At 57.4% G+C, this 57,671-nt stretch carries 44 protein-coding genes and 1 pseudogene (2 of these 45 cut by a window edge); 27 read left to right on the forward strand and 18 right to left on the reverse strand.

The genetic code is table 11. The annotated features are described in order from the left end of the window. Window positions 1–690: the 3' portion of a conjugative transfer ATPase gene (locus ND528_RS20955; RefSeq protein ID WP_263471141.1), read on the forward strand. 2,058 nt of this gene lie to the left of the window's left edge; only the last 690 of its 2,748 coding nucleotides appear in the window; its start codon lies beyond the left edge, outside the window; its stop codon occupies window positions 688–690. Between the two features lie 24 nt (window positions 691–714). Here the strand turns inward: ND528_RS20955 and ND528_RS20960 are convergent, their stop codons facing one another. From ND528_RS20960 to ND528_RS20970, 3 genes are all read right to left on the reverse strand, one after another. After that, window positions 715–1,461, reverse strand: coding sequence for a zeta toxin family protein (locus ND528_RS20960; protein ID WP_263471142.1), 747 nt, complete (start codon window positions 1,459–1,461; stop codon window positions 715–717). Then, window positions 1,458–1,706, reverse strand: coding sequence for a hypothetical protein (locus ND528_RS20965; protein WP_027603218.1), 249 nt, complete (start codon window positions 1,704–1,706; stop codon window positions 1,458–1,460). Before ND528_RS20965 ends, ND528_RS20960 begins: the two co-directional genes overlap by 4 nt. Window positions 1,707–1,891: 185 nt before the next feature. Next, entirely contained in the window at window positions 1,892–2,149 is a 258-nt protein-coding gene (locus ND528_RS20970; protein ID WP_263471143.1) for a LasR-specific antiactivator QslA, read from the reverse strand. 158 nt (window positions 2,150–2,307) lie between these two features. On the opposite strand from ND528_RS20970, the gene ND528_RS20975 reads away from it, so the two are divergent. The 5 genes from ND528_RS20975 (at window position 2,308) to ND528_RS20995 (ending at window position 6,874) form a co-directional block, all read left to right on the forward strand. After that, a complete protein-coding gene (locus ND528_RS20975) occupies window positions 2,308–2,562 on the forward strand; it encodes a helix-turn-helix domain-containing protein (protein ID WP_046062023.1) in 255 nt (84 codons plus the stop codon). A gap of 115 nt (window positions 2,563–2,677) precedes the next feature. Next, complete coding sequence (locus ND528_RS20980; RefSeq protein WP_263471144.1) at window positions 2,678–3,634, forward strand: TIGR03756 family integrating conjugative element protein; 957 nt, start codon at window positions 2,678–2,680, stop codon at window positions 3,632–3,634. Further along, window positions 3,631–5,013: an integrating conjugative element protein gene (locus ND528_RS20985; protein WP_263471145.1), complete on the forward strand. Its 1,383-nt coding sequence runs from the start codon at window positions 3,631–3,633 to the stop codon at window positions 5,011–5,013. Before ND528_RS20980 ends, ND528_RS20985 begins: the two co-directional genes overlap by 4 nt. Before the next feature lie 3 nt (window positions 5,014–5,016). Beyond that, the gene (locus ND528_RS20990) at window positions 5,017–5,325 is read left to right on the forward strand and encodes a hypothetical protein (protein WP_263471146.1); all 309 of its coding nucleotides are present in this window, start codon (window positions 5,017–5,019) and stop codon (window positions 5,323–5,325) included. A 10-nt stretch (window positions 5,326–5,335) separates the two neighbouring features. Beyond that, window positions 5,336–6,874, forward strand: coding sequence for a conjugal transfer protein TraG N-terminal domain-containing protein (locus ND528_RS20995; RefSeq protein WP_263471147.1), 1,539 nt, complete (start codon window positions 5,336–5,338; stop codon window positions 6,872–6,874). Window positions 6,875–6,890: 16 nt separating this feature from the next. Here the strand turns inward: ND528_RS20995 and ND528_RS21000 are convergent, their stop codons facing one another. Then, window positions 6,891–7,274 (reverse strand): DUF3742 family protein, encoded by a 384-nt coding sequence (locus ND528_RS21000; RefSeq protein ID WP_263471148.1) that lies wholly within the window; start codon window positions 7,272–7,274, stop codon window positions 6,891–6,893. A gap of 450 nt (window positions 7,275–7,724) precedes the next feature. Between ND528_RS21000 and ND528_RS21005 the strand changes: the two genes are divergently transcribed. Together ND528_RS21005 and ND528_RS21010 are read left to right on the forward strand one after the other, a co-directional pair. Beyond that, on the forward strand, window positions 7,725–8,054 hold the full coding sequence (locus tag ND528_RS21005; protein ID WP_263471149.1) for a hypothetical protein: 330 nt from the start codon (window positions 7,725–7,727) through the stop codon (window positions 8,052–8,054). Between the two features lie 130 nt (window positions 8,055–8,184). Next, window positions 8,185–9,147 (forward strand): ArdC family protein, encoded by a 963-nt coding sequence (locus ND528_RS21010; protein ID WP_263471150.1) that lies wholly within the window; start codon window positions 8,185–8,187, stop codon window positions 9,145–9,147. Window positions 9,148–9,281: 134 nt separating this feature from the next. Here ND528_RS21010 and ND528_RS21015 read toward each other — a convergent pair whose 3' ends face one another. After that, entirely contained in the window at window positions 9,282–9,476 is a 195-nt protein-coding gene (locus tag ND528_RS21015) for a DUF7740 domain-containing protein (RefSeq protein ID WP_263471151.1), read from the reverse strand. Window positions 9,477–9,707: 231 nt separating this feature from the next. Here ND528_RS21015 and mobH point away from each other — a divergent pair, with 231 nt between their 5' ends. Then, window positions 9,708–11,432, forward strand: coding sequence for a MobH family relaxase (mobH, locus tag ND528_RS21020; RefSeq protein WP_263471188.1), 1,725 nt, complete (start codon window positions 9,708–9,710; stop codon window positions 11,430–11,432). 303 nt (window positions 11,433–11,735) lie between these two features. After that, on the forward strand, window positions 11,736–12,812 hold the full coding sequence (locus tag ND528_RS21025) for an RES family NAD+ phosphorylase (RefSeq protein ID WP_263471152.1): 1,077 nt from the start codon (window positions 11,736–11,738) through the stop codon (window positions 12,810–12,812). 178 nt (window positions 12,813–12,990) lie between these two features. Here ND528_RS21025 and ND528_RS21030 read toward each other — a convergent pair whose 3' ends face one another. Continuing rightward, window positions 12,991–14,940, reverse strand: coding sequence for a UvrD-helicase domain-containing protein (locus tag ND528_RS21030; protein WP_263471153.1), 1,950 nt, complete (start codon window positions 14,938–14,940; stop codon window positions 12,991–12,993). Further along, on the reverse strand, window positions 14,937–17,246 hold the full coding sequence (locus ND528_RS21035) for an AAA family ATPase (protein ID WP_263471154.1): 2,310 nt from the start codon (window positions 17,244–17,246) through the stop codon (window positions 14,937–14,939). The genes ND528_RS21030 and ND528_RS21035 overlap by 4 nt, the downstream gene beginning before the upstream one ends. Before the next feature lie 84 nt (window positions 17,247–17,330). Here ND528_RS21035 and ND528_RS21040 point away from each other — a divergent pair, with 84 nt between their 5' ends. From ND528_RS21040 to ND528_RS21080, 9 genes and pseudogenes are all read left to right on the forward strand, one after another. Continuing rightward, window positions 17,331–19,259: a 3'-5' exonuclease gene (locus tag ND528_RS21040; RefSeq protein ID WP_263471155.1), complete on the forward strand. Its 1,929-nt coding sequence runs from the start codon at window positions 17,331–17,333 to the stop codon at window positions 19,257–19,259. 54 nt (window positions 19,260–19,313) lie between these two features. After that, the gene (locus ND528_RS21045; RefSeq protein ID WP_263471156.1) at window positions 19,314–20,525 is read left to right on the forward strand and encodes a phospholipase D family protein; all 1,212 of its coding nucleotides are present in this window, start codon (window positions 19,314–19,316) and stop codon (window positions 20,523–20,525) included. A 432-nt stretch (window positions 20,526–20,957) separates the two neighbouring features. Further along, entirely contained in the window at window positions 20,958–21,983 is a 1,026-nt protein-coding gene (locus tag ND528_RS21050; RefSeq protein ID WP_024693476.1) for a PDDEXK family nuclease, read from the forward strand. A 602-nt stretch (window positions 21,984–22,585) separates the two neighbouring features. Next, window positions 22,586–22,762 (forward strand): annotated as a pseudogene (locus ND528_RS21055) (transposase); the annotation flags it as partial. A 109-nt stretch (window positions 22,763–22,871) separates the two neighbouring features. After that, the gene (locus tag ND528_RS21060; RefSeq protein WP_263471157.1) at window positions 22,872–24,587 is read left to right on the forward strand and encodes a DUF6119 family protein; all 1,716 of its coding nucleotides are present in this window, start codon (window positions 22,872–22,874) and stop codon (window positions 24,585–24,587) included. Between the two features lie 168 nt (window positions 24,588–24,755). Beyond that, window positions 24,756–28,538, forward strand: a complete 3,783-nt coding sequence (locus ND528_RS21065; protein ID WP_263471158.1) for an ATP-binding protein — start codon at window positions 24,756–24,758, stop codon at window positions 28,536–28,538. Then, the gene (locus ND528_RS21070; RefSeq protein WP_263471159.1) at window positions 28,535–29,152 is read left to right on the forward strand and encodes a condensin complex protein MksE; all 618 of its coding nucleotides are present in this window, start codon (window positions 28,535–28,537) and stop codon (window positions 29,150–29,152) included. The genes ND528_RS21065 and ND528_RS21070 overlap by 4 nt, the downstream gene beginning before the upstream one ends. Then, window positions 29,149–30,387, forward strand: a complete 1,239-nt coding sequence (locus ND528_RS21075; protein WP_263471160.1) for a hypothetical protein — start codon at window positions 29,149–29,151, stop codon at window positions 30,385–30,387. Before ND528_RS21070 ends, ND528_RS21075 begins: the two co-directional genes overlap by 4 nt. Then, on the forward strand, window positions 30,375–31,217 hold the full coding sequence (locus ND528_RS21080; protein WP_263471161.1) for a DUF7281 domain-containing protein: 843 nt from the start codon (window positions 30,375–30,377) through the stop codon (window positions 31,215–31,217). The genes ND528_RS21075 and ND528_RS21080 overlap by 13 nt, the downstream gene beginning before the upstream one ends. A gap of 150 nt (window positions 31,218–31,367) precedes the next feature. On the opposite strand, the gene ND528_RS21085 is transcribed toward ND528_RS21080, so the two are convergent. The 3 genes from ND528_RS21085 to ND528_RS21095 form a co-directional block, all read right to left on the reverse strand. Then, complete coding sequence (locus tag ND528_RS21085; protein WP_263471162.1) at window positions 31,368–32,894, reverse strand: hypothetical protein; 1,527 nt, start codon at window positions 32,892–32,894, stop codon at window positions 31,368–31,370. 15 nt (window positions 32,895–32,909) lie between these two features. After that, window positions 32,910–33,125 (reverse strand): CrcB family protein, encoded by a 216-nt coding sequence (locus ND528_RS21090; protein ID WP_263471163.1) that lies wholly within the window; start codon window positions 33,123–33,125, stop codon window positions 32,910–32,912. Window positions 33,126–33,330: 205 nt separating this feature from the next. Further along, window positions 33,331–33,465, reverse strand: a complete 135-nt coding sequence (locus tag ND528_RS21095; protein WP_263471164.1) for a hypothetical protein — start codon at window positions 33,463–33,465, stop codon at window positions 33,331–33,333. A gap of 311 nt (window positions 33,466–33,776) precedes the next feature. On the opposite strand from ND528_RS21095, the gene ND528_RS21100 reads away from it, so the two are divergent. Next, window positions 33,777–37,715 (forward strand): NACHT domain-containing protein, encoded by a 3,939-nt coding sequence (locus ND528_RS21100; protein WP_263471165.1) that lies wholly within the window; start codon window positions 33,777–33,779, stop codon window positions 37,713–37,715. A gap of 795 nt (window positions 37,716–38,510) precedes the next feature. Here ND528_RS21100 and ND528_RS21105 read toward each other — a convergent pair. From ND528_RS21105 to gcvA, 3 genes are all read right to left on the reverse strand, one after another. Then, complete coding sequence (locus ND528_RS21105) at window positions 38,511–39,272, reverse strand: SDR family oxidoreductase (RefSeq protein WP_137213684.1); 762 nt, start codon at window positions 39,270–39,272, stop codon at window positions 38,511–38,513. Window positions 39,273–39,301: 29 nt separating this feature from the next. Beyond that, window positions 39,302–40,129: a DMT family transporter gene (locus tag ND528_RS21110; protein WP_263471166.1), complete on the reverse strand. Its 828-nt coding sequence runs from the start codon at window positions 40,127–40,129 to the stop codon at window positions 39,302–39,304. Window positions 40,130–40,204: 75 nt separating this feature from the next. Continuing rightward, complete coding sequence (gene gcvA, locus ND528_RS21115; protein ID WP_263471167.1) at window positions 40,205–41,110, reverse strand: transcriptional regulator GcvA; 906 nt, start codon at window positions 41,108–41,110, stop codon at window positions 40,205–40,207. A gap of 312 nt (window positions 41,111–41,422) precedes the next feature. Here gcvA and ND528_RS21120 point away from each other — a divergent pair, with 312 nt between their 5' ends. The 4 genes from ND528_RS21120 to ND528_RS21135 all read left to right on the forward strand — a co-directional run bounded on the left by ND528_RS21120 (window position 41,423) and on the right by ND528_RS21135 (window position 48,015). Beyond that, a complete protein-coding gene (locus ND528_RS21120; protein ID WP_137213686.1) occupies window positions 41,423–41,875 on the forward strand; it encodes a DUF805 domain-containing protein in 453 nt (150 codons plus the stop codon). A 273-nt stretch (window positions 41,876–42,148) separates the two neighbouring features. Further along, a complete protein-coding gene (gene mexE / locus ND528_RS21125) occupies window positions 42,149–43,402 on the forward strand; it encodes a multidrug efflux RND transporter periplasmic adaptor subunit MexE (protein WP_137213687.1) in 1,254 nt (417 codons plus the stop codon). 15 nt (window positions 43,403–43,417) lie between these two features. Further along, the gene (locus tag ND528_RS21130; RefSeq protein ID WP_039761554.1) at window positions 43,418–46,597 is read left to right on the forward strand and encodes an efflux RND transporter permease subunit; all 3,180 of its coding nucleotides are present in this window, start codon (window positions 43,418–43,420) and stop codon (window positions 46,595–46,597) included. Then, window positions 46,594–48,015 (forward strand): efflux transporter outer membrane subunit, encoded by a 1,422-nt coding sequence (locus tag ND528_RS21135; RefSeq protein WP_263471168.1) that lies wholly within the window; start codon window positions 46,594–46,596, stop codon window positions 48,013–48,015. Before ND528_RS21130 ends, ND528_RS21135 begins: the two co-directional genes overlap by 4 nt. Before the next feature lie 226 nt (window positions 48,016–48,241). On the opposite strand, the gene ND528_RS21140 is transcribed toward ND528_RS21135, so the two are convergent. Genes ND528_RS21140 through ND528_RS21150 form a run of 3 tightly spaced genes read right to left on the reverse strand, consistent with a single transcriptional unit; the run spans window position 48,242 to window position 51,516 of the window. After that, window positions 48,242–49,165: a biotin/lipoyl-binding protein gene (locus tag ND528_RS21140; protein ID WP_408005057.1), complete on the reverse strand. Its 924-nt coding sequence runs from the start codon at window positions 49,163–49,165 to the stop codon at window positions 48,242–48,244. A gap of 25 nt (window positions 49,166–49,190) precedes the next feature. After that, window positions 49,191–49,391, reverse strand: coding sequence for a DUF1656 domain-containing protein (locus ND528_RS21145; RefSeq protein WP_016774855.1), 201 nt, complete (start codon window positions 49,389–49,391; stop codon window positions 49,191–49,193). Next, entirely contained in the window at window positions 49,381–51,516 is a 2,136-nt protein-coding gene (locus ND528_RS21150; protein WP_137213690.1) for an FUSC family protein, read from the reverse strand. Before ND528_RS21150 ends, ND528_RS21145 begins: the two co-directional genes overlap by 11 nt. Before the next feature lie 170 nt (window positions 51,517–51,686). Here ND528_RS21150 and ND528_RS21155 point away from each other — a divergent pair, with 170 nt between their 5' ends. The 3 genes from ND528_RS21155 (at window position 51,687) to ND528_RS21165 (ending at window position 56,045) form a co-directional block, all read left to right on the forward strand. Beyond that, window positions 51,687–52,742 carry a tetratricopeptide repeat protein gene (locus ND528_RS21155; RefSeq protein ID WP_263471170.1) on the forward strand — a complete coding sequence of 352 codons (1,056 nt, stop codon included), beginning with the start codon at window positions 51,687–51,689 and terminating at the stop codon, window positions 52,740–52,742. 133 nt (window positions 52,743–52,875) lie between these two features. Then, entirely contained in the window at window positions 52,876–54,378 is a 1,503-nt protein-coding gene (locus ND528_RS21160; RefSeq protein WP_024013082.1) for an ATPase domain-containing protein, read from the forward strand. Further along, a complete protein-coding gene (locus ND528_RS21165; RefSeq protein ID WP_130909876.1) occupies window positions 54,375–56,045 on the forward strand; it encodes an ATP-binding protein in 1,671 nt (556 codons plus the stop codon). The genes ND528_RS21160 and ND528_RS21165 overlap by 4 nt, the downstream gene beginning before the upstream one ends. A 44-nt stretch (window positions 56,046–56,089) precedes the next feature. Here ND528_RS21165 and ND528_RS21170 read toward each other — a convergent pair whose 3' ends face one another. Together ND528_RS21170 and ND528_RS21175 are read right to left on the reverse strand one after the other, a co-directional pair. After that, window positions 56,090–56,467, reverse strand: a complete 378-nt coding sequence (locus ND528_RS21170) for a response regulator (protein WP_016774860.1) — start codon at window positions 56,465–56,467, stop codon at window positions 56,090–56,092. A gap of 44 nt (window positions 56,468–56,511) precedes the next feature. Beyond that, a protein-coding gene (locus tag ND528_RS21175; RefSeq protein WP_130911312.1) for a hybrid sensor histidine kinase/response regulator crosses the window boundary here: on the reverse strand, window positions 56,512–57,671 show its 3' portion. The gene runs 55 nt beyond the window's last position; only the last 1,160 of its 1,215 coding nucleotides appear in the window; the start codon falls outside the window, past its right edge; it ends in the stop codon at window positions 56,512–56,514.

Consider the following 57,671-nt stretch of genomic DNA (forward strand, 5'->3'; position numbering starts at 1 on the left):
GAGTCCATGGACCTGTTTTGCCAGGGTTTCGAGGGTGAACTGTTCGATCGTGAAGGCACGCCTTGGCCCGAAAGCGATGTGACCATCGTCGACCTGGCCACCTATGCTCGTGAAGGCTACGAAGCACAAATGTCCATCAGCTACATCAGCCTGATGAACACCGTGAACAACCTTGCTGAGCGCGACCAGTATCTGGGCCGACCGATCATCATGGTCTCCGACGAGGGCCATATCATCACCAAAAATCCACTGCTGGCGCCATTCGTGGTCAAGGGGACCAAGATGTGGCGCAAGCTCGGAGCCTGGTTCTGGCTGGCGACGCAAAACCTTGCCGACTTTCCCACTGCCGCGCAGACCATGCTCAACATGATCGAATGGTGGATTTGCTTGAACATGCCGCCTGCGGAAATCGAAGAAATCGCACGGTTCAAGAAACTCACGCCGGCACAGAAGGCCTTGCTGCTCTCCGCCAGTAAGGAGCCGGGGAAATACACTGAGGGGGTTGTGCTATCGAAGAAGCTCGAGACGCTGTTTCGGGCCGTGCCGCCCAGTCTTTATCTCGCCCTGGCCATGACGGAGCCCGAGGAAAAAGCCGAGCGCTGGACACTGATGCAGAGCACCGGCTGCTCGGAACTGGAGGCGGCTTACCGGGTAGCTGAACGTATCGATAGGATGCGAGGAATTAAGTGAAACGGAGCTGATCCTTGGTTTCGATCAACCCGGCAGCAAATCCTTGAAAACCTTCTCCACGTAGGCTTGCATGAACCAGTCAGAGATCTCATCAGCCCTGAATTCAAGGTCAGTCCCGTCTGTTACTTCAGCGAGCAGCACCAGATCAGCGCCGGAGTTATCAAAGATATAAGCCCGGTTCGAAGCTGCGATGGCTGCCGGCAATAGGTTCAGGCAACGACCGTAGCGCTGCACAATTTTTTCCGTGGGGACTGGGTGCCCACCTGCCGCGACACGGTTCTTGACCCTGTTGATATTGATGTCAGGATCTTCAGTGGCGACAAAGTAGAGGTAGGTTCGATATCCCGACGCTTTTGCCTTAAGCATAAAAGCGACTTTGTCCTCGCTAGACATCACCGTTTCGAAGGTGAAAGACAACTGGGCTTCAAGGAGCTTGTGCCGCATGAAATCAGAGAGCACGGAAGCAAAATAGGAGTTCATTGCCACGGTCTGAAAATTCAGGCCGTTGCTGCTGAAGTCTATTTTGGCCGCCTCTTCATCAAGCTGGGCCGACCGGATCAGGCGATGCGCCTTGATAAAACCGAGAACCTCATCACCTTTGGTTTCCAGCTGAAAATCGCTGAATTCCAGACGCCCGCCCTCTTTGGCAGCCTTTTCGATTTCATCCGGGTTGATATAGATACCGATCAGGTGGGAATGGACGGCACTCTTCATCGTGCTTTTGCCGGAACCGTTAGGACCGGCAAACATCCTCAGCCGAGGGACAGTCATGAGCAGCGGTGCACCTTGATAATCCCGCCCAAGGTCACTTTATGCTTGGGCTTGGCCACTCGAATAACCTTGTGCTTACCATCAGCAGTCGTCTCAACGAGCATGCCGTCCATGACTTCCATCACGCTGCGTCCGGCCGCCAGCGCGTTGATATAGGCCGTATTGATCGCACCTTCAGCCATGGCTGGGATTTTACCCTCCAGTCGGCTCACCAGATCGTCACTCAACACTTGGTCGGCTTTCATATCGCGCTCCACGTTCTCAGAGCGTGCAGAATCTGCACTTATCAGAATCCTAGCTAGGTAAATCTGTTTATCACAGACCAACGCCACTTCTGTCAGAACTCCATTCTAGAGGAATGGAGCCTGGAACCATACCTTCCAGTAAATTTTCCCGTGTAGGCCATATCGTCAGGGTTGGAGCCGCACGGCTACGGTGAAAAGCCTTGAAGCCGTTGCTGAATTCTCAATAAAAATCCTGCTTCGAAAGCATCCTGAGATTCTCCTGCCGGACAAGTCTTCCGTGCCTGCGTCAGTTCCCACCACAGCGGTACGTTACCGGGTGTATTAAGCCAGGCCTGGGCGCATTGCACGCCACGTCCGATCATAGGCGCAAATTCGCTGCCCCACGGTGTCAAAAGGCTCGGGCAGCCGTCCGCCGCCGGAATTGAAACGTAATTTTCGTCCATAGACACCTTAGCTTTCGATTATTTATTAATGCTCGGTCTGCTCTAAGCAGCATAGAAACAAAATTGACACTCGGCTTAAGCGTCAAAAAAGCCCGAATCAGAGCCAATGTAGACTATATCCCGTGGATTGAGAGTCCCTCAAGGCGCAGTTTGCGCGCATGACTCAAGACTACGAACAGCTCCGTCTGCAACTCGCGGAAAATATCCGCTCGATGCGACGCGTGAAGAACCTTACCCAGGAGCAATTGGCGCTCATGGCCGAGGTGGATCGTACCTACGTGAGTCAAATCGAACGAGGGGTAGGCAACCCGTCGTTATTGGTCCTCTGCAAACTCGCCAACATTTTCGAGATCAAAACGGATCAGTTGCTCATCGAGTCTGACGCGCTTGCTCGTACGCTGAGCGCTGAATGACCCTCTGCTGATCTAGAAGATCGTTATAAACCGACAATCCTGCGTTCGGCTTTCTCACTGACACCCCTCTCTCGATTATTGAACCTGTCCAGGCCATACACCCAGAGCCAGGATCATGTCTGCTGCCTGCCCGCACATTTCGCCCCAGAAATTACATCCGTTGGTGCTGAGCATTCTGCTGGCATCCGGGTCAAGCGTAGCGCTGGATACCGGCAACGTTACCGCCTCCGTACTTTCTCCAGACTGCCTCGAGTACAGAGTCGTCGGCATCTGCTTTTGGTTGCTCTGCACCCCCTTCGGCTGCACAGTTAAAACCTCAACCAAGGTTCGTCATTTCATTCCTGAGCTAGTGGTCTCGAGCTATGCCACCACCGGTGCCAATCCTTGGACCGAGATGGCCGCCCTATCCGCTCCTATAAGTGGTGCGGAAGGAGGCGGTAACCTGATCACGCCGAACACCCAGCGCGATAATCTGCCTCGTTTCAAAAACGTTGATGCCATCGGTCATCCAGGTGGCTGGGCAGCCACGCAACTGGCCTTGCAATCCGGCTACGCCTGCGCCAGCGGCGCCACGGCGTTCATGCCCTACTACCTGAGCACTTGGGACTCACTGGCCTGGCGTCATGGCATCCCGGAAAGCCTCTACCCCGAGTCGCTCTTACCGGGAGTCCGTGAGATCGGTCGTCAGCTCGCGGGGAATATGTGGGGCAACGTCTATCCCCGGCAAGGATATCTGGTACAACCCGACGACTTCAAAGCCGCTGCAGTGATGGCGCAGCGGGCGGGCGATGTCATTACCCGCAACTGGCAACCGCACGTGTATGTCCCACTCATACCCGTACCACGCGACGGTTATTGGCCGCCTGGCCCAATCGTTGAAAACGACGCTTCGACCCACAAATGGCAATTGCTCTCCCCCGTGGTTCAACCCACATGTGCCATCTTCCCCAGCGATCCGGTGCAGAGCGCGGATGGAGGCTACGCCTGGTCGCTGTGGCGTCCTTATAGCTGCTGCAAGCGTGAGGGACAGACCTTCCTGTTCAGCATCGACTTCGAAGGTGGTGCTTCATGAGGCGGCTTCTTGCAGGACCATGGTTGGGCCCGATGAGTTTGTTGCTCTGCGGACTGCTCGCCGTGGCCACGCATGCCCACGCCGCCGAGGACGCTTACCGTCTAGGCACTCAAGGCGAAGTGCTCGACGACCGGGTGATGTACACCATCGGTGGCGGCTCGGCAGCGGGCTCGCCGAGCTCGCTCTATCGCCCCAACGGGCTCGGTGTCGGCGGATCCTGGCAAGCGAACATGATGTGCGGAAACATGAGCCTCACCAACACCCTGCAAAACCAGTTGAACGGCGTCACCGAAGGGTTCCAGCAGATCATGGGCAGCATTGTGCAGAACGCGACCCAAGCGGTGATGTCGCTGCCTGCGTTGATCATCCAGCGCGCCAACCCCGGCCTTTATGAATTGTTGAGTAACGGGGTGATGCAAGGGCGCATCGACTTCGACCGTTCCAAGCTGACCTGCCAGGCCATGGCCGAGAAGATGGCAGACAAGGTCGGCCAAGCCGGCTGGGGCGCATTGGCCAAGAACCAGGAGATGCAGGGCAACCTCGAACAAACCGGCGGTGATGCGGTGGCCGCGGTGAAAAACACCGAGGCCCGTAACGGCAATAATGGGGTGTCATGGGTCGGCGGGCAGAAGGCTGGAGGTAGCGGACAAACACCCATCCGGGCAACCTCCGATGTGGTGCGCGCGGGCTACAACCTGCTGCATAACCGGTCGGTGGATGACAGCGCCTCCATCAGTAGCAGTGATTGCCTGGGCGGCGCTATTTGCCAGGCATGGACCTCACCCCAAGAGGAATCCGAATGGGCTGTTCGAGTGTTGGGCGAAACCGAAGTCGCGACCTGCGACACCTGCGAGACTCTGCGGGCTACCGCTGGCAGCGGACTGACGCCGCTGGTTCAGGAGGCCTACAGTGAACACCTCAAGACCCTGCAAGGATTACTGTCCGGTTCTCTGCAGCCTACCCCTGACAATCTGAGCAAAGCCTCCAGCCCGATGCTGCCAGTGACCCGGGGTGTGATCGAAGCCCTGCGCGACGATCCTGATCAGGAACTCCTGGCGCGACGGCTGGCCAGTGAAACGGCCCTGTCCAGTGTACTCGACAAGGCACTGCTGCTACTTCGCACGCTGCTGGCAGGCAGTCACGAACCGAACATCGCCTCCGCCGAGCCTGCCCAGACCGCCTTGACGAAAAACATCGACGCCCTGGAACGCGAAATCCGCCTGCTGCAGACCGAACTGCAGGTTCGGCAGATGCTGGCCACCAACACCGCCAGCCTGGTGCTCGATCGGCATGCCGGAGGCGCCGATGCTTCGCGTACCGTCGAGCAAGGCGACCCTGAGCCGGGCCGACTCACTGATGCTGACGCCAGGCGTAAGTGAGCCATGAAACGCTCACCGCTATTCACTCTGCTTTCAGGTCTGGGGATTGCCGCGCTGATGATCCTGACCGCCGCACTGGTGGCCTGGATCGGCCGTACTGCGCTGGGTAGTTTCGAGGCATGGCAGCAGGCAATCGAATCCGTACGACCTTATCTGCGGTGGTGGCGCGCCCTGCTCTACGGCGCCCTCTTTGCGCTCTGGTGGGATCTGCTTCGGCGCTACCGACATCGACCCCAGGGTCGACTGCGCGTGAAACGCATCGGGACATTAGGACTCGTGCACTTTACCTGCATCGAACTCACCCGACTTTGAGGTCACTACCATGCTCATGAGCACCAACAGCTACCTGGAGTTTTACCTCTCGCTGCTGGCCTGGATCATCAACAACGGTATCTGGAACGTCCTGTCCGATACTGGCCTGTTCGCCGCCCCCTTTGGTGCAATCATCTTGCAAGAATGGTTGTCGGCCCGTCAGCAAGGCGCGGATGAAGGCAACAAAGGATTGCTCTCGGTACCTCGAATCGAGAACCGGCTTTGGCTGGCCTACATTGTCGTATTGTTCGGCTGCGCGCCGGTCTTTCCGCTAAACCTCGCTTCAATGGCGTTCGACGATGCAGCGAGCCAACGCTGCGGTGTCAGCGTGGCCAAGCCAGCGGAAACCGCCTGGGGGACCACTTTCAACACCATCGGAGAACGCTCTGCCAACGTGCCAATCTGGTGGTTTCTGGTGCACGCCTTGAGTAAAGGAGTGACCGCAGCGGCCACCGCCTCCATCCCCTGCGCACCGGACATCCGGCAGATGCGCATGGAGATCGACAGTTCTCGCATCGATAACCAGGTACTGCTACAGGAAGTCGCCGACTTCACTCGCGACTGCTACGGCTATTCCCGTTCTCGGCTGTTCACCAACCGTCCTCAGTTGGACAAGGCACAAAGTCATGATTCGTCCTGGATCGGCTCACGCTATTTTCTCGACACACCGGGCTACTACGACACCGATCGCTCACGGACACCACGAGTCAGTTGGCCCTACGATGAAACCCGCGATATTTCCTTGCCACGGCTGGAGAATGGCGCGGGCTACCCAACTTGCAAACAATGGTGGAGTGACAGCGGTATCGGGTTGCGAGCACGATTGATCGAGCAAGTTGACCCTTCGCTGCTGACTCAGCTGAACGGCTGGTTGACTGGCCGCTCAAGCAACGAGATCGAGGATGCCACCCTGCGCGAACTGGTCAGCCCGCGCCAGCAATCGATGTCCATGTCGCCCGGACAGGTGTACCAGGACTACGGCTCCAGTGCTCGCGGCGGGTCGATCAATCAGGGGCTCAACAACTTAGCCACCAACACTGGGCTGGCCCTCGGCTCCTTCAGCAACTTCCCGGCAATGAATGCACTACGCGCTGCCCTGCCGATGGTGCAGGCTTTCCTGATCATGGGCGTCATCATCAGCCTGCCACTGATCCTGCTGGTCAGTACCTACCAATTGAAGACCGTCATGACGGCGACGTTCGCGCTGTTCACGCTACACATGCTGACCTTCTGGTGGGAGTTGGCCCGCTGGGTCGACTCCAGCATGCTCGATACCTTGTACAACCAAGTGTCGGCGTCCAATCAGGTGCTGTTGTCGCTGCCGACATCCGGATTTATGGATGGAACCGTCACGGCACAGGTGATTGAGTATGTGATGGGGGCGATGTTCGTCGTGCTTCCGATGTTGTTTTTGGCTGCAATGAGCTGGGCAGGATATAGCGTTGGCTCAATCGCCGACGGCATGCTTAGCAAAGGAGCAGCTCAAGCGCAGGACGCTGGTGCAAGGGGCACTGGAGCTCTGATGTCTGCTGGAAAGGCCTTAAGGTAGGGACCGAAGAGCTCGACTAAAGGTCTTTTAAATCAGGCTGACCGGGTGCGCGACCATACTCATACTCACCATATGGATCGCCATATGCTTTGTAACGGAGAGCATCCTTAGGTTTGATAGGTGTTCCATTCGCGATGGCCCAACACAAGGCGATAAGGATTATCACCGACACTGTGAGCCATAAGCTAACTAGAAGCAGTCCTGCAGCAACTGCCAACTTGAAGATTAAAAAACTCCCGCGAACAAGCAGCTTGCCTGCGGGCATACCTGCCGTCACCGCACGCTCAGCCGTGCGGGACTCAAATGCTTTCAACTTGCGATACCCGCGTTTTATCGACATGCCACAGGTATACGCCCAGTGACGGACGCGGGAAACCTCAACACGGTTTTGAGTCGGCATGGTCTCGCCCTCTTCTGAGCGTTTTCATGGTTGAGAGAGGAGTAATAGCCTACTACCGAAAACCGCCCATGCCTGACCGTTTATCAGTTTACCTAGCCGAAAACTCTTCACTGGAAGACAGAAGACGCAGCTCGTGCACCAGCGCCTCCATGGCCGTTGACCCATCCATATCATCCAGCTACATAGAGGGTACGGATCGCTGTTATCGACAGCACCTTCCCAGGTAGCCAGAGCCTTCAAAGCTACGTCACTCCGGTGATGGTTCCCCCCAAGTGCGATTAGCGTTCGGTGGCTCGCACGGTCACGCTTCACGGTGATGAACGCCTACTGCTCTCCCGAGCATCTTTCGAGCTCGGCTCGTCCTAACCCCTCTTGTTTTTCTTCAACCCACCGCGGGGAATTCTTTCCCCTATGGGACAGGTTTCTTCGCGCTATCAACGGAGGCACCCCATGTCCGACTCACTCACAAGCGAAGCACTGAACACTCTGCGCTTGCCCGTTGTGTTCACTTCAGACGCGTGGCAACACGCAGTATTGCTCGATGGTTCAAATCATCCTGAAAAACTGCAGCTCGATAGGCTGAGCAACATCGTACGCGCAGCCTTCAAAGCTCACCTGGCCGATCCAAACGCACCCTACGTGGTGTTCGAGATACCCAAGTTCGGCTCAGTGAGTGATGCAGAACATGAACCATTGCTGCGACTGAGCCTCAGCCTACTTCAGGCATCAGACCAACCTAACGCCATACTGATAGCGCTTGCGGAAGAGCAGCAACGCTAAACGCAAACGGCCATACCTGGCCACTGATCCAACTCAGGCTATACGCAGTCCTGCACCAATCCAACCAATACCCACCGGGGAACCCTCCCCGACGGGCAAGGCGTTCCTCCGGTTTTTCGAGGGAAATGCCATGCGCAATATCTACCAAGACGTGACAGACAAGATCGTTACCGCGTTAGACAAAGGCGTAGCGCCCTGGATCAAACCCTGGTCCTCAAATGGCTCAACTGACGTCGCTCATCACCAGCCCTATCCCATCAACGCCATCACACAGCGCCCCTATTCGGGCATCAATTTACCGTTGCTCTGGGCCGAAGCCAGATTGCAGGGGTTCACCCAAGACCGTTGGCTGACCTTCAACCAAGCCAAAAAAGCCGGCGGGCACATCCGTAAGGGTGAGCACAGCACTCTGGCAGTGCTCTACAAGCCGATGGAGCGCGAGGAACAGACCGAGTCAGGTCAACCCGTACTCGATGAAAACGGTCAGCCCAAGGTCGCTCACTTTGGCATTCTCAGGACGCATTTTCTGTTCAACATCGAGCAAACGGAGGGGCTCGAAACGCTCAACGAAACTTTGCTCGAGGCGGAACCGAGCGATCCCTTCTTCCCCAACGCTGCTGCAGAAAGTTTGTTGCTAAGTTCGGGCGCAAATATCACTCATCGATTTTCCGACGAAGCCTTTTATCACCCGATCAGGGATCTCATCCAATTGCCGACAAAAGCGCAGTTTCACGATCAAGGTGGATACTACGCCACCGCACTTCACGAGCTGACGCACTGGACCGGACACCACTCTCGATTGCAGCGCGAAGGCGTAACCTCTCCGTGTCCATTTGGCTCGCCAGACTATGCATTTGAAGAGTTGATCGCCGAAATGGGGGCCGCTTTTTTATGTGCCTACGCCGGTATACGGGGAGAGCTTCGGCACGAGGGCTACATCGACTCCTGGCTCGGCCTGCTCAAGGCTGACAATCGCGCCATCTTCCGCGCCAGTGGCCAGGCCCGATGCGCTTCGGAGTATGTGCTCAACCTGGAGCAGCAACGGAAGCAGACGGTAATGGATGACTCGCGATGCATGAACGATGGAGCTTGATCGTCACTTCACCGCTGCAAACGCTTCATAGGGTCCAACACGAGTTGGACCCTTTTTCTATGCCCAGAAAAATCCCCACACTGCGAAGCTCTGACGCAAAGAACATGAGGTAATCCCGTAACCGCAGTACGCCGTTACGCATCCAAATTCTCAGCCAGGTAATCCACCAGCTCGAGTGGACTTCGGCTGTCGATCACTTTGTAGATCAGATCACGTTTGCTGCGCGGTAGCTTCTTGACCACGCTCTTCGCCGAGGCCCTGACGGCTTCGTCTGTTCCATGGATACGTGCCGCGAGCAGCAGTATGAGCGTGGCGTCAGTGAGGTTCATGGCAAGACCCGATAAAGTTCGCACCGCAGTGTACCGACACTTCCCTTTTTCGTACCAGCATGCGCATCCAACAAAACGGCACCAAGACAAATCGATATTCCGATTGCCGCACAAAGGGATACGCGGGAAAAGGACCGGTAAGGGTTGGAAGGGAATGGGAAGTCAAGGGTAAGAGCCCTATCCGAAAAGGCTAAAAGGCCACTGACTCTGCCAGTTCCCGGGAGGACCATGATGCTCAGCCTGTTTCGGCACAAAAGGCAAAAGCCTCCTCCGCCACCCACCGTAAACGTCGCCGACGGGTATCTGCCCATCGAATCGTCCCAGCGCTTGTTAGCAGCCGAGCATCGCCGCCAGTTGCTTGATCGCATTTGGCAGTACACCGCCCTCTCCCATCCGCAATTCAGCCAGCTCTATTTAAATCCGATCCATCGCTACGCCGAGCTGGTCCAACAACTCCCGGCCAGCGAGACGCACCACCATGCTTATCTTGGCGGCATGCTCGACCATGGGTTGGAGCTGGTCGCTTGCAGTTTGAAATTGCGTCAGTCGTATCTGCTTCCCACCGGCGCCGCACCCGAAGACCAAGCAGCCCAGACCGACGCTTGGTCCGCAGGCATCGCCTATGGCGCGTTGCTCCATGACATCGGCAAGATCGCCGTGGACCTGCTGGTCGAACGCCAAGACGGTAGCGTCTGGCATCCTTGGCAGGGATCCCTGGATCAGCCCTACCGTTTTCGCTACCTCAAGGATCGTGACTACCACCTGCACGGCGCGGCCGCAGGCTTGCTCTACACCCAGATTCTCGACCGGCCAATCCTCGATTGGCTCAGTGGATTTCCGTCACTGTGGGCCAGTCTGCTTTATGTCCTGGCGGGCCAGTACGAACGTGCCGGCGTGGTCGGAGAGTTGGTGATGCAGGCAGACCGCGTTTCCACCGCACAGAACATCGGTGGTAACCCGAGCAAGGCGCTGCAAGCTCCGACTCATTCGCTGCAACATCACCTGATCAGCGGACTGCGTCATCTGGTTCAACATGAGCTGAAACTCAACCAGCCAGGTGCCGCGGGCTGGCTGACCCAGGACGCACTCTGGCTCGTCAGTAAGACGGTCACGGACAGGCTACGAGCCTATCTGCTGTCGCAATCGATTGAGGGCATTCCCTCGTCCAATATCGCCGTGTTTGACGAGCTGCAGTCACATGGATTGGTTGAGTCTACACCCGACGGCAAAGCCATTTGGACCGCGCTTGTCGCGCAAGGCAACTGGCAGCAGAGTTTCACTTTTCTGCGCCTCCAACCCGCATTGATTTGGGGGAACGAAGACCGGCCCGAGACTTTCAGCGGAACGGTGAGCGTCGCAGTTTATGACCACTCGACTGACACTCAGGTACCAATACCAGCGCCCGAGACAGACAGTGCAGGATCAGGTCAAAGCCAACCGCAGCCGGATCCCATGGCACTAGAGGATGCCGATTACCTCGGCACGCTGCTGGACATGTTCGAATTGGAAGAGCCCGAGGCCAAAGACGCACTTCCAGAAAGTGCTGACGATACTTCAACGCTTCAATCGGATAACCCAGGCCAAGCATTCCTGAATTGGGTCAAGGAAGGCATTCTGAGCCACAAGCTGATCATCAATGACAGCAAGGCCAAAATCCACACGGTGGGTGGCAGCGTATTTCTGGTCACGCCCGGTCTCTTCCAACGCTATGCGCAGGAGTTTCCAGGCGTTTCTCAGGGCTCAGATCAGGAGGTTGAGGGATGGCGTTGGGTGCAAAAGCAGTTCGAGAAGCTGAAGGTTCACAGGAAGCGAGGCAACGGCCTAAACATCTGGGCGTGCCAAGTGCAAGGCCCTAGGAAGAGAACCACCTTGAAGGGCTACTTGATTGAGGATCCAAAGATTTTTTTTGAATTGATGCCACTCGATAATCCTTTCCTCAAAATCGAAAAAGATTAAATTTCAATGGCACCCCATTGGTAGGAACCGAAACACAGAGTTGATTCTGGAATTCACATTCGAGATTTTGCCGCTCTATTCTCCATCCCAAGGCGCTCCGCTTCTTTTCGCCAACGGCAACTTTGGGTCGAACGCAACCCTTAGCGTCATGGGGCAAGCGCCAGGCTGTGTAAAAACGCATCCGTCACTTTTAAGTCTGCGTTGCTACGGGAAATCTGATTCGGCCAAAAGCCATCATTTGAGCGTTTAGGAAATTCAGTCCTATTCAATTGTTGAACCCGGCAACAAACAAAGGGAGCCCATATGTCCGACCAAACTGAGCCAACCAGTCAAATTCTGCTCTGCTCTAACTGCTTTACAGATGAAGGGCTTCGGATCGATGCTGCAAAGCATGGTCTTGAGCAACAGAGCGATTGTCCGAATTGTCAAAGCCCGGATGGGCAAAAGCTGACCCTAGATCACATTAAAAGTCTAGCGTGGCGCTTCTTCGTGAGTGGAACCACTATCCGGTGCGAGTACGGCGCAGCTCCAGTGATTCAGTTCAACGAGCACCGTTACGGCCAGAGCGACATCGCCCCGTCAGCGTGGCTTGAGAACGACATCAGGCTTATTGAGGAGGCCGCTAAAATTGGATTTTTCCATTATGGTCCACGATTGTGGATGGTCGGCGAAGTAGAACCACTAAAAGCGCTGCAGGATCCAAAGACTCGCCCTCAGATCATTGAACGTATTCTGAGGGAATACCCTGAAGGAACGCTCAGCGAGGGCAGCAAATTCTACCGCCTGCGCGTCAGCCCGGAACGTCCAGCTGAGCCGTCAGAGTACGACAGCCCACCGGTAGCTTTCGCAGGTAGAGGGCGTTTGGATTCTCCAGGTTTATCTGTGATGTACGGATCACAAGATCTTGATGTCTGTATTCATGAATGCAGGGCATCGACGGAGGATGAACTTTATGTGGCAACCTTGAAGGGGCAGCGGGATCTGCGGCTACTGGATCTAACTCACCCCCTGGAGGAAACAGAGACCGAGTTCGAAAGCCTCGATATGGCTATCCACATGTTGTTTCTTGCCCGGTCTCACTCATATGACATTGCCCGCGACATTGCTCTTGCCGCGAAGGAGGCTGGTTTTGACGGAGTTATCTATCCGTCCTTTTTCAGCCTGATTCGCACCGGCGCCCATCCTTTCGAGACGGCCTATGGCCTGTCGCTTCGTCGATTCCATCCAGAGCGGAACCAATATGTGGAAGCAGATACCATTCGAAATCTCGCCCTTTTTGGTAGGCCGATGGAGAGCGGCTTGGTCAGCATCGAGTGCATTAATCGCCTGATCCTCACCCAGGTTGGCTATCGTGGGCATTTCGGGCCGGTTGAGTATTGAAACCGTTGGGGTTGCCGAGAAAAATCCTCATGGCAACTACCGTCCATTTGCAGACGTCTGTAGGGAACACGGATGTTCCGGATTCAGCCCGGTTGCCCACCGATACGGAGGGCGTTCAACCTTTACCGGCTCTCTGGAGCAGCGTTGCCCATCGAACCTTTTTTCACCGTGCGCAAAGCTATGGGATTGCCTGAAACTCACCATTGGCAAACCAGTTGCTGACCTTGATTTTAGCCAATGCCGCTGCAGGGTCGGACGACCAAAGCACAAGGGCCAGCGATTCCTGGGCGCGGCTACAGGTTACGTAAAGCAACCGCAAGGTGCGGTCGATAGTCGTCTCTTTGCCCAGCCCTACGTTCTCTTTGTCCCGCTTGCTAAGCTCCACACCACCAAAAATCTTGTCGTATGAGATAAGAAACCCACCGGCAAGCGCGTCATCCATCACAACCATTACGTGTGCAAACTCGGAACCCTTGACCACCTGATGCGTTGCGAGAACGGTCCCCCCTGCGAGATAAGTTCGGTACAGCCTGAGTTGATTCCAGGGTGCGGCGAACAGCGCACACCACCCGCGACGCATTCTTGCCTGCTTGGATTCCTCCTCTCCTCGACCCGGCGACGGAAGACGTGGCGACTTATCGGCATAAGCTTCCACAAGGCGATGATCGATTTCAAATAATTTTGCGCTCAAGATTGGTGCGAGCACTTCCTCAACAGTTGACTTCGGATCAACACAGGCAGTGGCAAATGCTGTTATAGCCTTCTGCATCTCTTCCACGCGACTCGCTCGCGCGGCACATTCCTCCGGCATGTTGTCGAGGCTTCCATACCGACGAAATACTTCTGTAGCCTTGAACTCGTCCACCGCGCCGTTGATACCTACGCATACCTCTAGTTGAGCAAGCTCGTTGAGGAGAACCTGTACAGCAGAAGGCCCCTTGTTATCACCACTACCAGACGGCGCTGCGGCGTCAGGATCTAGCAGGACCATAGCCTCATATACATGGAGAAACGAACCGCGGGTGGCGACAAGCTTGTGCTCCAGCGCGAGCAATTGGTATTGACTTTGACTCCAGGCGGCTGCCCCGGTAGCTTCGTGCATCCTATCTGCGCACCAACGTTCGCCGAGCACTTTGTCCTCCGGAGAACGTGAGGTGTCACCCACAAATAGCCGGACCACGCCTCCGGCTTTTTCAGTTCTAGGATGCTGCTCCACACCGTTTGCAGGCTGCGTCCGACCTTCAAGCTCAGCTTCCCAGACTTTGTTAATGATCTTGACGATTCGGCGCTGACTGCGATGGTTCATCTGCAGCTCTGGCGTTGCCCAGTTCTTCGGGACAAGACTTGGTAGATCGGCGTGCCCGTGCGCATAAATGCGTTGGCGGTGGTCACCGAGCAGCCCAAGAGTCAAGTAGCTCCCCTCTTGTTCTGCAAGCCCCATCAAGGCATCCAGCATGCCTTTCATTGTGTCCTGCGACTCGTCAATGAGAACTATGGGGTGACGATCTTTGAGAATGGTTTGGAGCGTAGGTTTATTTCGGAGTAGCCATGCTGTCGCGTCGAGGACGTAGTTGTGCGCAAGCGCGCCGGAGCCGTACGTGTTGCGATCGGGATGATAGATGAACACATCGGTCGCTCTGAAAGCCTCGATATCATCGTTGATTTCGTCAAGGTCTCTCTGTTTAGCTGGCGTGATGCCTTTCGGCTTCGCTTGTGCCTCGGCGGTCTCTTTCGCAAGTTGAGCTTCTTTTACGGCAATAAGGGCCTCTCGAATATCATCGTTGAACCCGTTGATGAGTTCCCAGCAAAACGAATGGATCGTCGATACACAAACTAAGTCGTTGTCGCCGAGGCGTCCGCTGATGACCGAGACAGCATTCTTGGTGTATGTAACCACCCTAATCGAACGCCCGTACATTCGCAGACGTCGTGCTAGATGTTCGCCTTTATCGTGTTCGATGACACCGGTAAGCCGCCGGAGAACTTCAACCAGAGTACGCGTTTTACCGGAACCCGCACCCGCAAAAAGGAAATAGCTACGCGGCGGTTCTTCGGTGAGATAGCCGCAGATTTCCTCAACTACGTTGGCATCGCGGTCGTTGTCGCCACCGATCGGCACCGCGGTCATGACATCAATTCCGGGTTAGGATCAAGCTGTGTTTGAAGCCATTCCAAGGCATCCGAAATGTACTTAGGGCAGGCAATCGGTTCGTCCGTCGCGACCATCTCAAAGATGCTTGCAGCGAAGTCTCCTTTATTGAAGGAGCCGTGCATGAGTTTGTGCAGAGCTGCGAGCAAGTCCGAAATATTTTCATGGTCGACAACCCGTCTAGCTACGGAGCCAAGCGCGCCTTTTGGCGGTTTAATTTTGTTGCCATCACCGTCGACCTTCTCATCCAAAAGGCCTTTGAACCAAGGAATGTTCTTGAGAATAAGAGAGTCCTCAAAGGTGCTAGGCCAATGTTCACCCGCTTCAGCCACGGGCAGTTGCCAAGTGAAACGCACTAGGCATTCAGCGACTTCTTTCCAAACAAGTTGTACCTCTGCCGGGCTCTTGAAGTCTTCGAGCTGTTGCAGTTTCGGGTGCCATCCGCGCAGAGTCGGATTCCCGCATTGGAGCCCGGCTTGGCCAGTATTAGCCACTGCAACTAGAGTGGTGGTCGGCTCACCATCCTTAGTTGGCTTGCCAGCTCTCTCTTCAACGGGGTCGATGTCGGTGATGATGACCGTGGGAATACGAAGTTTTTCCACCAGCGGCTTAAGCCGATGGGCGTGACTACCGCCAATATCCAGGAAGGAAAGATAGCGGCTGTTGAGCATTTTGAAATCTCGTTCGATGAAAAGCGGTACCAGCATGCGCTCAGCAACGCCTTCAACGAAAATTGCAGCGTTGGCAAACAAAAGGTCAGTATGCTGAACGCGGAAATACCGTTCTGCGAATTGACGGGTCTTTTTGTCATCACCGAAAACTTGCCCAAGATTGACCACCTCGGTGGTCGGCATGAGATTTTCTGCACTCTTCGCTATACGGCGGACGTACCGTAATCGGTCAAAACTTTCCGCATGCGCGAGATGGCTGGAATGAGTACTGATAATTAACTGGCTTTTAAGCCCCGATGCGTCTTTGTCGTTCGGGCTGATCAGCTTGTGGGCCTTATCAGGGAAGACGCGCTGCACTTGGACATGGAGATGCGCCTCAGGCTCCTCAATTAATACCAGGTGAACGGGTACCGGGGAGCCCTTTTCAGGCTTGAGTCGGGCGGCTTTAAAAGAAACCAATTGATAGCTGAGCGATTGGAGATTTTGGTATCCGAGCCCAATGGAGTATTCGGGAAGAAGCTCGTCCAGTGAGTCCTTCTGCATGCTGTATTGAACAGCGGTCCCATGGTCGAGCAAATCAGCTGTCTGTATGCGCGTGCGGAAGCGAATCTCTTGGGGATCGTGCAACCCTGGATACCCGAGCTCTTTAACCTCTTCCACCGACGGAGCGATCGCCTCGTGAATTTTCTTGTCCAGCTCCTGCTGCGCCTCAGCGACCGCTTTAATAAGATCCGCGCGATGTCCATGACCTGTTGTAGCAACATTTAGGTGCTGTCGAGCAAACTTGAGAAGTTGATTGGAGAACATGCCGACACGGTGGGGACCAGAAGCAGACCGTGAATCAGCTTCCTCACTGCCAAGCCCCCGCTGCGCTGCAACGAAATCAACGCATATCAGCTTCTGTAGATGTTTGCGCTCAATTGGACTGGAGTCTGCTGTGAGAGTCTGAGTCGCATAGGTCTGTAGCCCTTCCAGAGGGTTGTTATCGGCGTCCAGTTTGTATGCACGGACTTGACCCAACTTGTGCGGCTCGCGCAACCAAAAGTCGAGCAGGTCAATGGGCCAGGCAAGCGAATCCGCCCCCATATCCTTCACCGGCAGTCGCGCCGTGTGATATGCCCAAGCCAACTGCTTCAACTCGTCAACGCTTGCAGCGGGCTCGAGACGCAACCGTACCCCAACGGCTCCGCCTTTCCAGCTGAATTTGGAGAGAAACGGGGCGACATAGTGGAACATGCCAGCCTCCGCATCGAACCAGAGGTCCATCGTCGGCATAGCCGAGTGGATGATTCCGAGCTGCTCCATCCATTGTTTTTCGGACCCGGTCACTGTCGACGGGTCTTCCTTTAGCACCTCCCAAGCTTTGCCCAGCGCACGTAACGTTGGCCACTGCGAAAGACTTATATCGAAAGCGCCAAAGGGAGAGCCATCCGAAAGGAAGTGACGTAGCGCTGCAAGAACCGATGTTTTGCCGCTGTTGTTGGCTCCGACAAGGATAGTAGTCTTCTTGTCGACATCGAGTTGGACCTTAGCAAGTCGACGGAACTGACAAAGCTCTAGGAATCGAAGTGCGATATTTCCGGCTACCGGCGTGCTGACGATCGCTTCTGACATTGTGATTCCTCTCCAGTCCATGGGTGGTGCGCCAATTCAAAACAATATATCTAATCGTCCACTTTTGGCTGAAAGCCGCCGCTCGTGAACGGCAGTAATCGGTCAGAAGAAGGCATTATCTTAAAACGTTACCCTCACCGCGTCATAAATAGGGCGATGCCCCTCTCAATTCGCGTTCTTCGCATCCCATGTTGCAAGCAGAAAAAGCGAAACGACTCGGACTACGTAGGCCTTGGCCAGGCCATCCGCGAACTGCTCGAGTCCGGGTTTAAGGTCGAAGGTAAGGACACCAAGGAGCTCCGTCCGATTCAGGCCGGCGATGTCGGAGTGCTGTGTCGCTACAACGACCAGGTCGAATTTGCCGTCACGTCGCTCACGCGCTGGGGCATCCCGTCAGCCAGCCCACGTTCCGGCTTGTTGGGGACTGCCAAAGCCATCTATGTCATGGCCTGTCTGAGGCGCATGAACGACCCGACCGACACCGTCGCCACTGCGCTGGTTCTAACCCTGGCCGATGGCACTCCGATCGAGACCTGGCTTGCAGACAGGCTGCAATACCTAGCCACCGATGGGGTGAGGTCACACGAGTGGCTGACGAAGGGTGACAACGCCCATCCGCTACTGGCCCGATTGGAAGAGCTGCGTCCAACGCTAATGGCTTTGACGCCACAGGAAGTACTGCGACTTGCTGCTGCCGAGTCCCAAGTAGTGCGGCTGGTCGGCCAATGGTCCACCTCCCCTCACGAGAGCCGCAATAGGCTGTCCAATGTCGAGGCACTGGCCGAGCTCGGAAAGACTTTCGAGGACGAGTGTGTCGCCGCGAAGCGACCGGCGACCGTCAGCAGCATGCTTCGTTGGCTGGACGAACTCGCCAGCGCAGAGGACGATAACCGGGCCATTTCAGCAGACAACTCGGTCTCGGTCCTCACCTATCACGGGGCCAAGGGGCTGGAGTGGCCAATCGTCGTGCTGACAAGCCTCGATGCGGCAGCACGCAGTTCACTTTGGGGCGTGCGCGCGAGAACAGTTGGGGGCTTCGATCCGCAGCAGCCGCTCGCCAACCGCTTCGTACACTGCTGGCTGAAGACCTGGGGCAAGCGGTCCCAGCCCCAAGCCGCCCTCAATGCCGAAGCCAGTGCCACTGGTCAAGCCATGCAGGCAGAAGCCATGGCGGAGAACAAGCGCCTTCTCTATGTGGGCCTGACCCGCGCGCGTGATATGAACGTCGCAGTGTCGTTCGTTCGCAAGTCAGGGGCGGGGCGCGCCTGGGTCGGCGAAATTCAAGGCGCAGCCGAACTGTTGTTCGGCGACTCAGGAACCATAGCGCTACCTGACGGCCAGCAGCTCTCCAGATTATCGAGGTCGTGGAACAAGGATGACTGCTCAACCGAGCCACCTGCCAAAGCCTCCGAGGCCTGCTGTTGGTTCACAGCTCGTCCGCGCGTGCAGGCCGAGCCGTTGTGGCATCGACCGAGTTCTGCCTCGGGCGGCACGTTCAAGGTAGTCGAGACTGACGCAGTAGGAGTCCGGCTAAGCTTGGCGGGCAAGCCCGACATGGCAGCGCTGGGCACGGCGCTCCACCTGTGCATCGCTCGCGCCGGCGCGCTTGGCGGGATTTCAGCCCCTGACGTCGAACGAATCCTGATGACCTGGGCCGTGGCTCATTCTGTGGATAAGGAAGCCGTTTGCGCCCAGGCCAAAGCGTTCCAAGCTTGGGTAGCCAAGCGCTGGCCTGACTGTCCCGTTTACGTCGAAGTGCCCATCGAAGCCAATGGCCCTAACGGCACTCGTATCCGGGGCCGCATCGACTTTCTGGTTGAACTGCCAGATAGTTGGATTCTCATGGACCACAAGTCGAACCCCGGCGGCTCAGCCAGAGACGAGGATCTGGTGGCTGAGCACGGCCCACAGCTCGAGTCCTATGGTCAAGCCCTTCTCAACGCGACCGGCAAGCCCGTGAGCGAGCGATGGCTCTACATGCCGGTCGCTGCACGAGCAGTCCGCCTCTCCTGACGCTCCCAGAAGCGTACCGGACTTAGTTAAATAGAAACACGAGGAAAAGCAGAGATGGATGTGAAGTTCCTGTCGGCTTCGCAGACGCAGTCGACACTCATAGCACTGGTTGAGAACTGCGAGTCGATGCAATGGGCAGTAGCCTGGGCGACCGAGAACGCGGTCTTAGAGGCAGCGATGAAAGACAGCTCGAAGTTCGAGCACTTCGTTGTCGGCACTCATATGTTCCAGACGCAGCCCGAGGTGCTTGAGCGGGCGGCAGCGCTAGCAGCCGCAGCCGTCGTTCCTCCTACGGGCGACCTGTTCCACCCGAAGGTCTACCTGTTTCGTAACGGGCAACGCATACGCTGCGTGGTCGGGAGCCCAAATCTCACGAAGGCGGCGATGAGCCGAAACGTCGAGGCAAGCGTGCTGCTTGATGGCTCGCTCGACGATGCAGCGCTGGTAGAGCTTAGTCGCTTCGTCGCAGAAGCGTGGAAGGGGGCGGAGGACATCTCTCACGAGTTCCTCTTTCGGTACCGTCACCAGTACGCAGCTAAGACGGCTGCGCGAAAGGAACTGATCAAGTTCGCTGACGTTCGGCCACCTTCTAAGCCGAATACCAAGCGCGCGCCACATGACATGAGCTGGGCGGACTACCTCGTGCAGGTCCGAAGCTCATCACACCCGTCTGCGCACCTGTTTAAGGAGCGCTTGGGCGTTCTGACAAAGGCTCGCGCCCTTTTCGCGACTGGCATACCCTACGCGAAGTGGAACAAGGACGACCGCAAGCTGGTCGCCGGCACTCTCGGGCGCAAGAAGTCTCAGCAGCCAGGCGTGGACTACGGGCTTTTCGGGAGCATGGGCGCAAGTGGGACGTTCGCGAACCTGGTCATCGAAGCGCCCACAGGTCTCTCCCACGCCCTCGATTTCATCCCGTTGATGGGCGCGGTCACGCAGGACGACTACGACCGCTACTGCAAAGCGTTCAGAGCAGCCTTCGATCAGGACGGGCGAGTCGGCGGACTACCGACCGCGACTAGGCTCTTGGCGATGAAGCGGCCTGACGCATTCGTGTGCATCGATTCGGCCAACCGAAAGGACTTGTGCGAAAACTTCGGTGTCAGCCCGAGCACAACGAACCTGGAGAACTACTGGCAGCGCATCATTGAGCCGATGCACGGTGATCCGTGGTGGAGACAACCGCAGCCGAGCAATGCGGCTGACGCCGAAATCTGGTTGGGACGCGCAGCGCTTCTGGACGCCATCTACTACACGCCCCGTTGAGCCTGCAGCTCTTCGGCTTCCTGCGGACGCAGGACACGTCCATCCCCTCTTGAAACCGCCGAGGTTCACCGATGGTGAAGAAGTCGCTGACTTGGTCATCGTAAAAAAAATCTACATCCTGGCAGTGCAGGCCAAGAACTGATTGCTGGCAAATTTTTTGCCCCGCTAAAAGGTGGCAGTGAATCGGTGCGCTATGTTGGGCATCACGTCGTTCTTCCGCGGAGACAACGACGGCAGGCCGCAGTGGAGCAGTTCAGGCCTGGTTATTCAAAGACCTGCAATCGTGAGCTAAGCAGGCTTGAGGCGGACATTACCCTAGCGCCATAGATGGTACAGCCGGCTTTCCACTCTTCGTAACAGAAGGCAAACTGCAAACTAATTCTGAATCGCCATCATTGCGCCCGCTGATCGCGGAGCTAAGGAAGAGCACAAATGCTTTACGAGTTGACCATACCGGCTCTCGCTAGCAGTCGTCGCGTACCGATAGAACGCCCCGATGCATTAGGCATCAGCGAGAAGTACATCGAGGAGTTTCTGGCGTCACACCTCGTGGAGTTGATCCCAGAAGAGCAGCTTATGCTGCTAGCCCAGGAACGACAGTTCCAAGAAGAGGCTGATATTCTGGCCCTCGACCGCAAGGGCACCCTTTTTATATTCGAGCTGAAGCGGTGGCAATCCAGTGCCGAGAACTTGCTTCAAGTCATGCGCTACGGGCAAAAATTCGGTCGCTATACCTATGTACAACTGGAAGCGATGGTCCAGAGCCAACAGCGCCTAGAGGGTGCCCTGAGTACGCGTCATCAAGAGTATTTTGGGCTTGAGGCTCCTCTCAAGGAGCAAGAGTTCAATCAAGACCAGCGATTCGTCGTCGTCACGAATGGTGTCGACCGTGACACTCTGGAGGCGATTCAGTATTGGTCGAGAAAGGGTGTCCACATCGACAGCCTGACGTACAAGCTGTATCAGGTGGCGGGCAACCCATTCATCCAGTTCGACACCTACAACCCCGAGCTAGACCTGTTAATGGAGGTCAACCCGGGCATCTTCATCGTCAACACCAACCGCACCTACATGGACGACGCCTGGCGCGACATGCTTGGCGATGGAAAGAAAGGTAAGGCGGCTGCCTACTACGACCGCAAAAATGCGGTTCGACGCATTAGCAAAGGGTCCACTGTATTCCTTTACCACACCGGCGTTGGGGTGATCGCCAAAGGTAAGGCAACCGGGGGGGTGCAGATCACCGATTACAGCGGGGATGCGGACGAGGAATTCTTCGTCCCACTTCAATTTGAGTGGGCTCTACCTTCTCCCGATACCTGGTCCTCCCGAGCGCCCAAAGCATATGAGATCAATGCCTCAACCGGAGCCAGCAATCGCTTCCGTCAAACGGTTTTCAACGCATCAGAAGAGATGCGAGATGCGATTCAAACGGTGTGGGTGGCGCGCAAAGGTTGAACCAAGGCTCGACAGATCGTTCCCGTATGGACGAAACATCTTGGGAAGCACTGGCCCAGACAATGTCGTCGAGTAGTACGCCCCCAGTAGAAAGTGGCCTGCTACAGGTCTTTGATTATTCAACGTGAGGAAAAAGCGACACATGGACGTCACCATGATTCAGCACCCCGTCGGAAAAGACGGGATGTTCAGCGGCGGCCCTGAGAGTCTTTAGGTATCGTTGGGTCTGAGGGCATGCTTTGGATGGTTTGAAAAGGATGCCCCCAGTCTAAGGTCAACTGTAAGGGGCCGGCGATCACACCTTCCCGACTCCACCGCCGAAGGCCATGGTGTTCACTGAATACGCGGGCACCATCGCCCTTAATGCTGGAGTTCGGATGGTGACTTTGCCGAACGCTTACAAACAGAAATCGAATGCGCCACATCCTCCACCAGCGCCTTCGCAATCCCGCTCAGGTAATAGCTGCCCACACCAGGTCACCTTCCTGCCCGTTACCTGTCTACTGTATCCAGGTCCTAGACTAAGTGCCTAGGGACAGCTTGCTGTGACACGGTGTCATCACCACCAGTAGATGCATAACACTTTAGCCTTATCCCACGCCCTCTTCGACAAGCCCAAGTACCGAGAGCGGAATGTCATCGAGCGCCTGTTTGGCTGGCTGAAGGAGCACCGCCGCCTGGCGACTCGCTACTGCAAGCTCGCAACAAGTTATGCAGGAATGCTCACATTGGCCTGCTGCCGGCGGTGTTTACGACATCTCTTTTCGGACAGTTCCTAGTCACTGCGGTCTAGCCACCAGAACATCGGCACTCATTGCAATTTGACATCACTATAAGCCAGAATCGGATCCAAATATGTCTGAATTGGTCATTTGCTAAGGAGTGGTAATGAGCAGGATTGGCGTCAACTCAATCACGGTGCGGCTACTGAAGCCGAACCTAGATCCAGAGGATGGCCTCAGCCCGAAATATGGGCCAAGCGGCGCTAAGGAGTTGAAGGGGCAAGACTGGGAGGGTGGCGGAGAAGGCATCCTCTACTACGGCCAGGTGTATGACCGAACTCCTGAATGGCTGGCCCTGCTCGAGCCCCACATATCAGATCCTCTCGGAAGCCTGCACTCCAGCGGTTCTGCAGCCATCCTCTTTTTGTACGTACAAAACCGCTGGATGGCCTTTTGTTTTGGCTATGCCCACCTCGCGCTCGAGGAAGATGCCTTCGTTCACCAATTTGGACTGAAGGTGGCACTCAACACTGTGCCGCGAGGTAGCTTGCTTAGCCTCGATCTCGCAACTCCAGACGCGGTGACATTTCAGAAGCGGATACAAGCCAGCAAACTCTCGGATTTCAGCCAGTTTGGTATGGACACACTACGAGACCTGGCCAGGGTGGCGGGCGGTCAGCCCAGTGACGATGGATTTGCCAAGTTTGTTGCCGGCAAAGACGCGCTAAGCCTAGACGCCCCGCTGGCTCCGTCCGAGTTTCACGACAAGTGCGCGGAAATTCTGAAGGCTTATAAGTCAATCGCCTACAAACGCGATTACGCCTGGTTTGACAACGTCAGGGAGGAGACCAGTTCTGAGCGGTTGAAGATCTTGGATCGGCAGCTCTATAGCGAGATTCGTGCGATCCGCGGAGGCGCCAACAGCCTATTGCACATGTCCCCTCCAGAGATCCTTGATTACCAAGAGGGCGCAGAACTGGGGTACACCGGTTTTGGTAGCCGCAAGTGCGAGTTCACCAAGCTATCCATCACCGATTACGTGGACGAGCTAAATCGGCTGACCTGCACTCAAACGATGGAGGTCATGAAGTCCTCGCACCGGGTTCGTTCCGTGAGCCAAAAGTCTGGCGAACCGATTGGCTGGAAGGTTTATGACTGCCTGAACTGGGAGTGCACGCTAACCAAGCCGACGCGGACGCACTACGTGCTATTTGCAGGAAAATGGTACGAAATTTCCGCAACCTTCAAAGATCTGGTCGAAAAACATTTCGATAGCATTCCGGATTTCAGCATCATCGGTCGAACCTCATGTCTGAACGAAGAAGAGCTAATTGCGGACATCACTGCTAAGCGCACCGACTTGATCAAGCTAGACCGTACCAAAATCAATCCCGAGGGCGTCACTGCAGGCAACCTTGAGCCTTGTGACTTCTACTCAAACGACAAGATTTTCATCCATTTGAAGGATGGCGGTTCATCAGGGCCCATCAGCCACCTGTGGATGCAAGGTGTGGTCAGTGCTGAGGCCTTCGTGGCAGATAGCAAATTCCGCACGAAGCTGAAGGACACCGTCTCGAAGACCAAGGGTGGAAGCGCATTTTTGAAGTCACTCCCGGACGGGCGAAAATCTGACTTCAATCGTAGTGACTACACCGTAGTGTACGGGATCATGCGGCCACCCTATAAAGGCGGCTCTTTGGGAATCCCGTTCTTCAGCAAAGTTAGCTTCATGGCAGCCTGTGATCGACTGCGACGCACGGGTATGAAGATCGGCAAAGAGCTGATCGAGAAAATTTCACCTACGTCAGGTGCGTCAACCAAGACGAAAAAAGCAAAGGCCGCTACTAAGGCAGGCGCCGCGAAGCCCTCCAAAGCGCCTTGAAACCCTCAATGAGCTCGCCAGTGGGCACCGCTTCCCTTCAGATAGAGCGATCCACTCACTGCTCGTTCACGTTTATACATTCCCTAACCTGGTCGCCATCCAAACGACCATCCACTCGTGTGGACTCGCCTGGTGCTAGCAGGACTTGGGTACGGCAAAGGAGTTGCGATGAATATTGAAACACATAACGCTGATCTCGACCTTCTGGTACCAGAGGACGTAATGGCCGAGGAGCCGCCACTGCCGGCCCGGGAGCAAATTGAACCGCCGCAGAGCGCGCCGGAGGCGCTCTTCCGACTGATGAACATCCATCTCATCGATTCGCTTTCCCGCGGGCGAGTTCAGACGATGGGTATTGATGGTGGCATGGCGCTGACCGGGCGCAACGGCCGAGGCAAGACCTCCCTCCTCTCTTTGGCGCTGCTCTTCGCCGGCGTTGAACCCCGCGACGTGGTTTCGCAAGGTAAGGATTCGTTCATCGACTACTACCTACCGAACCAGACTTCCTACCTCGTGTATGAGTATGAACGTCCCGATGGTACCCGCCGGCTCGTGGTCGTGCTCAGCAACTCTACCGCCGACAAGATCCGTTTTAGGTTCGTGAACAGCCATTTCCGACGTGACATGTTCGTCACCGATGACGGCCAGTTTGTACTCAATAAGGAGTTCCGCCAGCGCCTGATCTACCTGAAAATCCCCCATGCTGACAGACTGGTAGATACGTACATCGACTACAGGGCCATCATCCAGGGATGGCAGCCGCCGCACGTAGACCCTACGCACAGGCGCTATCTGCTTGGGATGTCGGACATGTACGGATTCACTACCTACAACCGTCCTTTACGGCATCTTGAGAAGCTCACCAAAGGTATGTTCTCTCGAAAGGCCAATTTTGATGATCTCCAGCAGGTGGTTGCCGACTGGGTTTTCGAAGGCAAACCTTCCGCCGGCATCCAAACAGAGCGCAAGCGTGTAGAAAACTGGCCGCGAGACTACAACGCCTACCAAAGCATCAAGAACATTACCCCTCTGGTCGAAACCGCTCGGGCGCAGCGATCTGAGCTGGAATCTGCTGAAGATGCCATTCGAGAGGTGAAGGAAAAATTCATCTTCCTTCAAGACCACCTTCAGTTCACAAAAGCTCAGCGCGAAAGAGAGCAATTGCTAAAGCAAACTTACCTCGACGACGAGACCGCCGCCCACGACGAGCGCGCTTTGGCATTGACCCAGGCCATCCATAGTGCGCAGTTTGAGATCGATTCATGTGATCGTAATCTCAAGGAAATTGAGGTCGCCAGGCAGGACTACGAAAGGAAGGGTGTCGACGAGAAGCGCGTTCGCACAGCCCAGAAAGCCGTTTATGAAGACGAACTCCGAAGCGTTGGCAACAAGCTGAATCTGGCTCTAGGGGCTGCTCAGGAGGTCAAGGCAAAGTACGAGCAGCAGATCAATGAGGAGAACCGGCTTCATAACGAATTTCACGCTGTAGCCATCCAGAAAGCCAACAACCTCAGGGAAGAAGCTCGCGAGGCTCAGACCAGGATCGAGGCCGCCTGTAAAGAGGCACTGAAGGTGGTGGACGACTCATCTGCCGATGAACTCCAGCGCTTGGTACGCGAGGCGCAACAACGTCATGGTGATCTGGTACGTGCTCAAGTGCTCGTGGCAAACCCACCGATTGACCCGTCAATTCGAGCCAGGATCGACAACAAAAATCTCGAGATCAGGGATGCAAACAAGGCCATCGTAACCTCGCAGACATTAGTCGGTGACCAGCAGCGTTCTGTCGACGACCTTCAAGACCGATCAGCCAGTCACGATCTGACGATCAAAGCGATCAAGGACTCCATCGAGAAACAGAAAGGCCTGATTGCTGACATCCGACAAGCTCATACCCCTGATCAGGATAGCCTCCTCGCGTTTCTGCGAACCAATCGTCCAGGTTGGTCAGAAGACATAGCCAAAGTCATCAACCCCAAACTCCTATACCGCAATGATCTCCACCCGCAACTGACAGCGATGTCCGAAAACCTTTACGGGATCGCGCTGGAGCTGGAATTTGTTGAGGCCACTGACGAGGCGGACGAGTCGAAGCTTCACGAAAAACTTGAAGTCGCGAACCAAGCACTAGAGGCTTTCGAAGCTCAGCTGGAACGTGCTGTTCATGAGCAGTTTGAACTGCGCAAGTCGATCAAAGCCGCGACTGAAGAGCTCGCTCTGGCTCGCTCCAGCCTGACGAAGGCCAAATCAACTGCCCAGGGCTTGGAGAGAGATGTCGATTGGCTGAACGAACAACTGGGCCATGCTTTTGCCCAAGCTCTCAAGCTTGCCCAAGCTCAACTGTGTGAGTGCGAACGCCTCCACGGACATGCTCAACAGGCTCACACCGACTTCAATGAGCGCATTGCAAGCAAGAAAGCAGCTCTCGCCCAGCAATGTAGGAAGCAGATCTCGGAGGATGAAGCACGACTGAACTCCACGGTTCGCGAGATACAAGCTGGTGTCGATGCACACAAGCGGACGTGCGACGACAGTATTAAATTCTTCCTTGAACAACAGAAGAAAGAGCTCGCGGGCGAAGGTGCAGACGTCGACGTCATCAGCGAACTTGAAAGCCGGCGTGCGGAACTGTTGAAAACGCTCAAAGATATCCAGTCGTGGAGCGAGCTCTTATCCATGTGGCAAGTCTGGAAAAGCCAAATGCTCCCGCAGATTCCTGAGCTTCAGGCCAAAAAAGAGCAAAAGCAGGCAGACTTCGACCGAGACACCTTGCTTGTCAAGGAAGAGACTGAGACCTGGCTACGAAAGCGTGAACTGGTAAACGCCGCCATTAAGGAGTGTCGTACAGCCATCTCAACCATTGAGAGCCAATTGGTCATCGTTGCCAACTGCCTTGATGACAGGCTGAAGCTCTACGAACCCACCAGTCGTCACCAAGCCTATGACAGCGCCTGGGAAGCCAGCTCCCTGCGCGCAGCTATGCTCACGTTCCAGCAAAAAATTTCGGAAGCAGAAGGTCAACTGCGCAAGCTTACCTCCAGAATGCGAACTGCTTTCAACGAGGTGCCCCTTGCTGCCCCGTCGACCTACTTCCAAGATCGCCTCCACAACATCCGCACTGAAACTGGTGAGGATGTCGATGCCCGAGTGACCCTTCGAGTTGTCGAGGACTGGTTCGCCACCGAGCATGATAAGAGCCGACGACTTCTGGTCGCAGATGCCAAAACCATTTTCGGCGAAATCCAAGGCCTTCACCGTGAGCTGCAGACCTTCAACAAGAAGCTCGCCAGCTTCAATACGTCCCTGCAAGAGCATCTGGAGCACAGCTCGACGGTGTTCGACAACCTCTCCGAACTGAAGGTCTCCATCTACTCGGGTATTGAAGAGCTCGACTATTGGTCAGTGATCAACAAAATCACCAATGATCGAGAGGAATGGACGCAGGAGGACAGTCTGCCCGGCGCGGATGCCGTTGCCCATCTGAACGCGTTGCTCGCGATCTGGGATGGCAATCGCGGCATCAATGCTCAATTTAAATCGTTGGTCAGTATCCGCGGCTCCGTGCGAGAACAGAGCAACTTCCGGCAGTTCCGCAATCGTGCTGAGCTCGAAAACATCTCTTCGAACGGGCTCAGTTACCTGGTGCTCATCATCCTGTTCTTGGGGTTCATTGGTAAGGTTCGGGGCAACGCTCCCGTACAGCTGACCTGGTGTGTCGATGAGCTCAAGGCGATTGATGCCGAGAACATCGTGTCGCTCTGCAACTACCTCGGCCAGAACAGAATCACTCTGTGCACCGCTTTCCCCGATCCTGACGCTGAGACACTAATGCTGTTTGAACACAAATATAAATTGGATGCGGAACGACGCTTGGTGCATTGCGAACTCGCCCTGGAAAACGACGCAACCGATGACAGCGAGCTTGAGCTTGCCTGGGAGGACGGCGAATGAGCACTTTTGCCCGGGTAGCGACTGCTCTCATGCAGGGTGGGTTCATCTGCCAGATTACCGACTACGAAGGCCATCAGTTCCTGGCCAACACAGTCAACCAGGGCGATGTAGATCATTACCTCAGGCGCATTGACCTCAGGTTGACCACCACACGGGATGACGGTGCATTCTTTGCCGCGCATGCTGACATCGACATCGAGGGGAAAAAGGATGCGAAAAAGCGCTTCACAGAGGTCAAGAATGTTCTGCGCCCCATGGTGTCTTTCCTTGAACTGGTGATGCGCATCACTGGGGATGATGAGTCTGTTGCTGCAGGCCAGGTTTTGAACCTAAATCAAATGATGGCCAGGATCTCTGAGAATCCCAGCCTGTACCTACAGCTGCGGCAGACGACAATCGACATCAACACCAAGGATGGTTCCGATCGGGAGCGTCTGAACAAGATCGTCAAACGCTTCCAGAATGAGGGGTACCTGCTCCTCATCAATCCTGAGTCCGAGATCTACATGTTCACTGGCCGCATCGAGTGGCTGATGGAAGCTATCGAGTACCTCATGCTGCACGACGAGATCTCTGAAGAAGATAGCGAGTACGACAAGAGAGCCGAGTCATGAGCACGCTCGAAGAGTCGGTGGCCAATCATCTTGAGCTCTTGCATAAATATCGCAGGGTGATCTCACAGATGTATTCGGCCGGGTATGTCACCCGGGATGATCTCAATGCCCGAGCGCTAACGAAGCTGCAGCAGATAAGAGCCGTGCGTATCAACGCCGCAGTTGAGAACACCTACCGGCTCTCGCCTACCCTCAATCGTCTGCTGAACGAAGCAACCCATCGTGCTCGAAATTACGATATCTCGGCCGATTTCGGTGAGCAGATGGCACGTCTCATCAAGCTGATGGACGACTACACCGACGCCTGCCTACAGAATCGCATCGAAGACTCATTACTCATTCAGGGCGATATCGATGCGACCCTGTACGAGATGGCGGAGGCCATGAATGACTTCCTCCTCCATGTTCGCACGGCGGCCGAGAACAATTTCGGCAACGTTACGACCTATAAGGAGAAGGAAAAGCAGACCGAGCACTATCTCAACCAGCTTGAGCGGATCCTCAAGGCCCTGAGTATATTCGATGGCGAGGCAATCCTTGACGAGTTGACGCCACCGGAGCGCGAGACCCTAGAGGTCCTGTATCAGAGCCACATTTTGGACAAGCTTTCAGAGTGGCGCTCCAGGACAGTCGACATCATCCATGTGCTTAAGACTTATCTCTACAAAATCAGGACAGTCGCCCCTCGCGCGCGTCGCATTCGTGCGCTGCAGCTCTATCTTCAGAAGCATCCTGAGTACGAGGTGCGATCCCCAGATGAATATCCTGAGATTCCGGAGTGGGCTTACCATCACGAGCCTCTGAAGATTCAGCTGGTGCCTGACTTGGGCGCCCAAAACATCAGAGACTCATTGGTCGATATTGCCAAGAGCATTGAAAAGGCGGTGGCTGTCCCCGTCAAAACCAGAAAGCTCGGCACACCGGTCGATGAGGCGCCACCGAAAGCTGCGCTCATCAAAGGCTCGCCACTTGTAGTGGTCAGTCAGCGCCTTCTCAATGAGGCTGATAAATCCCCCACCCCGATTTCGGCTGCTGGCTACTTCATACAGGCCGAGGAAACCAAGGTACTGGATCAGGAGTCCTGCATGATGTGCTTCCTCACGCTTGTCGAGAAACAGATCAACGCCAACGCCAGGATCATCAGGCGGCTGTCCATAAACCACGTTGCCAAGAATGAGGACGATACGCTCAGCGGAAACGTGATCATCGAGGATGTGCTGCTATGCCAACGCTAGCCCTCACCAAGAAGCTCCTGTCTATCTTCCAGTCAGAGGAGCAAGACTTTCGCCCAAGCAAGATGCTGAACGAATTCTGTGAAGATTACAGCGTCGGCCACCGCGTCGGATCTGTTTGGCGATTCAGTCAAAGTCACAAGGCGAAGATCGCGACCTACCTTCAGCACGAGGCCAAGGTCGACCCAAACCAATCGCTTGATGCGTGGGAGGGAGAGTCACGCCATGGCGCGCTGAAGAAAGGCGGTGATGAGAAACTAACCACCAAACGCCTGCGTGGTAAGCGTGTAGCAGTAAAGGCCCTACCCGGTCGGCCGTTACTGCTAGGCCCAACCCCAGTCCACCTCCCTCCAGGTGCAAGCTTGGATCTCGATCGCCATTGGTTGGTTGAGCACTGCACGCATGACAGCGTATTGCTTATCGAAAACTGGGAAAACTTTGAGCTTACTCATGAGACACCCTTTCTCCACCAGGTGCCTGGCAATCCGCTAGTGGTGTTTCGAGGTGCGCCAGGAAGCTACAAAACGGATAGCAGCCAGACGTTGTTGGCAGAGCTAAAGCTGCCAGTAGTAGCCTTCACTGATTATGATCCTGAGGGTATCTGCATTGCTGCCACCCTCCCCGGCTTCTCTCGGTATCTGGCGCCTTCAGACGAGTGCCTCCAGGCACTCATGGGCGAGATCAATACCGAGCATCGGTACCAAAAGCAGGTCGCAGGTAAGCTGGCCTTTCTCGATAGCTTGACTCACCCTGAGCTTGTCAGGGTTTATCAGCTCGTCCGTAAGGCGGGTAAGGCATTACCGCAGGAAAAGCTGATAGGCCTAGAACTGTAGGCGCTGATGAGGAATGGACCCATCTGCCGAAAAAACGCGGACCCAAGCAACCTTTAAGGCTATGGCCGTCTGTGCTGGGCATCTACCTATCCATGTTGGGGCAGTCTTGCCCCAGCAGGGAGGGCAATTCTGCATCACCGCCAACAGTCTTCAGACATGGGCGGACTCACCTTCAGAGGCTGCCAAGACCCCATCGGCCCGCACCGCGAACTCGGCGATGCGGCTGAAGACAACGATACGCGGGTTGTCCGTCACTACCGGAAAGCGCGAGACCAGCATGTGCTGCACGGGCTCGACGTCCAGTTTCATCTTCAGAAGGTGCTCGCGATTTCGCTCCTTCATCAAGGCCCTCTCATATGCTCGCACGAGTCCGCGGTTGTAGCGGGCAAAGGCGACTGCATCCGAGTCGACGCGCTTGAGATCGACGAAGTTGTTCTTGCACTGGACATTCCAGATAATGCCATCGCGTAGCGACACTACGTCAAACTCCTGCCGACTGATGCGCACAATATCCTGGACGATGAAGCCTTGGGCTTCCAGCGCTGCCTTGACCACGTCCTCAAAGATGAAGCCTGCCCTAATCTGATACCGTTTCTGGCGATCAAGTACTTGCGCCCGCCAGTTGTAGGCAAAGCGGCTCAGCAGCGTCACGGTAGATAAATAGTGGTCGCCAGACAGCACCAGCGGCGCGTAGGTCGACAGGCATTCCATATAAGTGTCGGCACCGCAGGTTAACGCCGCCGCGAGCAGCGGCGAAGCTCCTTCCTGCACGGTGATCAAGGTCAGTTCCTCGGGGGAGATGCGAATCCAGTAGTCGTCCTCTATAAATTCCTTGGATAGGCGACGTATCAATGACGCGGCGACGGCGAACTCGGTACTTGTTAGGTCAAACTCGGCGTAGACCGCTTCACATAGGAGAATGTCGTTTCTCAGCTCTGCGGCCGAAAATAGTCGATCGGCCCGAACCTGCTCCATGGCCTCCAGTATCTGCCAACCCTCTGGCGAGTTGGGCATCTCGAAAATTGGAGCGCGCTCTGGCTCTAGGAATAGTCCATTCAACATGGCCGTCTCGGCGTTGGCATCATCTGGGATGCCCAGTCGCTCCTGTGCAAGCTTTACCATCAGAGCATATTGAGCCCCCATCATCGGGGCTCCGCTGAACTCCACAACAGGCAGGAAAACGTTGAGCGCATCCTCATGCCTGATGAACTTCGTTCCTCTGCACGCCTTAGGAATGAAGTGCAGCAATCCCACCAGATGTCGCCGCCGGGACTGTAGGTAGCCAATCATTGCCGCCAAAGTCTGAAAGCCACTTGCCGCCTCAATAACGCCATGACGCTTAAAAGCCACACCGATGTCCGATCCCTGGACGATTAACAAAGTAAGTCTCTCGACGAGGGGTTGTTCCAATCGCGTAGCCAAACGCTTGCGGATACGCGTGAGTAGGAGCAAGTCCTCAGCGCTCCGCATGACGGGGAACCCAAAAAGTTGCTGCTCGAATTCATCGTCATCCCAATCAACCGTGTGCAGGTTGATCAGTTCCTCCACAGCCCGCAGCGTGTCCAGCAGGCAGCGCGTGGCCGATCTCGCTCCAAAGGAGGCCAGCGCGGCGCCGACGCGCGCCTTCAGTTCAGCGAGTCTGCCTTCGATTTCACCGCGAGAAAATGACTCGGCCATGACAACTCCTCCATTTTATAAAAGCGTAACGCTTGCTACAGCGCCGCCATGTGTGCACGCTGGGCGCCGGAATCCCAAGATGGGGCAATACGTTGAAGCATTGCGCTGGTAGAGGTTCGGCCAGCGGATGAACAACACCATCGCCCCGCCGATGATCAAGCCACCGACCAGGTTGGCAAACAGGGTGCCCAGCGGCATGCCCGGGAACAGGCCGAGCAGCCAGCGCAGCACACAACCCGCGCTGCCGCAGACGATGACAGAAAACAGGGAAAGCTACATCGCAAGACTCCATGGGGAATTCAAGGAGCCCTATAGAAAAGACAGGCAATAGCCAACTCGCGCATTTTCACAGGGTGACCAGCACGCTCACGAAACTGGTCGCGTCACTGGCGAGGAACAGAGGCGCCTGGGCAATCTCCTCGGGCCGAGCTAAGCGTCAGGGGGCACATAATGCCGCAATCTGGGCCCAGGCTTTCGGCGTTTCGGTGCCGCCGGGCAGCATGGCATTGGCGCGGATTCCCCGCTCGCCGCATTCGGTGGTGACCACTTTGGACAGCCTGGCCTTGCTCATGGCATAGGCTGGTCGACCACTGCTCACACCTCGGGCTGGCGCCGAGCGGTGAGCACCAGGCACTAGCCCTTCTCTGTGGACAGTCTCGCCGCAGCGCGACCGATACCGGAGCCGGCACTAGTGATGATGGCAAGCCTTCCTGCGAGTGTCATGCGGCATCCTTGAGGTTTGCTGGCAAAGCGCACTATATCTCTAACCTCGTCCGCCAGCACTCCGACTTTTGCTCCGGATTACCACTCCCCCTACGCTGCTTCATCGATGTCGACGAGCGGGTTAACCTAGACGGAATTTTTTGGCTGAAGAAACAGGCTATGGAAAAGGAACTTCCTTTCATCCCGCGTACGCTGGTGCACCAACATGGGCGCCACGCCCCCCTTCGTGATAGTGAACTTGACCCGCATCAAGCCCCAATAGTGATACTGGGCGAGGCTGGGATGGGGAAAAGCCGCTTGCTCGCACAACTGGCCTCACAAGCAGGTTGGCGCATCGTGCGAGCCGACGAGATCGAGCTGGTTGGCAACGTTACCTCGACAGTCATGCTGATAGATGCGCTCGACGAGACAACAGACGCTGCCGACAATGCGCTGAAGGCGGTTTTGCAGGAACTGAAGAGACGCAGCTGCCCGCCCTTCATTATTTCCTGCCGTGCCTCGGATTGGTCGCACGCAAAGCATGCACGCTGGATCAAGGCCGCCTACGGCCAGGAACCAACCGAGTTGCGCCTGCAACCACTTGATGACGAAGGTATCCAAGCACTCTTGCGTGCATACCTTCCCTCTGAGCAGGTCATCACGCTTCTGTCACACCTTGAGCGCTTCGGCCTCACCCACTGGCTTGGCAATCCACATACGCTGAAACTGATTGCCGAAAGCGCCAAGCATGGCAAACTGCCCGTCAGTCGCTCCGAGCTGTTCCGACACGCCGTGGAACAACTAGTGAGCGAACATAATGACCTGAAGACAAACAAAGCGTTCGCCATCAAGGACGCTTTCGAGCTGGCCGGTGCAGTCTGTGCGGCACTTCTGCTGACGGGCCACACAGCTATTTCACGCCAAGCACAACCTGCCCGATCTACCGATGTCTCCATCATCGAACTGAGGCAACTGCCAAACACCGATCGGATCGAAGACTTGCTGGGCACCCGCTTGTTCAGGGTGCTTGATGCCAATCGTTTCGAATGCATCCACCGCAGCATTGCCGAATACCTAGCCGCTCACTGGCTGGCACAAGAACCTCTGTCTCGCAGAACCCAGAGCCGGCTGCTTGCGATGTTCCATCAGCATGGCATCGTGCCCTCTGGCCTGCGCGGCATGCACGCATGGTTGTGCATGAACCCGAAACTGGCCCAACGAGTGATATGCATGGACCCAACAGGCGTCATCGAGAACGCGGACCTGGCCGGGCTTGATCCAGCCTCAACCACCCTGTTACTAGAAAAACTGGAAGAGTGCTATTCGAGTAATCCAATGGCACTTTCCTGGTGGCGCCCCGGCGCTGCCGTTGAACTGGCCAGCAAAGGCTTGGTGGGCGAGCTGGTAAACATCGGGACAGGTCGAAGCAAGCCAGTGCATCTGCGCCTGCTTGTTCTCGAATCGCTGGACGCCTCGGCGAAGCTAGAGCCGTTCAAGAACCGGTTGTCGGCCGTCATGCTCGACAGTACGGATGTGTATGGCGCTCGTCGAGCAGCACTACAAGCACTGCTTGCCCTCTTGTCAGGTGATGAGTCCCTTGAGTGCATTCGCGCCCTGCACGCAGGTGCCGATCCGGACTCCGTCAGGCTAGCCTTCGACCTTGCTTGCCTGGTCGATTTCGACGGTGTCGAAAATGAACTACTCGCCGCGCTGATCATTGGCTGCTCAGACCAGAACGACCGCTTCGGTGAGCTGTGGGACAAGTTCGCCCCGGTCAAGTCCGACTTTCCGGCGTCGCGACGCACGTCACTGTTGAATTGTCTGATCGACCAGGCTCCCGCAGAGCTATTCAGTACCGAGTTCTATACCAGGCGGGTTGACGAGTTTCGCGAACTGCTTACTGCCCTGACCTTGGCGGCGATGACGGACAATACGCTCTCCCCGGCGCAAGCTTGGCGTGCGTTCAGCTTCCTCTGTTCAGTTCCGCTTTACCCAATGCTGGATCCCTCCATCACTGAGCGTCTGGCCGCAGACCACGCCTTTCGCCACGCCGTTCAACAACATGTGCTGTTCGACTGCACAGATGGTGAAAGCCTTGACCAACGGCATAAGCGGCTGCAAGAGATCGGTCTTGATTGCTCGGAAAGCGACGCGATCGAGATGCTGGCGAGGCTGGACGTCGACGATCTAGAGGACGAGCGCTGGAAGGCTCTGGTAAGCCTCATACATCACGACAACGAGCACGGAGTGCGACTGCGCGCCTCCGCGCTGCTGTTTGCCGGCAGCCACCCGCAAAGGCTGGCGTGGGCAAGCAACATCGAACTGGACTTCCGTTGGCAAGCGAATCGGGAACGACAACTGCGCGAAAACCAGACCCGCGCGGAACAGGACCGTCACGACGCAACTACCCGGCTGAATGAGCACAAGGCAGCAATGGCCGCCATAAGTAAAGGCGACCAGCGGTACCTGATGATACCGGCGCAAGCCTACCTGCGCGGATCTCGCCATAACCTTGATGCAGGGGCCGGAAATGGCGCTGTCGTGCAGTGGGCAGGTGACGAATTGGCAGCCGCCGTTTTCCAAGGTTTCGAAAACTACCTACGAAATATTCAAGCACGCCTATCGGCTGAAGCGATCAGCCAGTACTTCGCCCTACTCAGCCAGTACAAACGCAACGACCAGGACGTGGCGCTGACAGAGCTTTCCGCAGAGATCATCCTGGCTGCGGCAATCGAGCACGTGCGCACCCGAAACTCTTTGGAATGCTTAACGACCGAAGCGCTGTTCGCCATCTTTCTTTCGCTCAAACAGCTCCCCTTCAAGGCGCCTGACACGCTGGAAACGCTGGTGTACAAGACGCTAGGCGAACGCAAGTTTCTGATGGAGGCCATAAAGCTCTGGTTCGAACCCTGCCTGCTCTTCGGCGAGTTCATCCCGCAGCTTTATCCAGATAACCCGGAGATCTACAAGCAAACCGAGAAAATCCTGACGAAATTGGCAAGCGACTGGCTGGAGTACCGACCGGACCTGCCCGAGGCCGCGCAGTACTGGTGCTTGCAGCATCTGGCCTTCAATGAACCATGCGCCGTCCCCCGTGCTCTGCAGCATTGGGGCTCGGGAAATGCTCGCCCCATGCCGCTATTCATTGAGGCCGCGCAACTCATCGTGAACTTCGAGGAAAAGTCGGCGCTACTCGACTGCACACCGGTGAACCCTGAACTACTGCTGGCACTTCGTGAGTTTCAGATGCTCACTCCAAGTGTAGCCACCACCAGCTGGATCATCGAAAGATTCCGGGGCTGGTATCCCATGATCGGCTGGCTCAAGGGCAACCTGATCGATGAAGACTGGTCGAAACCGCCAAGTGAATACCTGCAACACCTAATCTTCCAACTAAGCGAGCAGCAAACCAACGAAGCACACTCGGCCATGGACCTCCTGTGCGAAGCCTCCCGTGACAGTTACACCGATTACCTGTGTGAACGCCGCACCCTGCAACGCCAGAACGGCCAAGAACTAGCATACCAGCCACTCACGTTGGAGATGTTGCTGGCAATTAAGTGTGACGGACCACCGCGCACCGGGGCCGATTTGCTGGCCTTCATTCTCGAACAACTGGAAGATATACAGCGCCGGATCAAAAATGACGAGCTCAGCTCTTGGAAGCTGTTTTACATGGACGACGGCGAGACGCCACAACGAGAAGGACGTTGCCGAGATCGTTTGATCGGTATGTTCGAACATGCAACGGCAGGTATCCGATTCGATCCTGAAAGACACGTGGTCGACCAAAAACGCGTGGACATCATGTGCGAAGCCATGGATATCACACTGCCCATCGAAATCAAGCGTGCCTGGAACGGGCAACTCTGGAACGCGGCCGACCAGCAGCTCGATGACGGCTATGTCAGCTTCCACAGTGGCTCGGGCCTGGGCATCTACCTTGTGCTGTGGTTTGGCGAGCACTCCAAAAAACCTCGCCGTCCAGCAGACGGAAGCCCGCCCCCCAGCTCCCCGGAGCAGCTGAAGATGATGCTCGTCGAGCGTAGCAAGGCTGCCACGCAGGGACGCGTGGCGGTGGTGGTGCTGAATATGACACGTAGCCAGTCAGCTAAGTGACCCGCAACTGCCCGTCAACTTTTCGTCGCTTGAGGCCGCGGCGGAAACGCAGGCCATCCTTCGCGCTCTAAAGAGCGAATCGTCGGCCAAACCTTCCTACCGGGCATGCCGTTTCACCAACTGGTGCGGGAGCTCACCAATGCCCTGCCGCTGGAGATCGAGGACGCGGCATTCTCACCAATAAACTCACCGACGGTAGAGCTTGAGCTGCTACAGGCTGATCGGCGGAGGTTTCGCACCCAGGCATCAGTTGTTCGGCCTAGCCAGGCAAATTTCAGAGAAAGCGTGCTGGCGCGATATGGCGGAGAGTATTGTGAGCGCGATGGAGGTGTGCCAGAACTGAAACTAGCTACCCGTAGCATTTCTGCTCGCGCACATCGCCCCCCAGTCCTCACAGACTACGCAGGCGCTGCAGACAGACCTCAGCTTGTTGGCGCTGATGCGATTTTTACGCAGGCTACCGGAATTCATTGACCCACTCGAGTACTCAAGAAATGATGACCTTGCGGGTGATTTCGGAGGCAGCGTGTGGGTCAGTCAAAATCAGCAACCTGGGTCAAAATCGCATCAGCGCCGACCTCTAGGCAGCTTGGGTTGCTGATCCAGTACACGGAGGCGCACCTAATACCAGTCACGTCCACCCCGCCCCGCTTCAGAAATCGCCATTCGCGATCGCTCGCACACCCGGTGCAAATGGGGGCAAAACTGGGGGCACAATTCTATTTTTTCAGGCTATAACTACTGCCCTAGAGCCAAGTCAAAATGTTCTTCGGCGACCCCGATAGCCTCTAGGAACTACTTGCCACCCGTCACGTCAAGAAAAGTCCCGGTAACAAACGAAGCCTCCGCGCTGGCCAGCCACAAGATGGCCCGCGCCACCTCTTCCGGCTGTCCGCCTCGGCCCATCGGGATCGAGTCCTTCACGCGATCCACCCGCCCCGGCTCGCCGCCGCTGGCGTGCATGTCGGTATAGATGTGGCCCGGGCGAATGCAGTTGACCCGAATACCCTCGCGCGCGACTTCTTTGGCAAAGCCGATGGTGAAGGTTTCCAGCGCGCCTTTCGATGCTGCGTAGTCGACGTATTCATTGGGGCTGCCCAAGCGCGCCGAGGCAGAAGAAACGTTGATCACTGCCCCACCTGTGCCGCCGTGCCGATAAGCCATGCGCTTCACCGCTTGCTGCGCGCACAGGATCGGTCCCAGAGCATTGACCGCGAAGATGCGTTGCATGCGTTCGAAGCTCAGGTCCTCCATGCGTGACTGCTTCGCCAGCACGCCAGCGTTATTCACAAGAACATCGATGCGTCCGAACGAGCGATCGATGGCCGAGAACAGTTCAGCAACCTGCTCGGGGTCAGAACTGTCAGCACGCACCGCGAGGCCTTTGCGACCCATTGCTTCGACATCGGCCACCACCGCCAGCGCAGCGGACTCGTTGGCGACGTAGCTGATGGCAACGTCGTAGCCTTGTGCTGCGGCGAGTCGGGCGGTGGCCGCGCCGACTCCGCGACTGCCGCCGGTGATCAGAATCAGCGGTGCTTGCGAGACTTTGTCCATGCGACGTTCTCCTGAGCAGTTGGGCTGTGTCAGCCGATGATGATGGCGCCGCTGGCAATGACCACGCACGCCAGAATCCTGCGGACGGTGAGTTTTTCACCGAGGAACAAATAGCCGAGCAACGCCGCGAACAACACGCTGGTTTCGCGCAAGGCTGACACCGCGCCCAGTGGCGCTTCGTTCATGGCGTAGATAACGATTGCGTAGGCCAGCAACGAGACCAGTCCGCCGCCCACTGCGGCGAGCATGCCGGGCCGCACGGAAAACAGACTGCGAGCATCGCGCAGGCCGATATACACCAGCGGCATCAGCACGCCCCACAGGGCGCTCATCCACACCGTGTAAGCCAGCGGCGCCCCCGACAGTCTGGCGCCAATGCCATCGACCACGCTGTAGGCGGCAATAAAGCAACCGGTACCCAGCGCATACGGAAGGCTCGGCACCGACAGGCTGCGCCCGCGAAAGGCCAGGGAAATGATTCCGCCGGATACCAGACCAATGCCGAGCAGTTCGCCGGGGGTTATGGTTTCGCCGGCAAACAGCGCGGCGCCGAGGGTGATCAGCGCCGGTGACGAGCCGCGGGAAATCGGATAGATCTGCCCAAGGTCGCCGACCCGATAGCTGCGCACCAGAAACAGGTTGTAGCCGACATGCAGCAGTGCCGAGAGCAGCGCATAACCCCAGCTCTCAGGTGCAGGCGCGTCCATGAAAAAGGCGGCGATGACGCAGACGATGGCGATGGCCACGCACATCATCGTCATCGACCAGAGCCGGTCGGCGCCGCCGCGCAGCAGCGCGTTCCAGCTAGCGTGCAGGAGCGCGGCGAACAGAACAAGAAGTACGAGATGGATTGGCATGCGGCATTCTAGGCATCACTGGCATTGGCATTACAGCGAAGTTTCCTCATTGAAGCATGAGTAAAAGCTCATGCCTCAGCACTGGGCGCTCTGCACCTTCAACGCCTCACCCAGTAACCATTCACGAAAATTGACGATATGTGGCTGTGCTTCAATGCCTTTGGGACAGACGAAATAGTAGGCCAGCGGCGAAGTGAACGGCACATCGAACAGCCTCACCAGGCGGCCATCGGCGATTTCATTCTCGACATGGCCGCTGCGCACCAGCGCCACACCCTGGCCGAGCAACGCAGCTTCCACCGTCATATTGGTATCACCAAACCTGACGCCTTCGCGCAGCGGTAAAAACTCCAGCCCGACGGACTGAAACCACACCTCCCATTTCGGCGCCAACTCGGCGCCGTCGCGAATGAGTAAAGGCATCTGCAGCAACTCGGCGGGACTGCCGGGCGTGCCGACGCGCTGCAGCAGTTCGGGACTTGCCACGGGAAACACCTGCTCGCCAAACAGGAACTCCGAATACAGACCGGGATAATTGCCTTTGCCCAAGCGGATCGCGACATCGGCTTCGCCATTGGCGAAGTGGATGATCTTGTCCGTGGTATCCAGCGACACCAACAGCTCCGGATGCTGGCGCGACAGGCTCGGCAAGCGTGGCAGCAGCCATTTCAAAGCAAACGAATAAGTGGTGCTGACAGACAGGCGAACCCTGTCCTTTTGCTCGCGCAGATCCTCCAGCGTTGCTTCAAGGCTCATGAAAAATTCGCGCACGATCGGCGCCAGCGTCGCCCCCGCTGCGGTGAGTCGTAACGCTTTACCGCGCTCGAACAATTGCAATCCCCAAAGTTCTTCAAGGTGCCGGAGCTGATGACTGACGGCGCTTTGGGTCACGTGCAGTTCTTGAGCGGCAGCCGTGAACGTCGGGTGCCGGGTGGCCACTTCGAAAGCCCGCAGGGTCGCGGTCGGGGGCAGGTCGCGCATAGATGAAAGTTCCGGGGTTGGCAGAAGCTGACGGCATGAATATCAGCTCATGTTAGAGCGGAATGCTTTCGCATGCCTCTCGCCCCAAGTGGATTTGGTGACGATCGGGTTTGGGTTTAGCCGCAGACCCACAAATCGAAAGCCGAGATCCGATGACAAACCTTATGGTAACGATTAGATTACCGCCGCCCCGCCAATGGAGAGTCGGGCATTCAGTCTCTCTGCTCTCGTTGGCGGCGATGTTTGCACCAACGAAAACACCGGGGCGTATCTGTCCCGTCTTTCGACTGACCATTTTTTAGGGAAAAAAACATGAGCCTGGTTTTCTGCCGTGGTTGCGCCAAGGAAATAAGTACACTGGCATTGGCATGCCCACAGTGCGGCGCACCTCAAGCGCCACTGCATTCGATTGCCAATGGCCCCGTCATGGCAAGCGGCAACCCGTACGTGGAAGCGCTGAAGAAATATGCCGTGTTCACCGGACGCGCCACGCGCCGTGAATACTGGATGTTCTTTCTGATCAACATGGGCATCGCTATTGTCATGAGCGTTTTCGACGCCATGCTCAAGACCGGTGGCGTTTTGCAGAGCCTGTACAACCTGGCAATGCTGTTGCCGAGCCTCGCTGTTGGCGTACGGCGCATGCACGACACTGACCGCAGCGGCTGGTGGATTCTGCTGCCTATCGTCAACATCGTGTTCCTGGCGCAGGACAGCCAACCCGGTCCCAACCGTTTTGGTGCGAATCGCAAAGGTTTCAACTGACCCTCAGCCGCATCGCGGATCGAAACGGCCTTTATGGCCGTTTCTTTGTTTTGGGTTATCGTTTTCGGGGCCGCGTTGGATCGTTGCGGTTCAGGCAACAAACTTTTGCCAGGGAACCAATTGATAGCCCCCTAACGAAAGGTGCATGCTAGAGGGCTGCCTCGGCCCTTATATCATTCCGAATGATAGTTACCTTTGCTTCATTCGATTCGTGCCATCACACCCGCGCCGAGCATCATCCGCCCATCTTCAACAATTCGGCGGATTGCATCCATGGAACAATCACTCAAACATTTGCGCTTCCCGTTGGCCATGCTGGCCGTACTGGTGATGAGCGCCTGCGGCAAAACCCCTGAGACTGCCGGCGCCCCGCCCGCTGCCAAAGTCAGCGTGGCGAAGGTTATCGAACAACCGGTCAACGAGTGGGACGAATTCACCGGGCGCCTCGAGGCGCCGGAAACCGTTGAAATCCGTCCACGGGTTTCTGGCCAGATTGATCAAGTCGCGTTCACCGAAGGCGCGCTGGTCAAGAAAGGTGACCTGCTGTTCCAGATCGACCCGCGTCCATTCCAGGCCGAGGTACGCCGCCTCGAAGCTCTGGTAGCCCAAGCCCGCGCCACCGCCACTCGCAGCGAAAACGAAGCCGCTCGCGGTGAACGTCTGCGTACCAGCAACGCCATTTCCGCTGAACTGGCCGACTCGCGCACCAGCGCCGCCCAAGAGGCCCGCGCCGCCGTTGGTGCCCTGCAGGCACAACTGGACCTGGCCAAACTGAATCTGAGCTTCACCCGCGTGACCGCACCGATCAGCGGCCGCGTCAGCCGCGCCGAAATCACTGCCGGCAACCTGGTGACCGCCGACACCACCGCGTTGACCAGCGTCGTCTCCACCGACAAGGTCTACGCCTACTTCGACGCCGACGAACGCGTGTTCCTCAAATACACGCAACTGGCCCGCAACGGTCAGCGCGGCGCCACCACGCCGGTGTACATGGGCCTGTCCAACGAAGACGGCAACCCGCACCTGGGCCAGATGAACTTCGTCGACAACCAGGTCAACCCGAAAACCGGCACCATCCGTGGCCGTGCCGTCTTCGACAACGCTGACGGCACCTACACCCCGGGCCTCTACGCTCGCTTGAAGCTGGTCGGCAGCGGCACCTACAACGCCATGCTGATCAATGACGAAGCCGTGGGCACTGACCTGGGCAAGAAGTTCGTGCTGGTGATGGATGGCGACAACAAGACTGCGTACCGCGCCGTCGAACTCGGTCCGAAAATCGAAGGCCTGCGCATCGTCCGCAACGGTCTGAACAAGGACGACACCATCATCGTCAAGGGTCTGCAACGGGTTCGTCCTGGTTCCCCGGTCACCCCTGAGGTGATTCAGATGGCCAGCGAGCAGACCCTCGCCGCCCTCGCTCAACAACGTCAAGCGCTGGAAGCCAGCAACCTGCCCAAAGTTGCCCCTGCCAAGGGCGCATCGGGTTCGGCTGCGAAGCTGGCTGCTACGACCCCACGCGGTTAAGGGACGACAACTCCGATGAATTTTTCCCAATTCTTCATTTCCCGGCCGATCTTCGCAGCGGTGCTGTCGCTGTTGATCCTGATCGCCGGTGCGATCTCGCTGTTCCAGTTGCCGATCAGCGAATACCCGGAAGTCGTGCCGCCGACCGTGGTCGTGCGTGCCAACTTCCCGGGCGCCAACCCCAAAGTCATCGGTGAAACCGTGGCCGCTCCTCTGGAGCAGGCGATCACCGGCGTCGAGAACATGCTGTACATGTCCTCGCAATCGACCGCCGACGGCAAGATCACCCTGACCATCACCTTCGCCCTGGGCACTGACCTGGACAACGCGCAGGTGCAGGTACAGAACCGGGTGACCCGGACCGAGCCCAAGCTTCCCGAGGAAGTGACGCGTATCGGTATCACCGTCGACAAGGCTTCGCCCGACCTGACCATGGTTGTGCACTTGACCTCGCCGGACAAACGCTACGACATGCTCTACCTGTCCAACTACGCGATCCTCAACATCAAGGATGAGCTTGCTCGCCTCGGTGGTGTCGGTGACGTGCAGTTGTTCGGTATGGGCGACTACTCGCTGCGCGTCTGGCTTGATCCGAACAAGACCGCTTCGCGCAATCTGACCGCGACCGATGTGGTCACGGCGATTCGCGAGCAGAACCGTCAGGTCGCCGCCGGTCAACTGGGCGCGCCCCCTGCCCCGACCGCGCAAAGCTTCCAGCTGTCGGTCAACACTCAAGGCCGTCTGGTCTCCGAGGAAGAGTTCGAGAACATCGTCATTCGCGCTGGCGACGACGGTGAGATCACTCGCCTGAAAGACATCGCGCGCATTGAACTGGGTTCCAGCCAATACGCCTTGCGTTCGCTGCTGAACAATCAGCCGGCGGTGGCGATCCCGATCTTCCAGCGTCCTGGCTCCAACGCTATCGACATTTCCAACGAAGTGCGCGGCAAGATGGAGGAGCTGAAGAAAGGCTTCCCGCAGGGCATGGACTACAGCATCGTGTATGACCCGACGATCTTCGTCCGTGGCTCGATCGAGGCGGTGGTTCATACCTTGTTCGAAGCGCTGATCCTCGTGGTGCTGGTGGTGATCCTGTTCCTGCAGACCTGGCGCGCCTCGATCATTCCGTTGGTGGCGGTGCCGGTATCGTTGATCGGTACGTTTGCGGTCATGCACCTGTTCGGTTTCTCGCTCAACGCCCTGTCGCTGTTTGGCCTGGTACTGGCCATCGGTATCGTGGTGGACGACGCCATCGTGGTGGTGGAGAACGTCGAACGGAACATCGAACTTGGACTGACGCCGGTCGAAGCGACTAAGCGCGCCATGCGTGAAGTGACCGGTCCTATCGTGGCCACGGCACTGGTACTGTGTGCGGTTTTCATCCCGGCGGCATTCATTTCCGGCCTCACCGGGCAGTTCTACAAACAGTTCGCGTTGACCATCGCGATCTCGACAGTGATCTCGGCATTCAACTCGCTGACCCTGTCGCCAGCGCTGGCTGCTGTGTTGCTGAAAAGTCACGACGCGCCGAAAGACCGCTTCTCGAAAGTGCTCGACAAGATCTTCGGTGGCTGGCTGTTCCGTCCGTTCAACCGCTTCTTCGATCGCGCCAGCCATGGCTACGTCGGTACCGTGCGCCGGGTCATCCGCAGCAGCGGCATCGCCCTGCTCCTCTATGCAGGCCTGATGGTGCTGACCTTCTTCGGTTTCTCCAGCACGCCGACCGGTTTCGTACCCGGCCAGGACAAGCAATACCTGGTGGCCTTCGCGCAATTGCCGGATGCCGCGAGCCTGGATCGCACCGAAGACGTGATCAAGCGCATGTCCGACCTCGCGCTGAAACAGCCAGGCGTGGAAAGCGCCGTAGCGTTCCCAGGGCTGTCGATCAACGGCTTCACCAACAGCCCGAACGCCGGCATCGTCTTCGTGACGCTGAAACCGTTCGACGAGCGTAAAGACCCGAGCATGTCCGCCGGTGCGATTGCCGGTGCCTTGAACGGCCAGTACGCGAACATTCAGGAAGCGTACATGGCGATCTTCCCGCCACCGCCGGTACAAGGCCTGGGCACCATTGGTGGTTTCCGCCTGCAGATCGAAGACCGGGGCAACCTCGGCTACGACGAGCTGTACAAAGAAACCATGAACATCATCAACAAGAGCCACAACGTGCCGGAACTGGCCGGCCTGTTCACCAGCTACACAGTGAACGTGCCGCAGGTCGATGCCGCCATCGACCGGGAAAAAGCCAAGACCCATGGCGTGGCCGTCAGCGACATCTTCGACACCCTGCAGATCTACCTGGGTTCGCTGTATGCCAACGACTTCAACCGCTTCGGGCGCACCTATCAGGTCAACGTTCAGGCCGAACAGCAGTTCCGTCTTGAGTCCGACCAGATCGGTCAGCTGAAAGTGCGCAACAACAAAGGCGAGATGATCCCGCTGGCAACCTTCATCAAGGTCAGCGACACCTCCGGGCCGGATCGCGTGATGCACTACAACGGCTTCATCACCGCTGAAATCAACGGTGCCGCAGCCCCGGGCTACAGCTCTGGCCAGGCAGAAAAAGCCATCGAGAAACTGCTCAAGGAAGAACTTCCGAACGGCATGACCTACGAGTGGACCGACCTGACCTACCAGCAGATTCTGTCCGGCAACACCGCGCTGTTCGTGTTCCCGCTCTGCGTACTGCTGGCGTTCCTGGTGCTCGCCGCACAATACGAAAGCTGGAGCCTGCCACTGGCGGTGATCCTGATCGTACCGATGACCCTGCTGTCGGCCATCACCGGTGTGATCATCTCCGGCGGTGACAACAACATCTTCACTCAGATCGGCTTGATCGTACTGGTGGGACTTGCCTGTAAAAACGCAATTCTGATCGTCGAGTTCGCCAAGGACAAACAGGAAGAAGGCCTCGATCCGCTCGCTGCGGTGCTGGAAGCCTGCCGGCTGCGTCTGCGTCCGATCCTGATGACCTCGTTCGCGTTCATCATGGGTGTGGTGCCACTGGTGTTCTCCAGCGGTGCCGGTGCCGAAATGCGTCACGCCATGGGTGTGGCAGTGTTCTCCGGGATGCTCGGGGTGACCTTCTTCGGTCTGCTGCTGACGCCAGTGTTCTACGTACTGATCCGTAACTTTGTCGAACGCGGCGAGCAGCGCAAAGCAGCCAAAGCCCTGCAATTGGAGGCGCAACAATGAGTCCGAAAGTCTTCCTGCCGAGTCTGCTGGTGCTGGCCCTCAGCGCCTGCGCCGTCGGCCCCGACTACAAGACCCCAGCCACGGAGGCGGCCAATATTACGACCGCCACCGACGGCGCCGCCGGGCAAAAAAACTTCGACCGTTCGAAATTCGAAGGCATCTGGTGGCAGCAATTCGACGATCCGACCCTCAACCAGTTGGTGACGCAATCGCTGCAAGGCAACCGTGAACTGCGTGTGGCGTTCGCCCGCTGGAAAGCCGCCCGGGCAATCCGCGACGACGCCAGCAACGACGCGATGCCAACCATCACCAGCCGCGCCAGCAGTGACCTGGGCAAAGGCCAGATTCCTGGCCAGACCACCGACCGGGTCAATAGCGAACGCTATGACCTCGGTCTGGACATGGCCTGGGAGCTTGACCTGTTCGGCCGCATCCAGCGCAACCTGGAAGCCAGTGATGCCGACCAGCAAGCCGCCGAAGCCGATCTGTACCAGCTGCAAGTCACCATGATTGCCGAACTGGTCGACGCCTACGGTCAACTGCGCGGCGCCCAGCTGCGGGAAAGAATCGCCGTGGCCAACCTCAACAACCAGGAGGAGTCGCGCAAGATCACCATCAGCCTGCGTGACGCCGGTGTCGGTGATCAGCTCGATGTCGAGCGCGCCGATGCGCGTCTGGCCAACGTCGAAGCCACTGTGCCCCAGTTGCAGGCGGAACAGGTGCGGCAGAAAAACCGTATCGCCACCCTGCTCGGTGAACGCCCGGACAAACTGACCGTCGACCTGAGCCCGAAAGACCTGCCGGCCATCGCCAAGGCGCTGCCAATCGGTGATCCGGGTGAACTGCTGCAACGTCGTCCGGACATCCTCAGCGCCGAGCGGCAACTGGCTTCGGCCACTGCGCGAATCGGCGTGGCCAAGGCCGACCTGTTCCCCCGGGTCAGCCTCAGCGGCTTTCTCGGTTGGACCGCCGGACGAGGCTCGCAAATCGGTTCCTCGGCGGCCAACGCCTGGGCGCTTGGCCCGAGCATCACCTGGGCTGCGTTTGACCTTGGCAGCGTCCGCGCCCGTTTGCGCGGCGCAGATGCTGACGCCGAGGGCGCGCTGGCCAACTACGAGCAACAGGTGCTGCTGGCTCTGGAAGAATCGGAAAACGCCTTCAGCGATTACGGCAAGCGTCAGCAACGTCTGATCTCGCTGATCCGTCAGAGCGAATCGAGTCGCAAGGCTGCCGATCTGGCGGAAATCCGCTATCGCGAAGGCACCACCGACTTCCTTGTCCTGCTCGACGCCCAGCGTGAGCGCCTGAACGCCGAAGACAGTCAGGCCCAGGCCGAAGTCGAGTTGTATCGCGGCATTGTCGCGATCTACAAGGCCCTCGGCGGTGGCTGGCAACCGGAGACAGTTGCCAGCAAGTAAAGATTGTTAAAGAGCTCCTTTGGTTGGCCGCAACCAACCAAATTTTTTGCCCCGCGCATCATTCGGTCGCGGGGTTTTTTTATGCCTGCCTGATTCACCAATCCCGTGTAGGAGCTGCCGAGTGCAACGAGGCTGCGATCCTTTATGGGAATGCAGCCGGGGACGCTCTGCGTCCCAAGATCAAAAGATCGCAGCCTCGTTGCACTCGACAGCTCCTACAGGGGGATCAGGGTTCCAGGACGGTGACGGTGGCGGTGGTACCGGCGCGCAGGCGATGCTTGCCGGCAAAGTCGCCATCGATGCCGATACGCACCGGCACCCGTTGCGCCAGTTTCACCCAGGTGTAACTCGGGTTGATGTTCGCCAGCAGACGACTGCCCGGCGCGTTTTCGCGGTCGGCGATGGCGAAGGCGATGCTTTCTACCGTGCCGCCGAAACGCTCACCGCTCATCAATTGAATGCGTACCCGATCACCCTCCTCGATTCGCGGCAACTTGGTTTCCTCGAAATAACCGCTGACATAAAAGGAATCGCTGTCGACCAGCGCCAGCAGTGCCCCGCCCGCCTGTGCGTAATCACCCTGGCGGGTCAGGAGGTTGGTCACGTAACCGCTCACTGGCGATTCAACGCGGGTGCGCTGCAAGTCCAGTTCGGCTTGGGTCAGCGCGGCAATTGCCAGTTGCACATTGGCTTCGGCCAGCCCGAGGTTGGCCTGATTGCGTAACAGATCCGCCTGGGCAACCGCCACGTCGGTACTGGCCTTCTCCCATTCTTCACCGGAAATCGCGAAGCCCTGCTTCAGCGTGCGGCGCCGGCGCTCCTCGCTTTGACGTTGTTTGAGCAACGCTTCACTGGCGACGATTGCCGCTTGCGATTGCCCCAGCGAGGCCTTGGATACTTCTACCGAACGCCGGCCATGCTCGACCGCCAGTTGATAGCGCGCCGGATCGATCTCCAGCAACAATTGGCCCTTGTCGACATGCTGGTTGTCCTGCACCGCCAGTTTGACGATTCGCCCCGAAACATCCGCCGACAGCGTCACCACATCCGCCCTCACCCGAGCATCCCGTGTCCACGGCGCGCGGGTGTAATACTCCCAAGCAAACCAGCCAAGGACGATCGCCAGGATCACCACTGCCACGGTCATCATTCGTGCAACTAGTGCTTTCAAGACATCAGGCTCCCATCAACAGAATCAGCGTGGCGCAGACACAGGCATACAGCGCGCCTTCGAACAGTGCTTCATGCCACACCAGGCGCAGCACGCCGAGGCGCCGCAGACACCAGTCCAGCAACATGAAAATCGGGATCGCCAGTAACAGCGCCTGGGCAATCGGCGGCAGATAGACCCCGCCAATTTCGAAATCAATGGGCAAGTTGCGGTTCTCCTTCCAGGCCTTGAGGTTGCAAATATTCGCCGTGCCGCTCGAGGAACGACACCACAATCAGCAGCGCCACACGCATGCGAAACACCGACCATAGATGTTCATGACTGGTGGCGTGCAGCTCGTCCAGCTCATCGCCGAGTTGGTGCAACGTGGCCAGCAGCGCCGCAAGCTGGACATCGTCGCGACCGGCAACCAAACGACCAGTCTTGCGCAACGCCGACGCCAGGCGTTGGCCGAACGCATCGGTGAGTAACCCATTGTTCTGCGCCTGCTGCCGCAGCTGATGCATGGCCACGCCCAAGGCCACGCATGCCAGGCTGATTTCGTACAAGCGCTGCATGGCACGATCGTTCGCCGCTGGCAGCAGGCCGAGCATGCTGGTCAGGCGATCGGTCATCCGACTCTCGAAAGCGAATTGTTGTTCATCGGTCGCCGGCATTTTGCTCAGTTGGTACACCTGCTCCCGCGCTTCGCCGTACAGGCGCCGGATGCGCAAGGCCGGGCGGAACGGGAAGATCAGCGCATAAACGATCAGGGCCAGCATCGCTGCACTGACGTAGGCGCCGGCGAATTCGAACCATTGGATCGCCGTGTTCTGCCCAGTGCCGGTATTTTGCGGTCCGAGCATGAGGAAACTGGACAGGCCAAGGCCCATGCCGATACCGGCGGTGGCCGGACTGGAAATGCCCACAGCAATGGCATACAGCAGCGGCGCCAGCAGCAATGCCAGCAGCTCGAAATCACTGATCGCCGGCACCAGCATGAATTGGTACAACGCCGATACCACCAGTGCCAGGCCCAGTCCGCGCGCATAGCTTTGCGCAGCCATCAGCGGGCGCGGAAAAGTCGCCATCAGCGAGCAGAGAATCCCCACCAGAATCATCCCGCCACGCGCGCCATCCCACGCGGTTTCGATCCAGATCAGGCCGGACACCAACAGCGCGGTGAAGGCGCGAATGGCGTTCATTGAGGCCAGGGTGAAATCCAGATGCAAAGGACTGCTCTGGCCGCGATAGAGACAGCTGGCCGGGCGCCCTTCCTGAATCGCGTCGCTCAGTTCGAGGATCTGCTCAAGTTGCTGCAACAGGCGCGCCTGCTCCCAACGCAGCGCCCAGGCCAGTGAACGCAGGGTCGCGCTCATGTTCTCGGTCTGCTGCTCGGCCTTGTACGCCAACGCTTCGAACTGTTGCTGCAAGGTGACGAAACGCTGCCGATCGGCGCCAGACAGCGCGCGCCCCTGTTGCGCGAGCTGCTCCAGCAATGCCAATTCCTCGGCCCGCAACTGCTGAACCTCAAGCGGCAGATCGCCCTCCCAGCGTTCGATGAGCAATTCACGCTGATGACGCAGCGCGGTCAGTCGCGAGGTCAGCAGCATCAGTTGATTGCCGAGCAGCAATACCAGGTTGTCGGCACTGCGCAAACGTGGAGCATCGAAATACAAATGTCGTCGCAAGCCTTCCAGTGCGCTGATCTCGCCGAGCAGTTGCATCTGCCGACGCTGGAAATCGGCTTCGCTTTCTTCCGTACGAAGCACCTCGGCAGCGTGGCTGGCCGCCAGTTTGATGACCTGATCGATTTTGGCGAAATAGCCCTTGGCGACAGCTTCAGGCCGTGCCGTGAGCAAACTGACCACGCAGACACAGGCCACCGCCAACAAGGTTTCGGTGACACGGGTAACCGCTAGCAGAAACGTGCCGTCCTGATCCGGAATCGCCAGCAAGGCCACGACCACTGCGGTGTAACCACTGAGCACGAACGCCTGGGAACTGGTGTAGCGCAGCAAGGTGCCGCCCGCCGTGCACAGCGCTAGCCACAACGCCAATGTGGTAATGAACGGCAGCGGCGCCTGAGGGAAAATCGCCATGATCAACACCGCCACCGCCGCTCCCACGGTGGTACCGATCACTTGGCCGAAACTACGCGCCAGTGCCATCCCCGCCAATGGCTGGCTGACGATCACCACGGCCATGATCGACCACTTCGGCTGTTCGAGATCGAAAATGAACGCCAGATACAGGGTCAACAGGCCAGCGGCGATAGTCCGCAGGGCAAACAGCAGAACAGCCTGACCGGGATGGATCAGAGCCTTGAAATAAGCAAACAGCGCTGGCATGGGCACACTCTTCAAAACGACTTCTGCAAGCGTAGACATTGCAGCAAAAGCCTGACGGATTTCACAGTCGACACGTGTTGTAGGACGATTCGCTGGCAACGGTTTGACTCACGCGCCAAGCTGAACGAAGCTTGCCGCTCTGCTCAAGTTCGAAGCTTTCGGAAACCCGCATGACTCAGTCCCGCCGCAACCTGCTGATCGGCCTAGGCCTCGTCCTGATCCTCGGCGTCGTCTGGCTGTCCTGGCGCAGCAATGCACCGACTATTCCCGATGCTATCAAACATGGCTACAGCGAAGCGCTGAACGCCGCGCGCACCGGTGAGCCCGGAGCGGCGCGCCAGTTGTACCAGCAATTGGGGCGCCCGGACATCTCGGTCAAGCGCCGCGTCTGGCTGCATGGCGAGCTGCCCAACTATCCCAGCCCGCAGGCACTGAAACTGGCTGACATCGACTTGCATCACGAAGCGCCGCAAGTGCGCGTCGCAGCGATCAAAAGCATCGTCGGCCTGGTGCCCGGCGGGCAGCGCAGTCTGCTGCTAGGACCGTTGCTCGATGATGAAGAACAAACTGTCCGTTTCGCCGCGATCAATGCCCTGCTCGGCCTGGCCCCGGACGAGCTCGGCCTGTATTTCGCACCGCTACAGCAGGCCATCGACGGCTGGCAACAGACCCTGGAAAGCCAGCCGGAAAGCGCCGCCAACTATGCGCAACTGGCCCGTCTCTATATTCACAACGCCGAATACATGCAGGCCCAACAGGCTTTGGACAATACCCTGCGTCTGGAACCCGGTAACCTGCCGGCGCTGGTCATGCAGATCGATGTGCTCGACCGCCAGGGCCAGAGCGATGCCGCTCGCCAGTTGCTCGCCCGCCAACTCAAGGCGCAGCCCGATTCGGCCTATCTGCAACATGCCCTCGGCCTGTGGCTGCTGCACCACGGCCAGCGCGAATATGCCCTGCTCGGCCTGTCCAAGGCGGTCGAGCTGGAGCCGGACAACAAGGATTATCGCTACGACCTCGCCACCACTCTGCACAGTGCGGAAGAACTGGAAGCGGCGCAGAAACAACTGCAGGAAATCGTTCAGCGCCATCCCGCCGACCGCAAGGCGCGAGTGCTGTTGATCAACTATTGGAAGGAAAGCGGCCAATTGCAGAATGTGCAGATCCTGCTGGCGCAACTGGAGCAACTGAATCCGGACGACCCGGCCCTGCAACAAGGTCTTTAATCAAGGCAAAGCGGGTGCAATCAACCACCTGTCGAAAGAAAAAGCGGAACCGTGAACATGCCCTGAGGTCAAGTTATTCAGGCGGCTCACTTAAGCCAGCCGCCGAATTACCCTAGTCATAAGAGGGCGTTTTTTGACTACATCAAACGAGTTGATCAGTGCAAAGGCCGCCGTCGGCATCGTAGGTCTGGACGACATCCTTGCCGGTGGCCTGTCTCGCGGCCATGTGTTTTTGCTCGAAGGGGAACCCGGGACCGGCAAAACCACCGTGGCTTTGCATTTCCTCCGCGCCGGTGCGCTGGCCGGGGAACGTTGCTTGTACATCACTCTCTCGGAAACCGAGAAAGAACTGCGTCAAGGTGCGCTCTCCCACGGCTGGGAGCTGAACGAAAACATCAAGATCTTCGAGCTGACACCGCCGGAAAGCCTGCTCAATGCCGAGCATCAGCAAAGCCTGCTGTATTCCTCGGACCTTGAACTGGGCGAGGCGACCAGGCAGATTTTCGAAGTTGTCGAACGCTTCAAACCGACCCGCGTAGTGCTCGACAGCCTTTCGGAGATCCGTCTGCTGGCGCAGAGCTCGTTGCGCTATCGTCGGCAGATTCTGGCGATCAAGCATTACTTTGTGCGCTACGACGCCACCGTCCTGCTGCTTGACGACCTGACTACCGAGTCCCTCGACAAGACCGTGCACAGTGTCGCCCACGGCGTGATTCGCCTTGAAGAGCTGACGCCAAGCTACGGCGCCGAGCGTCGTCGGGTACGAGTGGTCAAATATCGCGGGCAGAAATACCGTGGCGGTTTCCACGATTTCACCATCATGGGCGACGGCGTCCATGTTTTCCCACGCCTGGTAGCGGCGGAACATCGCGGTGACTACCCACGTCTGCAGCTGTCCAGCGGCATCCCGCAAATGGACGCCCTGCTCGGCGGCGGCATCGAGACCGGCTCAAGCACGCTGATTCTCGGCCCGGCCGGTACCGGCAAATCGATGATTTCGATGATCTTCGCCGCCGCAGCGGTGGCCCGAGGCGAAAAAGCCGCGCTGTTCATTTTCGATGAAGAGCTGGGCCTGCTGTTCGAACGCATGCGTCATCTGGGCATCGACCTCAAAGCCTTGCAGGCCACCGGTAACCTGCTGATCGAACAAGTAGACGCCGCCGAATTGTCTCCCGGTGAGTTGTCCCATCGCGTGCGTCGTTGCGTCGATGAGCTGGGTATCAAAACCGTGGTGATCGACAGCATTAACGGATATCAAGCGGCGATGCCGGAAGAAAACGCGCTGGTGCTGCACATGCACGAGCTGCTGCTGTACCTTAATCGCAAAGGCGCGGCGACTTTCATGACGGTCGCCCAGCACGGTCTGGTGGGCGATATGCAGGCGCCGGTCGACATCACTTACCTGGCCGACACGGTGATTCTGTTGCGCTACTTCGAAGCCCTCGGCAAAGTCCGCCGGGCGATCTCGATTATCAAAAAACGTACCGGCAACCACGAGTCGACCATCCGTGAATACCGGATCTCCTCGCGTGGCATGACCATCGGCCAACCGCTGGAATCCTTCCAGGGCGTGCTGCGTGGCGTGCCGACTTATATGGGAGCGAGCAATCCATTGCTCGAGGATGAAAGCTTGTGACGGTCAACACGCCGTTGGCCGAGCGGGTGCTGGTGCTGGCGCCCATGGGTCGTGACAGCCAGATCGCGTTGATGATTCTCAACGAAGCCGGTTACGGCGGCATGGTGGCGCCGAATCTCGGCGCTCTGTGCACGGAACTGGAGGTCGGTGCCGGGTTGCTGCTGATTGCTGCTGAAGCGTTGCGCGGACCGGAACTGGAAGGACTTATCGCCTACCTTGACCAGCAGCCCGCGTGGTCGGACATGCCAATCGTGCTGCTGACTCATCATGGCGGCGATGAACAAGGGCCGCCGTCGCGTCTCAGCACCCTGCTCGGCAACGTGACTTTTCTCGAGCGCCCCTTCCATCCCGCGACGCTGGTCAGTCTGGTCTCCGCCGCCCTGCGTGGGCGGCGACGACAATATGAAGCGCGCGATCGGCTGATCGACCTGAGTGAAAGCGAACGCCGCCTGCAATCGACGCTGGAAACCCTCGAACAACAGGTTGAAGAGCGCACCGCACAACTTCGCCACAACGAAGAAGCGTTGCGCCAATCGCAGAAAATGGAAGCGGTCGGCCAACTTACTGGCGGCATTGCTCACGACTTCAACAATATGCTCACCGGCATCATCGGTAGCCTGGAACTGCTGCGCCGGCGTCTGGCCCGAGGCCGCACCGAAGACCTCGACAGTCTGATCGATCTAGGCGTGACCTCCGCCAACCGCGCCGCCGGCCTGACTCACCGCTTGTTGGCGTTCTCCCGCCGGCAATCGCTCGACCCGAAAGCCGTGCAGATGAACACGCTGGTGCTGTCGATGGGCGAGCTGCTGCAACGCAGCCTCAATGAAAGCATTCATCTGGAAATGCGCCTGGACGACAACCTCTGGGTTGCCGAGGCCGATCCCAATCAACTCGAGAGCGCCCTGCTCAACCTGGTAATCAATGCCCGTGATGCGATGCCCGAGGGTGGCAAACTGGTGGTGGAAACCAGCAATCAGGTCCTGCATCGCGACTTCACTGCCGCTTACAGCAATCTGGAGCCGGGCGATTACGTGATGCTCAGCGTCACTGACAACGGCAGCGGCATGCCGCAGAGCGTGGTCAGCCGTGCGTTCGATCCGTTTTTCACCACCAAGCCGATCGGCCAGGGCACCGGTCTCGGATTGTCAATGATCTATGGATTCAGCAAGCAGTCACGCGGGCATGTGTCGATCGACAGCGAAGTCGATCAAGGCACCACCGTAAAACTCTACCTGCCGCGTTTCCGTGGTGAGGAAGTAGAAATTCCCGTGTCGGATTCGCAGCAGGCTCCGTATGCGATGGATGGCGAAACCGTACTCATCGTCGAAGACGATCCGGCTGTGCGCGTGTTGGTCAGCGCCGTGCTCAGTGAGTTGGGTTACGCGTTTGTGGAGGCCGGTGATGCCGATGGCGCCATGCCGATTCTAAATTCGACGCAACGTATTGATTTGCTGATCAGTGACGTTGGTCTGCCGGGGATGAACGGTCGGCAACTGGCGGAGGTCGGTCGGCAATACCGACCAGGTCTGAAAGTGTTGTTCATCACCGGTTATGCCGAACACGCGGCGGTGCGCGGTGGCTTCCTCGACTCGGGGATGCAGATGATCACCAAGCCTTTCACCTTTGATCTGCTCACCGCCAAGGTGCGCGAGATGATCAATAGCTAAAACAACGGGCGCCGTGATTGGGGTTACGGCGCCCGTCGTTTTAATCAGGCCAGCAATTCCTGAATCTTTTCCTGCAGCACATCCAAGTCGAATGGTTTCTCGAGGATCGGTGCCTTGCTGGTGATCGGGCTGCCGGTTTCACGGATTTCCTGCGGGTAGCCGCTGATGAAAATCACTTTCAGGTCCGGTCGCAGTTTCACTGCCGGCTCGGCGATCTGCACGCCGGAGATTCCGCCCGGCAGGCGGAAATCGGTAATCAGCATGTCCAGGTGAGGTTTGCTGGCGAGGATCTCGAAAGCCTGCTCGCCGTTTTCCGCTTGCAACACGCGATAGCCCTGCCCTGACAGGTAATCTGTCAGGACCATCAAGATAACCGGTTCGTCTTCGACGACGAGTACTACATCTTGCGCATCTACGCTCATGGGAAGCCTATGTTCGGTCAATAGCTGCTGATACGACCGTGTGGTCACTCAGAGGTTGCGTCGGATATGCCGTTTTCCTGGATCGGCAGACAAACGCGAAACAGGGCGCCTTCGTTGATTTCACTTTCGACGACGATGGAGCCGCCATGGGCGGCGACGATCTGCTCGGAAATGAACAGACCCAGCCCGAGCCCGGCCACCACCGTCTTGGCGGACACCCGTTCGAACTGCTGGAAAATACGCTTCTGGTTCTCGGCGCTGATGCCGATGCCGTGGTCCTGAACTTCGACCCGCGCCTCGTCACCTTCGCGATAGACGCGCACCTGAATCGGGCTGCGACCACCGTAACGCAAGGCGTTGGTCAGCAGATTGGATACCACTTGCTCGATGCGGAACTCGTCCCAGCAACCTTCGACCGGCTCGGGCGCTTCAAAGGAAACACTGGTCTCAGCCGCTTCCATTTGCGAGGCGAAGTTCTGCAACAGGTTGCCGACCAACTGCACCAGATCGAAACGACTCGGGCGGATCGACAGTTTGCCGGTGCGGATTCGCGAAACATCGAGCATGTCTTCGATCAGGCGAATCAGGCTTTTGATCTGCCGCTCATCGCGGTCGACCATCGCCTGCATCTTGTCGAGCGTAAACGCCGAGGCGTTGTCCCGGGCCAGGTGCATCTTGCGCAGCTGGGTTTCGAGAATCAGCCCGTTGAGCGGCGTACGCACCTCATGTGCGACGATCGACATGAAGTCATCGCGCATGCGCACCGCTTGCTCGAGCTCAAGCTGAGTGCTTTGCAGTTGTTGCAGCAGCGCTTCCTGCTCGCGTCGGGCCTGCTCCAGCGCCTCGACCTGCTGCTTCATGGCTTTGCTTTGGCGATACAGATCGACGAAAACGTTGACCTTGCTCTTCACCGCATGAATGTCCAGCGGCTTGTGCAGGAAGTCCACCGCACCGCTTTCATAGCCCTTGAACGCGTAATTGAGTTCACGGCCGGCGGCGCTGACGAAGATGATCGGGATGTTCTTGGTTTTCTCGGTGCCGCGCATCAACTCGGCCAGTTCAAAGCCGTTCATGCCGGGCATCTGCACGTCGAGAATGGCCATGGCGAATTCGTGTTGCAGCAGCAGCGACAGTGCTTCGTCCGCCGACAGAGCCTTGTAGACCGTGCGATCCTCGCGCTTGATCAGCGCTTCCAGCGCCAGCA

Origin of the sequence: Pseudomonas mercuritolerans (genome assembly GCF_025706525.1) — a bacterium.
Classification (GTDB): Bacteria; Pseudomonadota; Gammaproteobacteria; order Pseudomonadales; family Pseudomonadaceae; genus Aquipseudomonas; species Aquipseudomonas mercuritolerans.

Bases quoted from the DNA above. Each gene is read 5' to 3' on its own strand.
- mexE (WP_137213687.1), top strand. From the start codon at position 42,149: ATGGAACAATCACTCAAACATTTGCGCTTCCCGTTGGCCATGCTGGCC.
- ND528_RS21025 (WP_263471152.1), top strand. From the start codon at position 11,736: ATGTCCGACCAAACTGAGCCAACCAGTCAAATTCTGCTCTGCTCTAAC.
- ND528_RS20965 (WP_027603218.1), bottom strand. From the start codon at position 1,706: ATGAAAGCCGACCAAGTGTTGAGTGACGATCTGGTGAGCCGACTGGAG.
- ND528_RS21110 (WP_263471166.1), bottom strand. From the start codon at position 40,129: ATGCCAATCCATCTCGTACTTCTTGTTCTGTTCGCCGCGCTCCTGCAC.
- ND528_RS21015 (WP_263471151.1), bottom strand. From the start codon at position 9,476: ATGAACCTCACTGACGCCACGCTCATACTGCTGCTCGCGGCACGTATC.
- ND528_RS21105 (WP_137213684.1), bottom strand. From the start codon at position 39,272: ATGGACAAAGTCTCGCAAGCACCGCTGATTCTGATCACCGGCGGCAGT.
- ND528_RS21095 (WP_263471164.1), bottom strand. From the start codon at position 33,465: ATGAGCAAGGCCAGGCTGTCCAAAGTGGTCACCACCGAATGCGGCGAG.
- ND528_RS21000 (WP_263471148.1), bottom strand. From the start codon at position 7,274: ATGCCGACTCAAAACCGTGTTGAGGTTTCCCGCGTCCGTCACTGGGCG.
- ND528_RS21075 (WP_263471160.1), top strand. From the start codon at position 29,149: ATGAGCACGCTCGAAGAGTCGGTGGCCAATCATCTTGAGCTCTTGCAT.
- ND528_RS21130 (WP_039761554.1), top strand. From the start codon at position 43,418: ATGAATTTTTCCCAATTCTTCATTTCCCGGCCGATCTTCGCAGCGGTG.
- mobH (WP_263471188.1), top strand. From the start codon at position 9,708: ATGCTCAGCCTGTTTCGGCACAAAAGGCAAAAGCCTCCTCCGCCACCC.
- ND528_RS21080 (WP_263471161.1), top strand. From the start codon at position 30,375: ATGCCAACGCTAGCCCTCACCAAGAAGCTCCTGTCTATCTTCCAGTCA.
- ND528_RS20985 (WP_263471145.1), top strand. From the start codon at position 3,631: ATGAGGCGGCTTCTTGCAGGACCATGGTTGGGCCCGATGAGTTTGTTG.
- ND528_RS21060 (WP_263471157.1), top strand. From the start codon at position 22,872: ATGAGCAGGATTGGCGTCAACTCAATCACGGTGCGGCTACTGAAGCCG.
- ND528_RS21045 (WP_263471156.1), top strand. From the start codon at position 19,314: ATGGATGTGAAGTTCCTGTCGGCTTCGCAGACGCAGTCGACACTCATA.
- ND528_RS21170 (WP_016774860.1), bottom strand. From the start codon at position 56,467: ATGAGCGTAGATGCGCAAGATGTAGTACTCGTCGTCGAAGACGAACCG.
- ND528_RS21155 (WP_263471170.1), top strand. From the start codon at position 51,687: ATGACTCAGTCCCGCCGCAACCTGCTGATCGGCCTAGGCCTCGTCCTG.
- ND528_RS21100 (WP_263471165.1), top strand. From the start codon at position 33,777: ATGGAAAAGGAACTTCCTTTCATCCCGCGTACGCTGGTGCACCAACAT.
- ND528_RS21150 (WP_137213690.1), bottom strand. From the start codon at position 51,516: ATGCCAGCGCTGTTTGCTTATTTCAAGGCTCTGATCCATCCCGGTCAG.
- ND528_RS21140 (WP_408005057.1), bottom strand. From the start codon at position 49,165: ATGATGACCGTGGCAGTGGTGATCCTGGCGATCGTCCTTGGCTGGTTT.
- ND528_RS20960 (WP_263471142.1), bottom strand. From the start codon at position 1,461: ATGACTGTCCCTCGGCTGAGGATGTTTGCCGGTCCTAACGGTTCCGGC.
- ND528_RS21050 (WP_024693476.1), top strand. From the start codon at position 20,958: ATGCTTTACGAGTTGACCATACCGGCTCTCGCTAGCAGTCGTCGCGTA.
- gcvA (WP_263471167.1), bottom strand. From the start codon at position 41,110: ATGCGCGACCTGCCCCCGACCGCGACCCTGCGGGCTTTCGAAGTGGCC.
- ND528_RS20990 (WP_263471146.1), top strand. From the start codon at position 5,017: ATGAAACGCTCACCGCTATTCACTCTGCTTTCAGGTCTGGGGATTGCC.
- ND528_RS21135 (WP_263471168.1), top strand. From the start codon at position 46,594: ATGAGTCCGAAAGTCTTCCTGCCGAGTCTGCTGGTGCTGGCCCTCAGC.
- ND528_RS21010 (WP_263471150.1), top strand. From the start codon at position 8,185: ATGCGCAATATCTACCAAGACGTGACAGACAAGATCGTTACCGCGTTA.
- ND528_RS20975 (WP_046062023.1), top strand. From the start codon at position 2,308: ATGACTCAAGACTACGAACAGCTCCGTCTGCAACTCGCGGAAAATATC.
- ND528_RS20995 (WP_263471147.1), top strand. From the start codon at position 5,336: ATGCTCATGAGCACCAACAGCTACCTGGAGTTTTACCTCTCGCTGCTG.
- ND528_RS21120 (WP_137213686.1), top strand. From the start codon at position 41,423: ATGAGCCTGGTTTTCTGCCGTGGTTGCGCCAAGGAAATAAGTACACTG.
- ND528_RS21030 (WP_263471153.1), bottom strand. From the start codon at position 14,940: ATGACCGCGGTGCCGATCGGTGGCGACAACGACCGCGATGCCAACGTA.
- ND528_RS21070 (WP_263471159.1), top strand. From the start codon at position 28,535: ATGAGCACTTTTGCCCGGGTAGCGACTGCTCTCATGCAGGGTGGGTTC.
- ND528_RS21065 (WP_263471158.1), top strand. From the start codon at position 24,756: ATGAATATTGAAACACATAACGCTGATCTCGACCTTCTGGTACCAGAG.
- ND528_RS21035 (WP_263471154.1), bottom strand. From the start codon at position 17,246: ATGTCAGAAGCGATCGTCAGCACGCCGGTAGCCGGAAATATCGCACTT.
- ND528_RS20970 (WP_263471143.1), bottom strand. From the start codon at position 2,149: ATGGACGAAAATTACGTTTCAATTCCGGCGGCGGACGGCTGCCCGAGC.
- ND528_RS21005 (WP_263471149.1), top strand. From the start codon at position 7,725: ATGTCCGACTCACTCACAAGCGAAGCACTGAACACTCTGCGCTTGCCC.
- ND528_RS21085 (WP_263471162.1), bottom strand. From the start codon at position 32,894: ATGGCCGAGTCATTTTCTCGCGGTGAAATCGAAGGCAGACTCGCTGAA.
- ND528_RS20980 (WP_263471144.1), top strand. From the start codon at position 2,678: ATGTCTGCTGCCTGCCCGCACATTTCGCCCCAGAAATTACATCCGTTG.